General features: G+C 68.2%; 51 protein-coding genes, 1 tRNA gene and 1 riboswitch (1 of these 53 cut by a window edge). Of the genes, 34 read left to right on the forward strand and 18 right to left on the reverse strand.

Annotated features, from left to right (window positions below; all coding sequences use genetic code 11):
- A partial coding sequence (gene acs / locus ACWEVR_RS26315) for an acetate--CoA ligase (RefSeq protein ID WP_452469135.1) occupies positions 1–1,592 on the reverse strand: 1,592 nt, incomplete at its 3' end.
- Between the two features lie 331 nt (positions 1,593–1,923).
- Between acs and ACWEVR_RS26320 the strand changes: the two genes are divergently transcribed.
- The 6 genes from ACWEVR_RS26320 (at position 1,924) to ACWEVR_RS26345 (ending at position 8,122) form a co-directional block, all read left to right on the forward strand.
- Positions 1,924–3,549, forward strand: a complete 1,626-nt coding sequence (locus tag ACWEVR_RS26320; protein ID WP_452469136.1) for a peptide ABC transporter substrate-binding protein — start codon at positions 1,924–1,926, stop codon at positions 3,547–3,549.
- A 60-nt stretch (positions 3,550–3,609) separates the two neighbouring features.
- The gene (locus ACWEVR_RS26325) at positions 3,610–4,536 is read left to right on the forward strand and encodes an ABC transporter permease (RefSeq protein WP_067640809.1); all 927 of its coding nucleotides are present in this window, start codon (positions 3,610–3,612) and stop codon (positions 4,534–4,536) included.
- Positions 4,529–5,458, forward strand: coding sequence for an ABC transporter permease (locus tag ACWEVR_RS26330; RefSeq protein WP_452469137.1), 930 nt, complete (start codon positions 4,529–4,531; stop codon positions 5,456–5,458). Before ACWEVR_RS26325 ends, ACWEVR_RS26330 begins: the two co-directional genes overlap by 8 nt.
- Entirely contained in the window at positions 5,455–7,119 is a 1,665-nt protein-coding gene (locus ACWEVR_RS26335) for an ABC transporter ATP-binding protein (RefSeq protein ID WP_452469138.1), read from the forward strand. Before ACWEVR_RS26330 ends, ACWEVR_RS26335 begins: the two co-directional genes overlap by 4 nt.
- Positions 7,120–7,199: 80 nt before the next feature.
- On the forward strand, positions 7,200–7,364 hold the full coding sequence (locus ACWEVR_RS26340) for a hypothetical protein (RefSeq protein WP_157104681.1): 165 nt from the start codon (positions 7,200–7,202) through the stop codon (positions 7,362–7,364).
- Between the two features lie 11 nt (positions 7,365–7,375).
- The gene (locus tag ACWEVR_RS26345) at positions 7,376–8,122 is read left to right on the forward strand and encodes a Fic family protein (protein WP_225281424.1); all 747 of its coding nucleotides are present in this window, start codon (positions 7,376–7,378) and stop codon (positions 8,120–8,122) included.
- A gap of 433 nt (positions 8,123–8,555) precedes the next feature.
- Here the strand turns inward: ACWEVR_RS26345 and ACWEVR_RS26350 are convergent, their stop codons facing one another.
- Complete coding sequence (locus tag ACWEVR_RS26350; protein ID WP_133733990.1) at positions 8,556–9,335, reverse strand: HAD family hydrolase; 780 nt, start codon at positions 9,333–9,335, stop codon at positions 8,556–8,558.
- Between the two features lie 451 nt (positions 9,336–9,786).
- On the opposite strand from ACWEVR_RS26350, the gene ssd reads away from it, so the two are divergent.
- The 7 genes from ssd to ACWEVR_RS26385 all read left to right on the forward strand — a co-directional run bounded on the left by ssd (position 9,787) and on the right by ACWEVR_RS26385 (position 15,280).
- On the forward strand, positions 9,787–10,872 hold the full coding sequence (gene ssd, locus ACWEVR_RS26355) for a septum site-determining protein Ssd (protein ID WP_452469139.1): 1,086 nt from the start codon (positions 9,787–9,789) through the stop codon (positions 10,870–10,872).
- Positions 10,872–12,053: a TadA family conjugal transfer-associated ATPase gene (locus ACWEVR_RS26360; protein ID WP_452469140.1), complete on the forward strand. Its 1,182-nt coding sequence runs from the start codon at positions 10,872–10,874 to the stop codon at positions 12,051–12,053. Before ssd ends, ACWEVR_RS26360 begins: the two co-directional genes overlap by 1 nt.
- Positions 12,054–12,529: 476 nt before the next feature.
- Complete coding sequence (locus ACWEVR_RS26365; protein ID WP_452469141.1) at positions 12,530–13,186, forward strand: type II secretion system F family protein; 657 nt, start codon at positions 12,530–12,532, stop codon at positions 13,184–13,186.
- Positions 13,187–13,422: 236 nt separating this feature from the next.
- The gene (locus ACWEVR_RS26370; protein ID WP_452469142.1) at positions 13,423–14,088 is read left to right on the forward strand and encodes a type II secretion system F family protein; all 666 of its coding nucleotides are present in this window, start codon (positions 13,423–13,425) and stop codon (positions 14,086–14,088) included.
- 72 nt (positions 14,089–14,160) lie between these two features.
- On the forward strand, positions 14,161–14,370 hold the full coding sequence (locus ACWEVR_RS26375) for a DUF4244 domain-containing protein (protein ID WP_067495857.1): 210 nt from the start codon (positions 14,161–14,163) through the stop codon (positions 14,368–14,370).
- A 41-nt stretch (positions 14,371–14,411) separates the two neighbouring features.
- Positions 14,412–14,726, forward strand: a complete 315-nt coding sequence (locus ACWEVR_RS26380; RefSeq protein ID WP_452469143.1) for a TadE family type IV pilus minor pilin — start codon at positions 14,412–14,414, stop codon at positions 14,724–14,726.
- A gap of 113 nt (positions 14,727–14,839) precedes the next feature.
- Positions 14,840–15,280 (forward strand): Rv3654c family TadE-like protein, encoded by a 441-nt coding sequence (locus ACWEVR_RS26385; protein ID WP_452469211.1) that lies wholly within the window; start codon positions 14,840–14,842, stop codon positions 15,278–15,280.
- A gap of 297 nt (positions 15,281–15,577) precedes the next feature.
- Here ACWEVR_RS26385 and ACWEVR_RS26390 read toward each other — a convergent pair whose 3' ends face one another.
- Positions 15,578–17,968 (reverse strand): DEAD/DEAH box helicase, encoded by a 2,391-nt coding sequence (locus ACWEVR_RS26390; RefSeq protein ID WP_452469144.1) that lies wholly within the window; start codon positions 17,966–17,968, stop codon positions 15,578–15,580.
- A 434-nt stretch (positions 17,969–18,402) separates the two neighbouring features.
- Between ACWEVR_RS26390 and ACWEVR_RS26395 the strand changes: the two genes are divergently transcribed.
- The 5 genes from ACWEVR_RS26395 to ACWEVR_RS26415 all read left to right on the forward strand — a co-directional run bounded on the left by ACWEVR_RS26395 (position 18,403) and on the right by ACWEVR_RS26415 (position 23,883).
- Positions 18,403–18,609, forward strand: a complete 207-nt coding sequence (locus ACWEVR_RS26395; protein ID WP_019044597.1) for a cold-shock protein — start codon at positions 18,403–18,405, stop codon at positions 18,607–18,609.
- A 268-nt stretch (positions 18,610–18,877) separates the two neighbouring features.
- Positions 18,878–21,811 carry a type I DNA topoisomerase gene (gene topA / locus ACWEVR_RS26400; RefSeq protein ID WP_452469145.1) on the forward strand — a complete coding sequence of 978 codons (2,934 nt, stop codon included), beginning with the start codon at positions 18,878–18,880 and terminating at the stop codon, positions 21,809–21,811.
- 308 nt (positions 21,812–22,119) lie between these two features.
- A complete protein-coding gene (locus tag ACWEVR_RS26405) occupies positions 22,120–23,319 on the forward strand; it encodes a DNA polymerase III subunit delta' (protein WP_452469146.1) in 1,200 nt (399 codons plus the stop codon).
- Between the two features lie 151 nt (positions 23,320–23,470).
- Positions 23,471–23,743 carry a hypothetical protein gene (locus tag ACWEVR_RS26410; protein ID WP_452469147.1) on the forward strand — a complete coding sequence of 91 codons (273 nt, stop codon included), beginning with the start codon at positions 23,471–23,473 and terminating at the stop codon, positions 23,741–23,743.
- Between the two features lie 67 nt (positions 23,744–23,810).
- Positions 23,811–23,883: transfer RNA gene (locus ACWEVR_RS26415), tRNA-Thr, on the forward strand.
- 83 nt (positions 23,884–23,966) lie between these two features.
- Here ACWEVR_RS26415 and ACWEVR_RS26420 read toward each other — a convergent pair.
- Positions 23,967–24,512, reverse strand: a complete 546-nt coding sequence (locus tag ACWEVR_RS26420; RefSeq protein ID WP_452469148.1) for a DUF4189 domain-containing protein — start codon at positions 24,510–24,512, stop codon at positions 23,967–23,969.
- Positions 24,513–24,514: 2 nt separating this feature from the next.
- Between ACWEVR_RS26420 and ACWEVR_RS26425 the strand changes: the two genes are divergently transcribed.
- The 3 genes from ACWEVR_RS26425 to ACWEVR_RS26435 are packed head-to-tail and all read left to right on the forward strand — an operon-like array spanning position 24,515 to position 26,885.
- Positions 24,515–25,087, forward strand: a complete 573-nt coding sequence (locus ACWEVR_RS26425; RefSeq protein ID WP_452469149.1) for an ArsR/SmtB family transcription factor — start codon at positions 24,515–24,517, stop codon at positions 25,085–25,087.
- Positions 25,088–25,095: 8 nt separating this feature from the next.
- Positions 25,096–26,457, forward strand: a complete 1,362-nt coding sequence (locus ACWEVR_RS26430; RefSeq protein WP_452469150.1) for an alpha/beta hydrolase family protein — start codon at positions 25,096–25,098, stop codon at positions 26,455–26,457.
- 59 nt (positions 26,458–26,516) lie between these two features.
- Positions 26,517–26,885, forward strand: a complete 369-nt coding sequence (locus ACWEVR_RS26435) for a hypothetical protein (protein WP_452469151.1) — start codon at positions 26,517–26,519, stop codon at positions 26,883–26,885.
- 108 nt (positions 26,886–26,993) lie between these two features.
- On the opposite strand, the gene ACWEVR_RS26440 is transcribed toward ACWEVR_RS26435, so the two are convergent.
- The gene (locus tag ACWEVR_RS26440) at positions 26,994–28,079 is read right to left on the reverse strand and encodes an alpha/beta fold hydrolase (protein ID WP_452469152.1); all 1,086 of its coding nucleotides are present in this window, start codon (positions 28,077–28,079) and stop codon (positions 26,994–26,996) included.
- Positions 28,080–28,268: 189 nt separating this feature from the next.
- On the opposite strand from ACWEVR_RS26440, the gene ACWEVR_RS26445 reads away from it, so the two are divergent.
- Positions 28,269–28,724, forward strand: a complete 456-nt coding sequence (locus tag ACWEVR_RS26445; protein ID WP_452469153.1) for a DUF2752 domain-containing protein — start codon at positions 28,269–28,271, stop codon at positions 28,722–28,724.
- Positions 28,725–28,762: 38 nt separating this feature from the next.
- The gene (locus ACWEVR_RS26450) at positions 28,763–28,948 is read left to right on the forward strand and encodes a hypothetical protein (protein ID WP_067495829.1); all 186 of its coding nucleotides are present in this window, start codon (positions 28,763–28,765) and stop codon (positions 28,946–28,948) included.
- Here ACWEVR_RS26450 and ACWEVR_RS26455 read toward each other — a convergent pair.
- From ACWEVR_RS26455 to ACWEVR_RS26465, 3 genes are all read right to left on the reverse strand, one after another.
- Positions 28,933–30,264 carry a M1 family metallopeptidase gene (locus tag ACWEVR_RS26455; protein WP_452469212.1) on the reverse strand — a complete coding sequence of 444 codons (1,332 nt, stop codon included), beginning with the start codon at positions 30,262–30,264 and terminating at the stop codon, positions 28,933–28,935. The two genes, ACWEVR_RS26450 and ACWEVR_RS26455, sit on opposite strands and share 16 nt — an antisense overlap.
- Positions 30,264–34,145, reverse strand: a complete 3,882-nt coding sequence (locus ACWEVR_RS26460; RefSeq protein ID WP_452469213.1) for a Pls/PosA family non-ribosomal peptide synthetase — start codon at positions 34,143–34,145, stop codon at positions 30,264–30,266. The genes ACWEVR_RS26455 and ACWEVR_RS26460 overlap by 1 nt, the downstream gene beginning before the upstream one ends.
- A gap of 129 nt (positions 34,146–34,274) precedes the next feature.
- The gene (locus ACWEVR_RS26465; RefSeq protein WP_452469154.1) at positions 34,275–34,712 is read right to left on the reverse strand and encodes a MarR family winged helix-turn-helix transcriptional regulator; all 438 of its coding nucleotides are present in this window, start codon (positions 34,710–34,712) and stop codon (positions 34,275–34,277) included.
- A gap of 171 nt (positions 34,713–34,883) precedes the next feature.
- Positions 34,884–34,998: riboswitch (SAM riboswitch) on the forward strand.
- A gap of 41 nt (positions 34,999–35,039) precedes the next feature.
- Here ACWEVR_RS26465 and ACWEVR_RS26470 point away from each other — a divergent pair.
- A complete protein-coding gene (locus tag ACWEVR_RS26470; RefSeq protein ID WP_452469155.1) occupies positions 35,040–36,353 on the forward strand; it encodes an aminotransferase class V-fold PLP-dependent enzyme in 1,314 nt (437 codons plus the stop codon).
- An 11-nt stretch (positions 36,354–36,364) separates the two neighbouring features.
- Here ACWEVR_RS26470 and ACWEVR_RS26475 read toward each other — a convergent pair whose 3' ends face one another.
- The 4 genes from ACWEVR_RS26475 to ACWEVR_RS26490 form a co-directional block, all read right to left on the reverse strand.
- Complete coding sequence (locus tag ACWEVR_RS26475; protein ID WP_452469156.1) at positions 36,365–36,634, reverse strand: Txe/YoeB family addiction module toxin; 270 nt, start codon at positions 36,632–36,634, stop codon at positions 36,365–36,367.
- Positions 36,627–36,884 (reverse strand): type II toxin-antitoxin system Phd/YefM family antitoxin, encoded by a 258-nt coding sequence (locus ACWEVR_RS26480; protein ID WP_357149297.1) that lies wholly within the window; start codon positions 36,882–36,884, stop codon positions 36,627–36,629. Before ACWEVR_RS26480 ends, ACWEVR_RS26475 begins: the two co-directional genes overlap by 8 nt.
- 67 nt (positions 36,885–36,951) lie before the next feature.
- A complete protein-coding gene (locus tag ACWEVR_RS26485) occupies positions 36,952–37,419 on the reverse strand; it encodes a flavin reductase family protein (RefSeq protein WP_452469214.1) in 468 nt (155 codons plus the stop codon).
- 148 nt (positions 37,420–37,567) lie between these two features.
- On the reverse strand, positions 37,568–38,044 hold the full coding sequence (locus ACWEVR_RS26490; RefSeq protein WP_452469157.1) for a YbaK/EbsC family protein: 477 nt from the start codon (positions 38,042–38,044) through the stop codon (positions 37,568–37,570).
- Positions 38,045–38,163: 119 nt separating this feature from the next.
- Here ACWEVR_RS26490 and ACWEVR_RS26495 point away from each other — a divergent pair, with 119 nt between their 5' ends.
- The 4 genes from ACWEVR_RS26495 to ACWEVR_RS26510 all read left to right on the forward strand — a co-directional run bounded on the left by ACWEVR_RS26495 (position 38,164) and on the right by ACWEVR_RS26510 (position 41,602).
- The gene (locus ACWEVR_RS26495) at positions 38,164–38,985 is read left to right on the forward strand and encodes a crotonase/enoyl-CoA hydratase family protein (RefSeq protein WP_452469158.1); all 822 of its coding nucleotides are present in this window, start codon (positions 38,164–38,166) and stop codon (positions 38,983–38,985) included.
- An 89-nt stretch (positions 38,986–39,074) separates the two neighbouring features.
- Complete coding sequence (locus tag ACWEVR_RS26500) at positions 39,075–39,554, forward strand: MarR family winged helix-turn-helix transcriptional regulator (protein WP_452469159.1); 480 nt, start codon at positions 39,075–39,077, stop codon at positions 39,552–39,554.
- Positions 39,551–41,281: an MDR family MFS transporter gene (locus ACWEVR_RS26505; protein ID WP_452469160.1), complete on the forward strand. Its 1,731-nt coding sequence runs from the start codon at positions 39,551–39,553 to the stop codon at positions 41,279–41,281. The genes ACWEVR_RS26500 and ACWEVR_RS26505 overlap by 4 nt, the downstream gene beginning before the upstream one ends.
- Positions 41,282–41,371: 90 nt before the next feature.
- Complete coding sequence (locus ACWEVR_RS26510; protein WP_067495806.1) at positions 41,372–41,602, forward strand: hypothetical protein; 231 nt, start codon at positions 41,372–41,374, stop codon at positions 41,600–41,602.
- Between the two features lie 69 nt (positions 41,603–41,671).
- On the opposite strand, the gene ACWEVR_RS26515 is transcribed toward ACWEVR_RS26510, so the two are convergent.
- Positions 41,672–42,160: an inorganic diphosphatase gene (locus tag ACWEVR_RS26515; protein ID WP_067495803.1), complete on the reverse strand. Its 489-nt coding sequence runs from the start codon at positions 42,158–42,160 to the stop codon at positions 41,672–41,674.
- A 157-nt stretch (positions 42,161–42,317) separates the two neighbouring features.
- Here ACWEVR_RS26515 and dacB point away from each other — a divergent pair, with 157 nt between their 5' ends.
- The 4 genes from dacB to hpt all read left to right on the forward strand — a co-directional run bounded on the left by dacB (position 42,318) and on the right by hpt (position 46,734).
- Positions 42,318–43,775: a D-alanyl-D-alanine carboxypeptidase/D-alanyl-D-alanine endopeptidase gene (gene dacB / locus ACWEVR_RS26520; protein ID WP_452469161.1), complete on the forward strand. Its 1,458-nt coding sequence runs from the start codon at positions 42,318–42,320 to the stop codon at positions 43,773–43,775.
- Between the two features lie 12 nt (positions 43,776–43,787).
- Positions 43,788–44,846, forward strand: coding sequence for a zinc-dependent metalloprotease (locus ACWEVR_RS26525; RefSeq protein WP_452469162.1), 1,059 nt, complete (start codon positions 43,788–43,790; stop codon positions 44,844–44,846).
- A gap of 143 nt (positions 44,847–44,989) precedes the next feature.
- Positions 44,990–46,135 (forward strand): tRNA lysidine(34) synthetase TilS, encoded by a 1,146-nt coding sequence (gene tilS, locus ACWEVR_RS26530; RefSeq protein ID WP_452469215.1) that lies wholly within the window; start codon positions 44,990–44,992, stop codon positions 46,133–46,135.
- Between the two features lie 47 nt (positions 46,136–46,182).
- Complete coding sequence (gene hpt / locus ACWEVR_RS26535) at positions 46,183–46,734, forward strand: hypoxanthine phosphoribosyltransferase (RefSeq protein ID WP_067495798.1); 552 nt, start codon at positions 46,183–46,185, stop codon at positions 46,732–46,734.
- On the opposite strand, the gene ACWEVR_RS26540 is transcribed toward hpt, so the two are convergent.
- Positions 46,725–48,500, reverse strand: coding sequence for a serine/threonine-protein kinase (locus ACWEVR_RS26540; RefSeq protein WP_452469163.1), 1,776 nt, complete (start codon positions 48,498–48,500; stop codon positions 46,725–46,727). The genes hpt and ACWEVR_RS26540 overlap by 10 nt on opposite strands.
- An 89-nt stretch (positions 48,501–48,589) precedes the next feature.
- On the reverse strand, positions 48,590–50,998 hold the full coding sequence (locus ACWEVR_RS26545; RefSeq protein ID WP_452469164.1) for a protein kinase domain-containing protein: 2,409 nt from the start codon (positions 50,996–50,998) through the stop codon (positions 48,590–48,592).
- A gap of 223 nt (positions 50,999–51,221) precedes the next feature.
- Here ACWEVR_RS26545 and ACWEVR_RS26550 point away from each other — a divergent pair, with 223 nt between their 5' ends.
- Complete coding sequence (locus tag ACWEVR_RS26550; protein ID WP_452469216.1) at positions 51,222–52,571, forward strand: amidase; 1,350 nt, start codon at positions 51,222–51,224, stop codon at positions 52,569–52,571.
- Here ACWEVR_RS26550 and ACWEVR_RS26555 read toward each other — a convergent pair.
- The 3 genes from ACWEVR_RS26555 to ACWEVR_RS26565 all read right to left on the reverse strand — a co-directional run bounded on the left by ACWEVR_RS26555 (position 52,568) and on the right by ACWEVR_RS26565 (position 55,713).
- Positions 52,568–53,464 (reverse strand): LysR family transcriptional regulator, encoded by an 897-nt coding sequence (locus ACWEVR_RS26555; RefSeq protein WP_452469165.1) that lies wholly within the window; start codon positions 53,462–53,464, stop codon positions 52,568–52,570. The two genes, ACWEVR_RS26550 and ACWEVR_RS26555, sit on opposite strands and share 4 nt — an antisense overlap.
- Positions 53,465–53,787: 323 nt before the next feature.
- On the reverse strand, positions 53,788–55,329 hold the full coding sequence (locus tag ACWEVR_RS26560) for an aldehyde dehydrogenase family protein (RefSeq protein WP_452469166.1): 1,542 nt from the start codon (positions 55,327–55,329) through the stop codon (positions 53,788–53,790).
- Between the two features lie 111 nt (positions 55,330–55,440).
- Positions 55,441–55,713: a DUF2277 domain-containing protein gene (locus ACWEVR_RS26565; RefSeq protein ID WP_067495790.1), complete on the reverse strand. Its 273-nt coding sequence runs from the start codon at positions 55,711–55,713 to the stop codon at positions 55,441–55,443.
- A gap of 63 nt (positions 55,714–55,776) precedes the next feature.
- Between ACWEVR_RS26565 and ACWEVR_RS26570 the strand changes: the two genes are divergently transcribed.
- Positions 55,777–56,542, forward strand: the 5' portion of a protein-coding gene (locus ACWEVR_RS26570) for a DUF1266 domain-containing protein (RefSeq protein ID WP_067495788.1). The gene runs 92 nt beyond the window's last position; only the first 766 of its 858 coding nucleotides appear in the window; its start codon is at positions 55,777–55,779; the stop codon falls past the right edge of the window.

Here is a 56,542-nt window from a genome sequence, read left to right on the forward strand (position 1 = left end):
TGGCCGGAGACGTTCATGACGTCGTCGACGCGGCCGAGGACCCAGAGGTCGCCGTCGGTGTCGAGTTTGGCGCCGTCACCGGCGAAGTACCAGCCCTGCTCGGCGTAGCGCTCCCAGTAGGTGGACCGGTAGCGGTCCATATCGCCCCAGATGCCGCGCAGCATCGACGGCCACGGCTTGTCGAGCACCAGGTACCCGTTGGCCTCGGTTTCGCCGAGCTGCACCGCCTTGCCTTCTTCGTCCACGACCTTCGCCGAGATACCGGGCAGGGGGCGCATGGCGGCGCCGGGTTTGGCATCGGTGACGCCGGGCAGCGGCGAGATCATGATGGCGCCGGTTTCGGTCTGCCACCAGGTGTCCACGATGGGGGTCTTGTTGTCGCCGAACACTTCCCGGTACCAGCGCCACGCTTCGGGGTTGATCGGCTCGCCGACCGAGCCGAGCAGACGGAGGCTGGTGAGGTTGTGGGCGTCCGGAATTTCGCGGCCCCACTTCATGAATGTGCGGATCAGCGTGGGAGCGGTGTAGTAGATGGTGACGCCGTACTTTTCGATGATCTCGAAGTGGCGGTGCTCATTGGGGGAGTTCGGGGTGCCTTCGTAGACGACCTGGGTAGCGCGGTTGGCCAGCGGTCCGTAGACGATGTAGCTGTGTCCGGTGACCCATCCGATGTCGGCGGTGCACCAGTAGACGTCCTGTCCCGCTTTGTGATCGAAGACGTTGTGGTGGGTGTAGGCGGTTTGGGTGAGGTATCCACCGCTGGTGTGCAGGATGCCCTTCGGCTTCCCGGTGGTCCCGGAGGTGTAGAGGATGAACAACGGATGCTCGGCCGGGAACGGCTGCGCCTCGTGTGCGGGCGAAGCGGCGGAGACGGTTTCGTGCCACCACAGGTCGCGCCCGTCGGTCCACGGCACCTCGGTCCCCACGCGGCGCACCACCAGCACATGCTCCACCGACGACGGCACATCGCCCTTGGCGGCCAGTGCCTCGTCGACAGCCTCCTTCAGCGGCGCGGGCTTACCCCGCCGCCACTGTCCGTCGGTCGTGATGACCAGCCGCGCCTGCGCGTCGTCGACCCGCTGACGCAGCGCGCTCGGCGAGAACCCGGCGAACACCACCGAATGCGTCAGCCCCAGCCGCGCACACGCCAGCATCGCCACGATCGCCTCGGGCACCATCGGCATATAGATCGCGACCCGGTCACCGGCGACCAGCCCGAGCTCGGTCAGATAGTTGGCCGCCCGCGAAACCTCCTCGAGCAGTTCCCGGTAGGTGATCGCGCGCGAATCGCCGGGTTCGCCCTCCCAGTGGATGGCCACCTGGTCGCCGTGGCCGTCGAGAACATGGCGGTCGACGCAGTTGTAACTAATGTTCAGCTCGCCGTCGGCGAACCAGCGCGCCACAGGTGCGTCGTCCCAGTCCAGGACCTGTGTGAAGGGTGTGTGCCAGTGCAGGCGGCACGCCTGTTCGGCCCAGAAGCCCTCACGGTCGGCGTCGGCCCGCTCGTAGAGTTCGGCACCGGCATTGGCGGCAGCCGCGAACTCGGCGTTCGGCGGATACGAATCCTGATGTCCTGCAGCGGTTTCGGTCATGTCGATGTCAGCCTCACATGCCTGGTGCGGTCGGGTCGGTCGCCAGGGCGCAGCCGTGGCACCTCGACAGTAACGAACGTGTCCGCCCCCTTGTGGGCGTTGCGTGAGCTCGGTTTCCGAGACGTTCAGTGGGCTTGATTCATCCGGTGAGTTCGCGGACAGGGCAGGCGATCCCGGGCTATCGTTTTAGATCAACCGTTCAGCTGATGGTTCCGAGAATTGTTCATTTTTTTCTGTCGAACAGGAAGGGCTCGGCAAACTTTTCCGCGTATTCGTCATGTAACCGTAGGGATACATGTGACGCGGAAGATGACTGCGTCCCCTTCATGTCATGGAAGCGAACCGGGAGAGATCGTTGAGATTCATCAGAGCGACCGCGCTGATCGCGGCGGGACTAGTGGCCACAAGCCTGGGTCTCACCGCGTGCTCGTCCGATGACAGTGCCGATGCCGCCATTGTCACCACCAATGCGGGAGAGCCACAGAATCCCCTGGTACCGACCAATACCAACGAGAACATGGGCGGCCGCGTGGTCGACCGTTTGTTCGCGGGCCTGAAGTACTACGACGCCGACGGCGAAGCGCACGACGAGATGGCCGAGAAGATCGAGACCACCGACCGCAAGTCGTATCGCATCACCATCAAGCCGAACTGGAAATTCACCGACGGCACCACGGTCACCGCCAAGTCGTTCGTCGACGCCTGGAATTACGGCGCGCTCGGCACCAACGCGCAGTTGCAGGGCTACGCGTTCAGCCAGATCGCCGGTTTCGACGAGGTGAATGCCGAACAGCCCAAGGCGCAGACCATGTCCGGCCTGAAGGTGGTCGACGATCGCACCTTCACCGTGGAACTCAAGTCGCCGTCGATCGACTTCGAGAGTGCCCTCGGTTACGCGCCGTTCTATCCGCTACCTGAGGTGGCGTTCAAGGACATGAAGGCCTTCGGTGAGAAGCCCGTCGGCAACGGCCCTTACGCTTTCGAATCTTGGGAACACAACGTCAAGATCGATTTGAAGCCCAACCCGGATTACCCGGGCGGTAGGCCCGCCAAGAACAAGGGCCTGCGCTTCGTGATGTACCAGTCCTACGAGACCGCTTACGCCGATCTGCAGGCAGGCAACCTCGACGCGCTCGACACCATTCCCGACAGCGCCCTGAGCACCTACAAGAGCGATCTCGGCGACCGCGCGATCACCAAGCCGACCGCGCAGAACCAGCACATCGGCATCCAGTCCAATGTTCCGCATTTCGCGGGCGCGGAGGGCGTGCTGCGTCGCAAGGCCATTTCCATGGCGATCAACCGGCCGCAGATCATCGAGAAGATCTTCAACGGCTTGCGTAACCCGGCACGTGATTTCACCGCGTCGACACTGCCCGGCTTCGACGCGAACCTCCCGGGCGTCGAGGTGTTCGAGTACAACCCGGAGGAGGCCAAGAAGCTGTGGGCTCAGGCCGACGCCATGTCGCCGTGGGCCGGTTCGCGCTACACCATCACCTACAACTCCGACGGCGGCCACCAGGCCTGGATCGAAGCGGTGGCCAACAGCGTTAAGAACACTCTCAATATCGACGCCGTCGCCAATCCGGTGCCGACGTTCAAGGACGTGCGTGACGCGGTGAACGCCGAAACCATCGGCACCGCTTTCCGTTACGGCTGGCAGGGTGATTACCCGACGATGATGCAGTTCCTCGGGTCGAACTACTACAGCTACTCCGAGACCAACAATGTCAACTACAACAACCCCGAGGTGGACCGTCTCTTCGACGCCGCCATGGCAGCGGCGACGAAGGAGGAGTCCTACAAACTCATCGGGCAGGCACAGGCGATCCTGATCCGGGATATGGCCGATATCCCGGTGTTCGATTACATCGCCGCCGCGGGCCGCTCCGATCGGGTCACCAAGGCCGAACTCGCCTGGAACGGCCTGTTCGACTTCGAGAACATCGAGAAGTAACCACTCGCCGCCGGGCCGGGTCACGAAAAGTGGCTCGGCCCGGCCGTTTTCGGAGGAATGATGACTTGGTACATACTCCGGCGCCTGCTCCAGATGATCCCGGTCTTCCTCGGCGCCACGCTGCTGATCTACGCGATGGTCTTCCTGATTCCCGGCGACCCGATCAAGGCGCTGGCCGGTGAAAAGGCGCTGACCCCGGCGGCCGAGGCGGCATTGCGCGCCCGCTACCACCTCGATCAGCCGTTCATCATGCAATACCTGCATTACCTGCAGGGCATTCTCACCCTCGACTTCGGCACCTCGTTCTCCGGCAGACCGGTGCGCGAGGAACTCGAACGCGCCTTCCCGATCACCATCAAACTGGCGTTCCTCGCCGTGCTGATCGAAGGCTTCTTCGGCATCCTGTTCGGTTTGATCGCCGGTTTGCGCAAGGGCAAACTGTTCGATTCGACGATGCTGATCGCGAGTCTGGTGATCATCGCGCTCCCGGTGTTCGTCGTCGGTTATCTCGCGCAGTTCCTGCTCGGTGTGAAATGGGGCATCGCACCGGTGACCGTCACCGGGAACGCCAGTCTCGGTGAGCTGATCGTCCCGGCTTTCGTGCTCGGCTCGCTCTCGTTCGCCTATGTGCTGCGCCTGACGCGAAACTCCGTGGCGGAGAACAAATCCGCCGACTACGTGCGCACCGCGACGGCGAAAGGCCTCGGCCGCCGGCGCGTGGTCACGGTGCACATTCTGCGCAATTCGATGATTCCGGTCGTCACCTTTCTCGGTGCCGATTTCGGTGCGCTGATGGCGGGCGCCATCGTCACCGAGGGCATCTTCAACATCCCCGGTGTCGGCGGAACCATGTATCAGGCGATCATCCGCGGTGAGCCGCCGACGGTGGTGTCGTTCGTGACGGTGCTGGTTGTGCTGTTCCTGCTGATGAACCTGGTCATCGACCTGCTCTATGCCGCGCTCGACCCGAGGATCCGTTATGCATGACAAGCAATCGCATTTCGTGGCCCCCGCCGACGAGGTGGAGGTGCTCGCCACCGACCGCGTGCTCGACGCGGGCACGCCGACCAGCATCTGGGGTGACGCGTGGCGGCGGCTGCGGCGCAACCCGGTGTTCCTCGTGGCCGTCGTGCTGATCGTGCTCGTACTGCTGGTCGTGGTGTGGCCGTCGCTGTTCACCAGCCAGGACCCGCGCCAGTGCCTCGGCGAGTTCGGGATGGACGGGCCGCGCCCGGGCCACCCGTTCGGCTTCGACAAGCAGGGCTGCGACATCTACGCGCGCACCATCTACGGCGCCCGCGCCTCGGTGACCGTCGGCGTCGGCTCGGCGCTGCTGTTCCTGGTGGTCGGCGGGGTGCTGGGCGCGCTGTCCGGGTTTTACGGCGGCCTGCTCGACACCGTCGTCTCGCGCATCGCCGAGATCTTTTACGCCATCCCGATGGTGCTCGCCGCCATCGTGCTGCTGCAGCTGCTCCGCCCGGCCGGGATCACCACGGTGATCGCGATCCTCGTCGCGTTCACCTGGCCGCAGGCCGCGCGCATCGCCCGTGGCGCGGTGATCGAGGCCAAGAACAGCGAATACGTCACGGCGGCGAAGGCGCTCGGAGTGTCGCGGTTCGGCACGCTGATGCGGCACGTGCTGCCGAACGCGGCGAGCCCACTCATCGTCGTGGCGACCATCTGGCTCGGCGTCTTCATCGTCACCGAGGCCACGCTGTCCTACCTCGGTGTCGGTCTGCCGCCCGACATCGTGGCCTGGGGCGCCGACATCTCCCGTGCCAAGTCCGAGATCCGTACCTCGCCGATCCTGTTCTACCCGGCGACCGCGCTGGCCATCACGGTGCTGAGCTTCATCATGCTCGGCGACGCGGTGCGCGACGCGCTCGATCCGAAGGAGCGCACCCGATGACCACCGAACCGCTGCTCGAAATCCGCGATCTGGAGGTAAGTTTCACTTCCGGCGGCAAACCGGTGCCCGCTGTGCGCGGGGTGAATCTGACCGTCTACCCCGGGCAGACCGTCGCCATCGTCGGCGAGTCCGGGTCGGGCAAGTCGACGACCGCGCACGCGATCATCGATCTGCTGCCCGGCACCGGCAAGGTGACCGGCGGGTCCATCCGGTTCGAGGGCAAGGACCTGACCAAGGCCTCGGCCAAGGAGATCGTCGCCGTCCGGGGCAACGGGATCGGCCTGGTCCCCCAGGACCCGATGTCGAACCTGAACCCGGTGTGGAAGATCGGCTTCCAGATCCGGGAAACCCTGGAGGCCAACGGCATCGCCAAGGGTGCGGCCGCGCGCGAACGGGCCGTGGAACTGCTCACCGAGGCCGGGATGACGGATGCCGAGCGGCGGGTGAACCAGTACCCGCACGAGTTCTCCGGCGGTATGCGCCAGCGCGCGCTCATCGCGATCGGGCTGTCGTGCAGGCCGAAACTGCTCATCGCCGACGAACCGACCTCGGCGCTCGACGTCACCGTGCAACGCCAGATCCTCGGTCACCTCGAAGAGCTCACCACCGAGCTGGGGACGGCCGTGCTGCTCATCACCCACGACCTCGGCCTGGCCGCCGAACGCGCCGAACACCTCGTGGTGATGTATCGCGGGCGGGTGGTGGAATCCGGTCCGGCCCTGCAGATCCTGCGCGACCCGCAGCACGCCTACACCAAGAAGCTGGTGAATTCGGCACCCTCGCTGGCGGCACAGCGGATGTCGTCGTCGCGGCAGCGGGCGAAGGTGCGCGACCGTGCCGTCGAGGTGGCCGCCACCGAGGCGCTGCCCGACACCGTGCTCGACGTGCGAAACCTGACCAAGAAGTTCAAGATTCGCGGCAAGCGACCGTGGCAGTCGACGGCTTTCACCGCCGTCGACGACGTGAGTTTCTGTGTGGAGCGCGGCACGACCACCGCGATCGTCGGTGAGTCCGGCTCGGGCAAGTCGACCATCGCGCAGATGGTGCTCGGGTTGCTCGAACCGACGGCGGGCTCGGTGGTGTTCGACGGTCAGGAGGTGTCGTCGCTGGACAGCAAGGGCGCCTTCGCCTTCCGCCGTCGCGTGCAACCGATCTTCCAGAACCCCTACGGTTCCCTCGACCCGATGTACTCCATCTTCCGCACCGTCGAAGAACCCCTGCGGGTGCACAAGATCGGTACCGCCGCCGAACGCGAGAAGGTGGTGCGCGACCTGCTCGACAAGGTGTCGCTGCCGTCCTCGGTGCTGCGGCGCTACCCCAACGAGCTGTCCGGCGGGCAGCGTCAGCGGGTGGCGATCGCCAGGGCGCTTGCGTTGTCGCCGGAACTGGTCGTCTGCGATGAGGCGGTGTCCGCGCTCGACGTCTTGGTGCAGGCACAGATCCTCACGCTGCTCAACGACCTGCAAGCCGAGCTGGGCCTGACGTACCTGTTCATCACCCACGATCTGGCCGTCGTCCGGCAGATCGCGGACAACGTGCTGGTCATGCGAGCCGGGAAGGTCGTCGAATCGGCCACGACGGATGAGGTGTTCGCCGCGCCGCGGGAGGAGTACACGCGGGATCTGCTCGAGGCGATCCCGGGGCGGGAGCTCGTGAAATAGCGGCGTCAGCGCAGCTCAGCGGCGTATCGTTGATGGGTCCGAGGTGGTGCGACGTGGCTCGCTGAGGTGGGGAGGCGCCGGTGGATCGAATCGATGCGGAGCGGCAGGCCGAGCTGGAGGCGCGTCGCCGGCGGGCCAAGACCCCGGCGGCGAAGCGCCTGGCAGAGGTGCTGTGGCCCGACCGGGTCTGGCCGAGGGCGGGCGGGTTGCATGTGGCCGTCGGAGACGGTGCGCTGGAACGGTAGCCTCGTATGTCGTGACTGATCCGCTGCAGCCCCTGGTCGACCTGCCCGGCGTGCGTGAGGCCGCCGACAAGGCGCGCGACGCGCTCGCCGCGGTGCACCGGCACAAGTCCAACCGGCGCGGCTGGGCGACCACCGCCGCCGAGGCCGCCGTCCGCGCGGCGCGTTCGTCGGCTGCCATCGAGGGCGCGAGCACCGATCTGCCCGCCGACGGCAAGGTCAGCGATCCGGTGCTGGCCGGTGCGCTGCGGGTGGGCCAGGCGCTCGACGGTGACGCGCTCACCAACCTGGTCGGCACCTGGCGCCGCGCCCCGCTGCAGGCGCTGGCCAGGCTGCATCTGCTCGCCGCCGCCGACCTCGTCACCGATCAGCAGGAACTCGGCAGGCCACGCCCGGTACCCGGGGTGGCGGAGCGGCTGGACCTGCTGGCTCAGACCGTGCAGACCAGCAAGGCGCCCGCGCCGGTGATCGCCGCAGTGGTGCACGGCGAGCTGATGACACTTCGCCCGTTCGGTACCGCCGACGGTGTGGTCGCCCGCGCGGCGTCGCGACTGGTCGCGGTGTCGACCGGGCTCGATCCCCGCAGCCTCGGCGTTCCTGAGGTGTTCTGGCTGCGTCGCAGGCAGGCCTACCTCGATGCGGCCGCCGGCTTCGGCATGGGCACACCGGAGGGTGTGGGCGGATGGGTGCTGTTCTGTGCGGGTGCGCTCGAAGACGGTGCGCGAGAGGCCAACTCGATCGCCGACGCGGCCGCGGGCTGACCTTCCCCACACATCGAAACGGGCGGCGTGCCGATTGCTCGACTTCGCCGCCCGCTAGCACGGAACACCTGGTTACCAAGCGTGCTGGGGTGGGTTGTGTTCGGTGGCCTCGGCGATCATCCGAACCCCGCCGGTTCATCCCCGCAACCTGTGCGAGGCTCTCGCCGACGACTGCCCGAATTTCGCAGGCCCACAACTCTGCTGCCCTTGTCGCGGCGCGCTCCGCGTGGGTGCCTGGCGTCCGTGCTGGGAAGGGTGGGATGGGAGGCGAAACCTTCTCTTCCGGTCCCGTCTTGGCCTTCCGTCCTTCCGTGACTCCATTCTTACACTGTGACCGCGCTCACTTCAAGCGTTTCTCAGGCATTGCCGAATCCGCTTGTTTTCGGCGTGTCAGCAGGCGATCCGTGCTTGCGGGTCGAGGCTGCGTCGCAGGTCAGCGGCGTTTACGCAGCAGCCGGTAGCTGATCGCGCCCGCCAGGACGGCGCTGAGCCCGACCGCCGCCGTCGCTGCCACCGTGGTGCTCGACGGCGCCTGGAACCGCGACCACAGCGACACCGGATTGGAGAAGGTGAGCACCGGCCAGCCGCGTGCGACGGCCTCCTTGCGCAGCGCGCGGTCGGGGTTCACCGCGGTCGGGTGGCCGACCGCGCTCAGCATCGGCAGGTCGGTCGCCGAGTCGGAGTAGGCGTAGCACCGGGACAGGTCGTAACCCTCTGCGGCGGCCAGCTTTTCGATCGCGGCCACCTTTCCCTCTCCGTAGCAGTAGAACTCGATCTCGCCGGTGTATTTTCCGTCCTCGACGACCATCCGCGTCGCCTCGGTGTGGGAGGCGCCGAGCGCCTCGGCTATCGGTCCGACCATCTCCTCGCCGGACGCCGAAACGATCACCACATCGTGGCCGCGGATCTTGTGATCGGCGATCAGGTCGGCGGCCTCGGCGTAGATCAGTGGGTCGACCAACTCGTGAAGTGTCTCGGCCACAATGGATTTCACCTGTTGCACATCCCAGCCCGCGCACATGTTGGCCAGGTTTGCCCGCATTCGTTCCATCTGGTCGTGATCGGCACCCGACAGGAGGAACAAAAAGTGTGCGTAGCTGCTCTCCAGTACGGCTCTGCGGTTGATCAACCCCTGCGCGTAGAAGGGTTTGCTGAACACGAACGCGCTCGATTTCGCGATCACCGTTTTGTCGAGATCGAAGAACGCGGCCACCCGCCCGCCGGCCGTCGGTGTACGGCCCGAGGAATCGAGTCTTGTGTCCGTAGGCGGAGTCTGGCGGCGATCGGCGGTCACGACAACAGGATAGGCACGCGCACCGACGGGTGGGGGATCCGCCCGCTCAGGCAACTGTTCGGCGTTTGCCCCGCGGACGCCGGAGGGCGCGAATCGCCGAAGAATGTCGGCCGACGCTACTTGCGCCGTCGGCGGGTTATGGGTGTAGTATTGCTGACACCTGGACATGGTCCAGGTGCGTTCAGCCCGACCCCCCGGGGCTGAACCCGACGGCCCCAGCCTCCTCCCCCCCGGCTGGGGCCGTCCTCTATTTTCAGGACGATTACTTTCATCCGGCAGCGTCTTCGGAAGTTATCCACACCCCGCGAGTTATCCACAATCGCCGTTCGACGGGTGTCGGCCGAGGTCCTCCGCGAGCACGCTGAACCGCATGAACCTCGCTCCCACCTCCGCTCCGATCTCGCCCGCCCTCGTGCTCGTGCGCGACGAACGGCTGCGTGCCGAGGTGCGCCGCGTGGCCGCGGCCGCCGAGCGGGTCACCGACGAACGGCACATGCCCGTCGGCAGGCACGCCTGGGCTGGCGCGGGCCTGGTGATCCTCGACACCGATGCCGCGATCGCCGCCGCCGCGGCGGGCTGCCCGCGACGGGCGGGGATCGTGCTCGTCACCGAAGGTGAACCGGCCGTTGCCGACTGGCAGGCCGCCACCGCCGTCGGTGCCGAACGCGTCGTCGGGCTGCCGGGCGCGGCAGTCGCGCTGGTCGAACAGTTCGCCGAGCATGCCGAGTCGCGCACCGGGGAGGGTGTGGTCGTCGCCGTGGCCGGCGCGGGTGGGGGAGCCGGCGCGTCCACGCTCGCCGCCGCGACGGCCTTACGCGGTGCGGCGCTGCGAGTGCGGCGCGACGCGGTACTCATCGACGGCGCGCCCCTGGACGGTGGCATCGACCTCGTGCTCGGGATGGAGAACGTCGCCGGGCTGCGCTGGCCCGACCTGGTGATCGAGGACGGGCGGGTTTCCGCTGCCGCGCTGCACAACGCGCTGCCTGCCGCCTGTCCCGGGTTGGCTGTGCTCTCCTGCGGGCGCGCGGGTCCGCCCGCCGAGTTGGCGCCCGCGGCGGTGCGTGCGGTGATCGAATCCGGTAGGTCCGCAGGGGATCTGGTCGTCTGCGATGTGTCGGGGGAGCGCGGTGCGGCGGCCGACGTGATGGTCGATGCCGCCGATCTCGTCGTCCTCGTCGTGCCCGCGCGGTTGCGTTCGATAGCCGCCGCCGAGGTGGTGTCGGCGTATCTCGGCGAGCGAAACCCGAACCGGGGCCTGGTGGTTCGTGGCCCCGCACCGGGCGGCTTGCGCGGTGCAGAGGTGGCCGAGGTGCTCGGTTTGCCGCTGCTCGCGGCTGTGCGTGGACAAGCCGGGCTGGCCGCGCGGCTCGAACGCGGCGGGCTCAGCGTGCGCAGACGCGGTCCGCTGCGCGACGCGGCCGACGCGGTTCTCGCCATGGTCGGGGCGCAGGTGTGATGACGACATTCGTCACCGTCGACCTGCTCGAGCGGGTCCGCGAACGCCTCGCCGAACACGCGGGCGCACCCGATGCCGCCCAACTCGCCGCCGCGATCCGCGCCGAAGCGGGCGGTGTCCTCGCCGACACCGACCTACTGCGCGCCCTGCGTCTGCTGCAGACCGAGATGACCGGCGCAGGCCTGCTCGAACCGCTGCTGCACGATCCGCGCGTGGCCGATGTTCTGGTCACCGGTCCCGATGCGGTGTGGATAGATCGTGGCCACGGCCTCGAACGCACCGACGTGCGTTTCGCCGATGAAGCCGCCGTGCGCAGGCTCGCCCAGCGTCTCGCCCTGGCGGCGGGTCGCAGGCTCGACGACGCCCAGCCGTGGGTCGACGGGAAACTCACCGGCACCGAGGCAACACTCGGCGACGCGTTCGGCGTGCGGCTGCATGCCGTCCTCGCGCCTGTCGCCCACGACGGCACCTGCCTGTCGCTGCGCGTCCTGCGCCCAGCCACCCAGGGCCTCGATGCCCTCGCGGCCGCCGGATCGCTACCTCCCGCGGCCCGTGCGCTGCTCGGCGATATCGTGCGCGCCCGCCTCGCGTTCCTCGTGGTCGGCGGAACCGGCGCGGGAAAGACGACATTGTTGTCCGCGCTGCTGGCGGCCGTGCATCCCGCCGAGCGGATCGTCTGCGTGGAAGACGCCGCGGAACTGGCACCGGTACATCCGCATGTGGTGCGCCTGGTGGCGCGCACGGCCAATGTGGAAGGGGTGGGCGAGGTCACTGTTCGCGATCTGGTCCGCCAAGCGCTGCGGATGCGCCCCGACCGGATCGTCGTCGGTGAGGTCCGCGGCGCGGAGGTCGTCGATCTGCTCACCGCCCTCAACACCGGCCACGACGGCGGGGCGGGAACAGTTCACGCCAACTCACCCCAGGAAGTTCCCGCCCGGCTGGAAGCCCTCGCGGCCCTCGGCGGCATGGACCGCGCCGCCCTGCACAGCCAGCTGGCCGCCGCGGTCCAGGTCGTCCTTCACGTCCACCGCCGCGCCGACGGCACCCGAGGCCTCCGGGAAATAGGAATCCTCCAGCGCGACACCGACTCCATCCACATCACCCCCGCCTGGCGCTCCGATTCGGCCCCGACCCCGGGCGCTCCGGAACTGGCCCGGCTCCTGGAATCGAGGCTCGGATGAGTGTGCGATCTGCGCTTCTCACCCGCCATCGGCACCGGACGCACCCGACCTCGGTCCGCCCGTTCCCGCGTTGCGAGACGAGGCGTGGGGTCCGCAAGTTCCTCGGCTCGCGGCGCCGCTGTCTCGAGAAGCTCGTCGCGAGTTGTGCACAGAGCTCCCAAGAGTGCCGTGCGCAGAGCTCTCGAAGGCGGTCGCGTACCGGCGCGAAGGTGCCGGCGGTTTCTCCTCTGTTGTCGGGCAGGTATGCGGCTCCGTCGACGGGCGAGAGATCTTCCACCGATGTGGACACCTGTGGACAAAAGCTGCTTGTCGAACTTGTCGAAACGTGAGTGAAGGTGCGAGAGATGGGGATTGGATTGCTCTGTTGTGCGGTCGCGGTGCTTGTGCTTCCGGTTTCGGGAGGGCAGCGGAGGTTCGGGCGGCTGTTCGGGGTGGCGCAGCGGGGCCGGTTGCCGCGTGTGCCTGTGGAGTGGTGTGTGGGAACCCTGGTGGGGTGTGCGGCTTTCGGCTTCGGAGTCGGAACGGGGTTGGCCGCACTCGTGCTCGGTGTGACTGTGGCTGTGCGCAATCGGCGCGGGCGGGCTGAGCGGGAGCGTCGGCAGGAATGCGCGCATCTGCTGGCCGGGTTGGAAGCTGTCGTCGGTGAGCTGCGGGTCGGAGCTCACCCGAGCGCGGCGGCGGAATCGGCTGCGGGCGAGTCGCGGGGTGAGGCGGCGCGCGTGCTCGCGATCAGCGCGGGTCGAAGCCGTCTCGGTGGTTCGGGCGCCGACGGGTTGATGCATCCGGATTCCGTTGTCGCCGAGGAGCTGTCGCGGATCGCGACCGCCTGGCGCGTCGCCGAGCAACACGGTCTGGCGCTGGCCGAACTTCTCTCCGCCGCCCGCACCGATCTCCTCGCCCGGACCCGCTTTCGCGACCGCACCGAATCCGCGCTGGCAGGCGCTCGAGCCTCCGCCACGGTCCTCGCCGGACTCCCGCTGGTAGGGGTAGGACTCGGCCAGCTGATGGGCGCCGCACCCCTGTCCGTCCTCTTCGCTTCTCCCGCAGGTGAATTCCTTCTACCCCTCGGCACCGCCTTGGCCTGCTGTGGATTGCTGTGGACGGATGTCATCACCCGAAGGGGGACGGCATGAGCGTTCCGATGAGTCTCGAGTCACTGCCGACTTGTGAACTGCTGTGGAGGGTGTCCCCACCCAGGACGAGTGTCCACGCGCGTTCATGTACGCCGGGCGGGAGATGGCCGCATGTGTTCGTCCGCCTGCGCGGGGGCGACTCGAGCCCGGGTGTGCCTGCCCGGCGAGGCGTGCGCCGTCCACGCGCCGACCAGAGTCGGCCCACCAGCGGTTGTGGACTGTGCACAGAGCTGTGGATGGGTGTGGACGGTTGCCGATGTCGAGTGAAAGGGGTTGATGTGCAGCAAGATTTCGGTGCGCCGCTACCGCTCGCGGTTCTGATTCTGGCTGTTGCGCTGCTGGTATTGCCCGGGAGGGTGGCAGTCAGCCGGCGATTGCGAGGACTCGGGCCTGCGGCGGCACCGGCTCCGGTGCGGGTGACGGCGAAGGCGGACCCGTTGGGGTCGGCTTCGGCATTCGATCTGCTCGCCGCGTGCCTGCGAGCCGGGCTGCCGATGGCAGCAGCCGCACGAGCCAGCGCTCCCACCGCACCACCGGTCTTATGCGCGGCTCTGCTGCGGGCCGCCGACCTACTGGCACTCGGCGCCGACGCCACCACGGCATGGGAACGTGCCGCCGCCGACGCGGTCGGTTCCGCGGGTGCCGATGAAGTCGAGTCGCTGGCGCGGATGGCGCGACGCTCGGCCCGGTCGGGCGCTTCGCTGGCCACCGCGGTCGCCGAATTGGCAACGCAGCGACGCGAAGTGGTGGAAGACGCCGCCGTGGCACGCGCCGAACGTGCGGGTGTGCTGATCGGCGGCCCACTCGGGCTCTGCTTCCTGCCCGCCTTCGTCTGCCTCGGGATCGTCCCGGTCGTAGTGGGTTTGGCGGGCCGGGTCCTCGGCAACGGCGGCCTGCCGTGAACGCCCGCCAAGTGGGCCACGAAACGTCACCGGGTGGATCGTCCGCGCGGTGGGAAATGAGAGGGGATCACGATGACGCATGTACGCACCGTCTGCCTGGAGGTCCGAGCCCGCTTCACCCGGCTGCTCTTCGACGACGCCGGGATGTCGACGGCGGAATACGCGATCGGGACCATTGCCGCGGCCGCCTTCGGCGCGGTGCTCTACGCGGTGGTCACGGGGGACAACATCGTCAACGCGCTGACATCGATCATCGACAAGGCGCTCAACACCAGCGTGTAAACCGCTGTCGCGCAAGCTGTCTCACAGACGATACGGGAGCGGTGACGGTCGAGGCCGCCATCGCCCTCGCCGCCCTCGTATGCGCGGTCGCCCTCTGCGTCGGCGCCCTGCTCGCGGCGTCGACCCAGGTGCGCTGTGTCGACGCCGCCCGCGAAACCGCGCGCCTGGCCGCACGCGGTGACACCACCCACGCCGTCGCCGCAGGCCGCACCGTCGCCCCACCCGGGGCCACCGTCGAACTCCGCAACGACGGCGACCGCGTCGTCGCCACGGTCGCCGCAACCACCCCACTACTTCCCGGCCTGCACCTCCGAGCCGAAGCGGTAGCCGTCCTCGAACCCGGAACTCAGCCATGACTACACCGATCTCTCCTCGGGACACGCCGCCATCTATGGACCACGCGGCCTGTCATCCCTGCCCTCGTGACTCAGGACTGATGCGCACCGCTCGCGCCGAGGTTCTGCACCCGATCGGCCAGGGCTCACGCGGCCGCCGTGGGACCGGGCGCCGACGAGGCTCGGCCTACCTCGAGCCGCGGCGGTATCGGTCCGCAGCTTCCGGGGGCGACCAGGGTGGTGCGACAGCCTTCGCATGCGTGGCGTTGGCTGGGCTGATCTGTTCGACCTTGATGGTGGGGCAGGTCGGTGCCGTGGTGGTGGCACGGCACCGAGTGCAGGCGGCGGCCGATCTGGGGGCGCTGGCCGCTGCGGGCGCTTTGGTGGAGGGGGCGGAGGTGGGGTGCGCGGAGGCGGGTGATGTCGCGCGGCGCATGGGGGCGCGTGTGTCACGGTGTGAGGTGGAGCAGTGGGATGCCGTGGTGACGGTCGAACGGCAGGTGGGGCTCGGGGTGTTCGGTGTGCGCTCCGTGGTCGGCGCGGCGCGGGCGGGCCCGGTCGAGGAGAGCGGGTGATGCCACGCGTTCGCACAGGTCGGCTTGCTTCCGTGCTGAACTAAGCGGAATTTACCGGAACGCCACCCCAGCCATTTCCAGCGCTTTTATTCGAGGCGCCGAGAAAAAAATGAAACAAATGACGATGAACACCATCGATGCCTGATTGGCAATGTGTCAGTTAATGGAAGGAGATTCCTTTTTATTCTACCGCCGAGTAACACCCAAGCCGTTTGGACTGGTCAGGGCAAATTCGGACAACTGACCAGGAAACTTTCGGTGGGGTGTAGCGGCGGTCACGATGCCGTGACGGCGGCATCACGCCGTGCCGGAGCTGTCGGAATGGCTTGCGAGTTCACCGAGCACCGCCACCAGCAGACGTTCGGCGGCCGCCTTGTCGAGCGGATTGTTGCCGTTGCCGCACTTGGGTGATTGCACACAGGACGGACAACCCTCGTGGCACCCACAGCTGCGGATCGCGTCGAGGGTTGCCGACAACCATGCGCTGAGCTGGGCGAACCCGCGCTCGGCGAAGCCCGCTCCACCCGGCTGTCCGTCGTAGACGAACACCGTCGGCGCACCGGTATCGGGATGCTCGGCGATGGAGACACCGCCGATATCCCAGCGGTCACATCCCGCCACCAGCGGCAACATCCCGATGGCCGCGTGCTCGGCGGCATGCAGGGCGCCGGGAAGCTGGTCGTCGGAGATACCCGCGGCGGCGAGCAGCCGCGGTGCAACGGTGTAGAGGACGGCCTTTGTGTGCAGGGTCTGCGCGGGCAGGTCGAGTTCCACCTGGTCGAGCACCTCTCCGGTCACCAGCGTGCGCAGGTAGCCGATGACCTGGTTGGTCACCGCGACCTGCGCCGATGCCGTCGTGACCGCGCCGAATACCCGCTGTTCGAGCACCGTTTCGATGCTGATCGAGGTGACCTGTCTGGCGCTGGTCGTGAAACCGGGATCCACCTCGTTGACGAACGCGACGCCACCGTCGAGGTCGAGTTCGTCGACCAGATAGGTCTCGCCCTGATGCAGGTGCACGGCACCGTCGTGCAGCGTGGCCGGTGCCCGGCCGGCGTCGGCGGTGCCGAGCAACCGTCCGCTCTCGGCGTCGACGATCGCGATGGGCGTGCCGAGTCCGCCGCGCACATCGACGGCGTCGTGCGGGTGGCTCTGCGCCGTCACATGCCAGCGCGCCGGTAGACGCCCGGATCCGGGCCTGCGCCTGATCAGGCCCTCTTCGGCCAGGTCAGCGAGTACGTCGGCGGCCCGCAGCTCGGTCACCTCGGCGTCGGTGAGCGGCAGTTCCAGTGCGGCGCACAGCAGTTGCGGACCGAGGATGTACGGGTTGTACGGGTCGGTGATCGTCGCCTCGATCGGTCGGTCGAGGAGGGCTTCCGGGTGATGCACGAGATAGGTGTCGAGGGGATCGTCGGTCGCGACGAGCACCACCAGCGAACCCTGCCTACGCCTGCCCGCCCGGCCCGCCTGTTGCCAGAACGACGCGACCGTGCCGGGAAAACCGGCGATGACGACGGCATCAAGACCGGCGATGTCGACACCGAGCTCGAGCGCATTGGTGCTCGCCACACCGAGCAGATCGCCGCGCGACAGCGCCTGCTCGAGCTCCCGCCTGTCCTCGGCGAGATAACCGGCGCGATAGGCAGCGATGTGTTCTCGCAGCTCAGGGGCGGTATCGGCGAGCACTCGACGCGCCTCGAGTGCGATCAACTCGGCACCGCGCCGGGAACGTACAAAGGTCAGCGTCCGCGCCCCTTCGGTCACCAGGCTCGCCATGATCTTGGCGGCCTCGCCCGTCGCGGTACGCCGAACGGGCGCCCCATTCTCCCCGGTCACCACGGTGCTCAACGGCGGTTCCCACAGCGCGACGGTGCGCGCACCGCGCGGCGAACCGTCCTCGGTGACGGCGGTGACCGGCGCCCCGACCAGCCGGCTCGCCGACCCGGCCGGATCAGCGCTGGTGGCGGAGCACAGGATGAACACCGGGTCGGCACCGTAGAACCGCGCGAGTCTTCGCAACCTGCGCAGCACCAGTGCGACATGCGACCCGAACACCCCTCGGTAGGCGTGACATTCGTCGACCACCACGTAACGGAGGTTGCGCAACACCCGTGACCAGCGCTGATGCGACCGCAGCACCCCCATGTGCAGCATGTCCGGATTGGTGAAGATCCAGCGTGCGTTGGCCCGAACCCACTGCCTGACCTCGGCGGGAGTGTCACCGTCGTAGCTCGCCGGATGGGCCTCGCGCAGCGGGTTGTCGTGGATCAGCGAGCCGACGGCCCGCAACTGATCAGCACCCAAAGCCTTCGTCGGGGACAGGTACAGAGCGGTCGCGCGCGGGTCGTCACGCAGGGCGGTGAGGACGGGTAACTGGTAGCCGAGGGATTTCCCGGAGGCGGTTCCGGTGCTCACGACGACGTGTTCGCCAGCCGCGGCGAGCTCGGCGGTGCGCGCCTGATGCGCCCAGGGCCGCTCGATTCCCTGGGCACTCAGCGCGCTGACCAGCTCCGACGGCACCCAATCCGGCCAGACCGTCGTGCGGGCGGGCCGCGCGGGCAGCTCCGCGACATGGGTCAGCGGACCAGTGCTCGATGCCGCATCGAGCAGGACACGATTCAGCAACGATCGACCGTAACTTTCGGCCGCGGACGACGCGCGGACCTCGGTCCGCTCTGTCGGATTCATCCGGTTGCCCTCTCATGCGACATCGGAAGTGTGAAACGTGTGTGTGCGCCGAGAGCGACCTGGGTTTTCGTAACCCAATAGCGACCTGGGTCACAGGAGGTTTGCTGGAAGCTCACCCGGTTATCCCTAAGCAAACAGACTGAAAGTACGGATACACCCAATCGTCCCCTTACCTGCGCATTCGCAAGATCAAGAATTTTGCAAATTGTCGGTAACTCGACTGTTGAATTGCTCGGAGACATGGTTCACTGGGTCTCGGTCGCAAGCTTCTGTGTTCGAGGTACGGATCCAAAGTCCAACCATCAGCAGGATCGATGTTGCGAACGCCGTGCTCAGGTTTTCCTTGCAGGGGGATCCAACAGTACAGCGGTCTCAACGGACCCGGTGGACGAACCCAGTTGTCCGCCGTTCCGGTAAGAAAGAGAAGGAACAGAATGGCACAGGGAACTGTGAAGTGGTTCAACGCGGAGAAGGGGTTCGGCTTCATCGCGCCCGAGGACGGCTCCGCTGACGTCTTCGTCCACTACTCGGAGATCCAGGGCACGGGCTTCCGTACCCTCGAGGAAAACCAGAAGGTCGAGTTCGAGGTCGGCCAGGGCACCAAGGGCCCGCAGGCCACCGGCGTTCGCGCGCTCTCCTGAGCTGCGAAACACAACTACGCCCGTCCCCCACCCCCGTGCGCGGAGGTGGGGGACGAGCCATTTCCGGGTACGATCGGCCAGAACGGCCGACCCGGGACCCGCGAGCACGCGCACCTGAAAACCCCGGCGCCAGCCGCCGACGGCGCTTCTTCCCATGGGCGCAGGGTATAAACGTCACTGGTGGCGATGTCGAACGTCGCGCCGTCTGCCCCAGCCGCGCTCCGAGCGGACCTCCCGAGGCGCGGATCTAGAAGGAAGGTGTTCGCCGGTGGCAACACGAGACCGCAGTTCAGCCGACCAGGGGCGACCCCTGCGTCGTCTCGTGATCGTCGAGTCCCCGACGAAGGCCCGCAAGATCGCGCCCTATCTCGGCCGCAACTACACCGTCGAAGCCTCCGTAGGCCACATCCGCGACCTCCCACGCGGCGCCGCCGACGTGCCCGCCAAATACAAGGGCCAGCCCTGGGCCCGCCTCGGTGTCGACGTCGACCACGACTTCGAGCCGATCTACGTCGTCAGCCCCGACAAGAAGGCCAAGGTCGCCGAACTGAAGGGCCTGCTGGCCGACGCCGACGAGCTCTACCTCGCCACCGACCCCGACCGCGAGGGCGAGGCCATCGCCTGGCACCTGCTCGAAACGCTCAAGCCGAAGGTCCCGGTGCGCCGGATGGTCTTCCACGAGATCACCGAGCCCGCCATCCTTGCGGCCGCCGCCGACACCCGCGACCTCGACAACGACCTGGTCGACGCGCAGGAGACCCGCCGTATCCTCGACCGCCTCTACGGCTACGAGGTCAGTCCGGTGCTGTGGAAGAAGGTCATGCCGCGCTTGTCGGCCGGTCGCGTGCAGTCGGTGGCCACCCGGGTGATCGTGCAGCGTGAGCGTGAGCGCATCGCGTTCCGCTCCGCCGAGTACTGGGATATCGCCGCCAAGCTCGACGCCGGCCCCGACGAGAAGTCCGACTCCACCAACCCGCGTACGTTCGGCGCCCGATTGGTGCAGGTCGAGGGCGCGCGCGTGGCGTCGGGCCGCGATTTCGGTTCCGACGGTCAGCTCAAGTCCGCTTCCGGCGTCGTGGTGCTGGACGAGGCATACGCGCGTCGGCTCGCCGAGTCGCTCGACGGTGTCGACCTCGTTGTCAGCTCGGCCGAGGCCAAGCCTTACTCGCGTAAGCCGTACCCGCCGTTCATGACCTCCACGCTGCAGCAGGAAGCGGGCCGCAAGCTGCGGTTCACCTCCGAGCGCACCATGCGCGTCGCGCAGCGGCTGTACGAAAACGGCTACATCACCTATATGCGAACCGACTCGACCACGCTGTCGGAGTCGGCCATCGCGGCCGCGCGCTCGCAGGCCACCCAGCTCTACGGCGCGGAGTACGTGTCGCCGACGCCGCGTCAGTACAACCGCAAGGTCAAGAACGCGCAGGAGGCACACGAGGCGATCCGCCCGTCGGGTGACACCTTCATGACGCCGGGGCAGCTCGCGTCGAAGGTCGACCAGGACGAATTCCGCCTCTACGAGCTGATCTGGCAGCGCACCGTCGCCTCGCAGATGGCCGACGCGCGCGGCACCACGCTCACCCTCCGCATCACCGGCACCGCGCGTTCCGGTGAGGAGTGCGTGTTCTCCTCCTCGGGCCGCACCATCACCTTCCCCGGCTTCCTCAAGGCTTATGTCGAGAGTGTCGACGAGGAGGCGGGTGGCCAGTCCGACGACGCCGAGTCGCGCCTGCCCGCACTCGAAGAGGGCCAGGCGGTCACGGCTGTCGAGCTCAACCCCGATGGACACAGCACCAACCCGCCCGCCCGATACACCGAGGCCTCGCTGATCAAGACGCTCGAGGAACTGGGCATCGGCCGCCCCTCGACCTACTCCTCGATCATCAAGACGATTCTCGATCGCGGGTATGTGTACAAGCGTGGCAGCGCGCTCGTGCCGTCGTGGGTGGCCTTCGCGGTGATCGGTCTGCTCGAGGCGTACTTCGGCAGGCTCGTCGACTTCGACTTCACCGCCGCCATGGAGGACGACCTCGACGCCATCGCCGGTGGGCGTGAGCAGCGCGGAAACTGGTTGTCCAGCTTCTATTTCGGTGGTGAGAACGGCGCCGAGGGTTCGGTCGCGCGTTCGGGTGGCCTCAAGAAGATGGTCTCCGTGCAGCTCGACGACATCGACGCGCGCGAAGTGAACTCGATCAAGATGTTCGTCGACGACGAGGGCCGCGATGTGGTGGTCCGCGTCGGCCGGTTCGGGCCGTATCTGGAGCGCATGGTCGTCAATCCCGATGACCCGGACGGTGATCCGATCTCGCAGCGCGCCAACCTGCCCGACGATCTGCCGCCCGACGAGCTGACTCCCGAGGTCGCCGAGAAGCTGTTCTCGACGCCGCAGGAGGGTCGTTCGCTCGGCATCGACCCGGCCACCGGGCACGAAATCGTCGCCAAGGAAGGACGTTTCGGGCCCTACGTCACCGAGATCCTGCCGGAACCGCCCGCGTCGGACCCCGCCGCCGCACCCGCGAAGAAGACATCGAAGAAGGCCGCGGAAGTCAAGCCGCGCACCGGGTCGCTGTTCAAGTCGATGGATCTGTCGACGATCACGCTCGACGACGCGTTGAAGCTGCTGTCGCTGCCGCGCGTGGTCGGTAACGACCCCACCTCGGGCGAGGAGATCACGGCGCAGAACGGCCGCTACGGCCCGTACCTGAAGAAGGGCACCGACTCCCGTTCGCTGGCGTCGGAAGAGCAGTTGTTCACCGTCACCTTGGACGAGGCGCTCAAGCTCTACGCCGAACCAAAGCGGCGCGGGCGGCAGGCGGCGAGCGCGGCACCGCTGCGCGAGCTCGGCAAGGACTCGGCCACCGACCGCCCGATGGTCATCAAGGACGGCCGTTTCGGTCCGTACGTCACCGATGGTGAGACCAACGCGAGCCTGCGCAAGGGTGACGAAGTGGAGTCGATCACCGACGAGCGTGCCTCGGAGCTGCTGGCGGAGCGGCGTGCGCGTGGCCCGGTGAAGAAGAAGGCGACGGCGAAGAAGGCGGCCAAGAAGGCGCCTGCTAAGAAGACCGCGGCCAAGTCGACGGCGACCAAGACGGCGGCCAAGAAGACCACAGCCAAGAAGACGACCGCGAAGAAGACTGCCGCGAAGAAGGCCCCTGCCAAGAAGGCGACAGCGAAAAGCGCTGGGGCGAGCGAAGACTGACACATCGGTCCGTTCAGGCGCGTTCGGCGATAGTTCGGGTCGAGGTGGCCGATGGGTCAGCGGCATGTTAGCAATGCGTGCCGACGCTGAGCGAGTGCTGCTGACGTTGTCGACGGCGTCATCCGGCAACTGCCGTAGTTTTGTGCGGCCGACGAGCTGCGGCCGAGAGTCGGTTGCGCGCCGAGGTGCGACTGATGCACCGGCGGCATGGAGCGGCGTGCTTGGCGTGACGGTCCGGCACCGGGTAGCCAGGTCGGAGCCGCCACCGCCCTCGGGGTTGTCGGTGCGCGCGGCTAGGGTGTGATGCTGTGGCAGGAGTCTTCGATCGACTGGTCGGCCAAGACGTGGTCGAGACCGAGCTGACCGCTGCCGCCACTGCGGCGCGGGCCGGTGTGGTCACCGGGGCGATGACGCATTCCTGGCTGTTCACCGGACCACCGGGATCGGGCCGTTCGATCGCCGCGTTGTGCTTCGCCGCGGCCTTGCAGTGCACCGACCCGGACACCGTCGGCTGCGGTAAGTGCCACGCCTGCACGACCACAATGGCCGGAACGCACGGTGACGTGCGTCGGGTCGTACCCGAAGGCCTCAGCATCAGCACCAAGGAGATGCGCGAGATCGTGCAGGTCGCCTCGCGGCGCCCGAGTACCGGCCGCTGGCAGGTGGTCGTGGTCGAGGATGCCGACCGGCTCACCGAGGCGGCGGGCAACGTGCTGCTCAAGGTGGTGGAGGAACCGCCGGACCGCACGGTCTTCCTGCTGTGCGCGCCCTCTGTCGATCCCGAGGACATCTCGGTCACGCTGCGCTCGCGGTGCAGGCACGTACATCTGGTGACGCCGTCGGTGCCCGCCATCGCACAGGTGCTGAAAGAGCGCGACGGGCTCGATGCGAAGACCGCCGAATGGGCCGCGTCGGTGAGCGGCGGGCACGTCGGCCGCGCGCGCCGCCTGGCCACCGACGACGACGCCCGCAAACGCCGTCAGCGCGCCCTCGCCCTGGTCAAGGCCACCGAGCGCCCGGGCGCCGCCTACGCAGCCGCCGACGAACTGGTGAAGTCCGCCGACGACGAAGCCAAACAGATGAGCTCCGAACGCGACGACCGCGAACGCGACGAACTCGCCACCGCCCTCGGCGCGGGCGGCACCGGCAAGGGCGCGGCCTCGGCCACCCGCGGCTCGGCAGGCGTACTGAAAGAACTGGAACGTCGCCAGAAATCCCGCGCCACCCGCACCGGCCGCGACGCCCTCGACCGCGCCCTCATCGACGTGGCAGGCATGTACCGCGACGCCCTCGCCCTCCGCTTCGCCGGCCGAGGCGCCACCATCACCCTCACCCACTCCGACATGGCCGACGAGATCACCGACCTCGCCACCTCGGTCCGCCCCGAAGGCCTCCTCCGCAGCATCGACGCCGTCCTCGCCTGCCGCGAAGCCCTCGACCTCAATGTCAAACCCCGCTTCGCGGTAGCCGCCATGGTCGCCACCCTCATCGCCGCCCGCTCCACCTGACCTGATTTCGTTGCCGCCCTGGCCTTTTCGCCCACAGCTAGGCTGCCGGATCCGGTGAATCCCGCCGGATGCACCGGCATACTTTCCCCATGGAATGGGGCACCGGCGGGGGAGCGTTCGCGGTGGCTTCTCGCGGATCAGGGCCGAATCGATGAGCAGGCGACATTCCCGCCCCGGTCGCTACCGCTCGCTGCATGTCCACGGTTATCGCAGCGCGGCGCCGACGCCGATCCTGTGGGTCTTCGCCGCAGTCGTCGTCGGCGCCTTCCTCTTCCTGGCGGTTCTGACCGCCCTCAACATGCAGTCGCCGGAGAAGGCGAGCACGCCAGCCACCGTGATCGCGCCGGAGCCGTCGGCTACCCCGATTCCGCCGCCCCTGCCTCTTACACCCCCCTCCTGCTACCCCTTCCAACCTTCCTGCTGACCCCACGATGACCAGCGGTTTTCGCGTTCCGACCCCGAGGCGATAGACTCGCACCGCCGAAAGGTACGCCGCCTTAGCTCAGTCGGTAGAGCGCTTCACTCGTAATGAAAAGGTCGGGGGTTCGATTCCCCCAGGCGGCTCCGAGGTCAAAGGCCCTTTCCGGGATCCGGAGAGGGCCTTTGCTGTTTCTGGCCCCGCGCGGGCGCCCCGTCTGTATCCGCGGCTAGTCCTGGCACACGGAGGACTGGACGATCGGGTTGGGGCCGGATGAAGCACCGATAGCGTTCGCGGTTGCCTCCGCGCGATTGCCGGCCCGTGCCCACGACCACGTGCCATCGCTTGCCAGCGCGACGGCGGCGCACCATCCGCTCGCGACAGTCACGAAGGCGTAGCAGTCGGATTCATCGCAGGCGTCGACTGCAGCCGATTCGGCGTGGGATGCCGAATCGTAGTTCCACGAACGTCCCGTGGTGCCGGTCGATTCCGAGATGGCGATGGATCCGTAGTAGATGGTGTCCGCCTGCGCTGGTACTGCGAGCACGACCGTCGGCGCGGCGACGGCAAGCGTGATGGCGATCGGCCGAACCAACTGTCCTGCTAGAGAATTCATGTGATCAGATTGCCGCTGCGGGCTTAACGATCCGTTTGGATCTTCTTGGCTTTCGACTTCCTCTGATTTCCGGGCGTCTGTGCCAGAGGTCGCAGTACTCCTGCGCGTATTGTGCATATTTTTCTTTGCATAAATAAGTGTGCAAAGAATACTGTGCATGTATGGACGGTGTGGAACCCAGGGAAATTACGGATCCGGTGGCGCTCAGGGCGTTGGCGCATCCTTTGCGGCAGCGGATTCTGCGGGCGTTGGCGGAGAAGGGGCCTGCTACGGCTACGGGGTTGGCGGAGGTGTTGGGGGAGAACACGGGGGCTACCAGTTATCACCTGCGGCAGCTGGCCGAGCACGGGTTCATCGAGGAGGCGCCGGAGCTGGCCAAGGGGAAGGAGCGGTGGTGGCGGTCGCCGCCGAAGGATTTGAGGTATCGGCTGGACAGAGCGCAGTCGCCGGAGATGCGTGAGCTGCTCGAGGGGTTGGTGGCGCAGCACATCGCCGAGGATGTCGAGTTGTTCGGGCGGTTCCAGGCCGAGCGGGACGGGCTCGGGGAGTGGGGTGACGTGATGCCGTTTTCGCGCGGGGCGATCTATGCGACGCGTGAGGAGCTCGACGCCTTCTGCGAGGAGTACCTCGCGTTGCTCAAACGCTTTCAGGCCACGCACGCCGAGAAGCGGCCCGGTGCGCGCCGGGTTCTGACCCGTTTCATCGCTTTCCCCGCCCCGGGCATGGACGAGTAGGAACCCGCATGATCACCCGAATCGTCCTGCTCGCCAGCATGATCGCGGCTCTCATAGTCTTCGCGCCGACAGCAGGCGCCGACGAGATCACCACCGCCGACATCACCTTCACGCGATCCGACGGCACCACCACCACGGGTACCGTGCACGCCCCGGTGGGTGCCACGGGGCTGCCGGGAGTCGTTCTCGTGCACGGTTCCGGCGATGGACGCAGTCCTCAATACGCGCAGATCGCGACTGCTTTCGCACGCCAGGGCATCGTCACCCTCCGATACGAGAAGCGAACGGAGGACTACACACCGGCGCACCGCGACTACTCCCTGCTCGCCGATGACTCCCTCGCGGGTGCGGCGGCCCTGCGCGAACGTCCCGAAGTGGATCCCGCGCGCGTCGGTCTATGGGGTTTGTCCGAAGGCGGTTGGGTTGCGCCGCTTGCTGCTTCGCGTTCGGAGGACGTCGCGTTCCTGATCGTCGTCGGTGCGAATGCCGGTGCCCCGGCGGCGCAGCAGGCCTGGGCGAACGAGACCCGGTTCGGGGCCGCAGGCGTGCGTGGTTCGATGGTGGATAGATTGGGACGCAACGGGATTCGTGTCAGTGCGGCCGCGGGTCTGTTCGCCCAGGCGTACTACGATCCGGTGCCGGTGCTGGAAGCCATCGGACAGCCGGTGCTCGCCATCTGGGGCGACAAGGACCGGCTCACTCCGCCTGGCGACAGTCTGCGCGGATTCCGCGAAGCCTTCGACCGAGTAGGGAAAACTGACTACACCCTGCGCACGCTGGATGCGCAGCACGGCGCCTTCACGACCACCGACGGTTTCGACAAGGGCGCGGACCTGGCGCCCGGATACCCCGAGCTCGTAGGCGATTGGGTGAAAGGCCTGCCCGGCTCTGCCGGCAAGCACTCGGATGAACCCGCCGCGCAAGCACATTCGGTGAAACCGCTGGCACCACAGGCATGGTGGGAATCGCCGACGGCGCTGTTGGTCCTCTTCCTCGGCACCGTGCTCACCCTGCTCGGCTACGTGCTCACCGGATTTGCCAGTACCTGGCGTCTGCCACGAGCCGGAGTAGCACGCGTGCTGGTGGCAACCGCTGGGATCGGAATCATCGGCACGATCGCCCAGGTGCTGTACGTGGCGTCGACCAGGGCGACCTCGTTCGGCCCGTTGCTGTTCGGCCGCACCCTGCCCTGGCTGGCCTTGCAGGTGATCGCGGTGTGTGCGGTGTGCTCGCTCATCTACCTCATCGCCCGACGCGGGACCATGCTCGAGGGCGCGGGGAAGGGTGCGCGCGTCCGGTGGATGCTGGTCGTCGTCGGCGGCATCGGATTCACCCTGTGGGCCCTGTACTGGGGACTGCTGTTGCCCTGATGTGTAACAACGCTAACGATATGCCCGACTGCTATATAACGAGCCAAGGGAGATTCCGTATGAGGAAATCAGTGGTCGCGGCAGTTCGCCTCACGGCCGCCGCAGCGTCAATGGTGGGGTTCTCGGCTGTTGTCGGTTCCGGCGCCGCGCACGCGGGCCCACAGGACTGTGTGGTCACCCGCGATCTGGCCGGCGCTTCGGTCAGCTGTCATGACACCGGGGCGCCCGCGAGTCGCGAATACAGCCTGATCGTCGAGTGCTGGGGACTGGCAGGCATCCCGAATGCCTTCCCGCTCATGGGAATCGGGCCCTATCAGGGCTCATGGAGCGGCGCGATCAGCCCGACCGGGCAGGGTGCGGCGTCCTGCATCGGGCCCTACAGCATCGGCACCGCGACCAACGCGTATGTGGTGGTCTACCGCGAGTGAACTCGCGACCGACACGGAAAAGGCCCTCGACCACTTGGTCGAGGGCCTTTTCCGGTTGGCCCCCTGAGCCGGTCGCCGTTGACCGTGCTCAGGAAGTTCGGTGGTCGGTCAGCGGGCGGCCTTGCGGGTGCGCGTCGACCGGGAGTGGGCGCTGAGCAGGACACGGCGCAGGGCGGTGTCGAAGGCTTCGGTGTCTTCGATATTGCTGAGGTGACCGTGCGGCAGGACGTGGAAGTCGGTCAGGTGGCCGGAGCGGCGCAGGACCTCGACCATGGGCCGCGACATGCGCGGCGGGAGGAGCCGGTCCTGGGCGCTGGCGATCACCGTGGTGGGGACCGTCAGGTTGGCGGTGCCCGCGGTGAGGTCCATGTCGGCCATGGCCGCGGCGTGCCGGGCGCGGGCGAGCGGACGACACGAGCGGATGATGCCGATCGCGAAGTCGATCTCGTCGGCGGTCGCCTCCGGGGTGAGGATCCGGTAGCGGAACACCTGCTCGGTGAGCCAACCGCCCGGAATAGGGACGGGCGTGAACAGCACGGTCTCGCTGATCTGCTGTGGCATGCGGATCGGCGCGCCGAGGATGGTCACGGGGGTGGTGGCCACGGTGAGCTGCTTGTTGAGCAGCGGCAGCAGGTCGGTTTCGGCGCGGATGTCGGAGTTGGCGGTGTTTGCCAGCAGCACGGCGGCGGCTCGCTCGGTGACCTGCTCGGGGTGATGCTTGGCCCAGGCCTGGATGGTCAGGCCACCCATGCTGTGACCGGCGAGCACGGCCTGTTCGCCGGGGCGAAGCGTCGCTTCGAGGACGGTGGCGAGGTCGTCGGCGAGGGTGTGCTCGCTGGGGGCCGCGGTGCCGAGCGTCGATTCGCCGTGGCCGCGCTGGTCGTAGGCGACCACGCGGTAGTTGTCGGCGAAGGCGCTGATCTGCGGGTTCCAGTACTCGATGCTGCACGCCCAGCCGTGGATGAGCACCAGCGTCGGAGCGGTGTCGTCGCCGTAGACGTGCACCCGGAGCTCGGCTCCGTCGGCGGTGGTGACCGGGACGACCCGGTGCGGGGCGGCGGGGGCGTTGAGTTTCGCGGTGGCGAAACTGCGGGTACGCAGCCCGGCACGGAACTGGGCGGTCAGTGCGCCGGACTCGAAACTCGAGACCGTGGAACGCGCTGCCGCGAGCGTCATCATCGACTTCGCAAGCATATCGGCACTCCTTTGTGTCGTAGGCCACCGTACAGTGCGAGCTTGCGTGCTAGCTAGTGTTAGCGGGTCAGAGTGTCCCATTTGTTGCCGAGTGGGTATCAACACCGACTTACCTTGTGAAATCGTCCGAAGCCGCCGAGGAATTACAGGCGTGTGGCGGCCTCCTGCGGGCGCCGTTACCGTAAGAGGGTGGACAACGCGCACGTCGCGACCGGCATTTCCGGCGCAGCCAGCACCCCGGCGCCGGCCTGGCGACGGTTCGCGCCGCCGCTGATCGCTGCCGGTATCGGGATCGGCACCCTGACTCTGTTGCATGTTCGCGACCCGCACGTGGAGGGTTCCTACGGCCTGTGCCCGGTGTACGCGATGTTCGGGGTGTACTGCCCCGGCTGCGGCGGGATGCGCGCGATGCACAACCTCACCGACGGCCGCATCATCGATTCCCTGCACAGCAACCTGCTCGCGCTGCCGCTGACCCTCGCGTTCGCGGCCTTCGTCATCGACTGGTTCCTGCGCGCCAGACGCGGGCAAGGTTGGCGGTTACCCGGCTTGAGCCCGGTGACGGTGTGGACCTTCTTCGGCCTGCTCATCGGGTATTCGGTGCTTCGCAACACCCCGTGGGGGACCTGGCTCACGCCCGTCTGAGGCTGGCGTGCGCCCGGGTCGACGGGCAATCTGGAATTATGCGCGATTCACTGAAGGACCGGGTCCGGCAGAAGTTGCAGCGTCATCTCGCCGAGGACGGGCCCGACCCCGAGCAGGACGACAACCGTCACATTTCGGTGGCCGACGATCTGGAAGCACTCGAGATGGTGCCCGCCGACGACCCGCTCGTCGAGGAATTGGCCCAGCGCTACTTGGTGTTCTGAGGCAGCTGCGGCAACGGCTTGGTGCCCAGCCACACCGCGAACAGTCCACGCAGCGGGGCGACGCTGTAATGACCCGCGAGGTCTACGAAGTCCTCGGTGGTCACCGACGAATGCCGATAGCGCGCGGTCCATTCGCGGATGAGCTGGAAGAACAGGTGGTCGCGCAGTTCCAGGCGCAACGCGTGCAGGGTGAGGGCGCCGCGCTTGTAGACGCGGTCGTCGAACATGTCCGCCGGGCCCGGATCGCCGACGATGATGTCCTGCGGTTGGCGGGCGAGGTTCGCGTGCGCGGCGCGCGCCAGCTGATCGGCGCCCGGCCCGCCCGAGGCCTCCGACCAGAGCCATTCGGCGTAACAGGCGAAGCCTTCGTGCAGCCAGATGTCGCGCCACTGTCGCAGGGTCAGGCTGTTGCCGAACCACTGGTGTGCCAGTTCGTGGGCGACGAGTCGTTCGGCGCCGCGCCTGCCGTCGCAGTGATTGGCGCCGAAGATGGAGATGCCCTGTGCCTCGATCGGGATGTCGAGGTCGTCGTCGGTGACCACCACGCTGTAGTTCTCGAACGGGTACGGCCCGAATTTCTCGGTGAACAACGCCATCATCTGCGGCTGGCGCGCGAAGTCGTGCTCGAAGTTCGCGCGCAACCGCGGCGGGACGATCGCCTGCATCGGCACCGGCTCGCCGGGACTGCCCACGCGGTACTTGCGGTAGTTGCCGATCTGGATGGTCGCCAGGTAGGTGGCCATCGGTTCTGGTGCCTCGTACACCCAGGTGGTCTGGCTCGCCTTGGCCTGCTTACGCATCAGGGTGCCGTTGGCCAGCGCGTAGTACGGGCTGTCGGTGGTGATCGAAATTCGGTAGGACGCTTTGGAACTCGGGTGGTCGTCGCAGGGGAACCACGACGCCGCGCCGTTGGGCTGGCTGGCCACCAGCGAGCCCTCGGTGAGTTCCTCCCAGCCCACCTCGCCCCACGGTCCGCGCACCGGTTTCGGCGTGCCCGAATAGTGCACGGCGATCTCGAGCACCCCGCCCGCCGGGATCTTCTGCTGCGGGGTGACGGCCAGCTTGCCGCGCTGATGACTGAACTTCACCGACTTGGATCCGTTGACGAACACCTTCGACACCCCGAGCGCGGGGGACAGGTCGAGGGTGAACGACGAACGAACCTCGGTGGTGACCGCGATGATCACCGCGCGCCCGGCCAGCCGATTGCTGGCCGGTTTGTAGCTCAGCTCCAGCTCGTAGCGCGACACCCGGTAGCCGCGATTGCCGTTCTGCGGGAGGTAGACGTCGATCGGGTCCTCGTAGAACGAGCGCATCAACTGGCCCAGGGCGTGATGGGGTTGCCCCACCAGCGGGTCGACGGGGGGACCACGTCGCCGCGCATGACGAGCGAGGCCGGTCCGATGGTGGCGCCCGCGCCGATGTGGGCGGCGGGCAGGGCGACGCAGTGCGGGCCGAGGGTCGCGCCGGCGTCGAGGGTCACCGTGTCCATGGACATGATGCGGTCGTGGAACAGGTGGGTCTGCACCACGCAGCCGCGTTCCACGGTCGCGCCGTCACCGAGTGTCACCAGGTCTGCCTCCGGAAGCCAATAGGATTCGCACCATACCCCTCGGCCGATCTTGGCACCGAGTCCGCGCAACCACAGATTCATCACCGGGGTACCCGTGGCGGCCCGGGCGAACCAGGGCGCGGCGACGGTCTCGACGAAGGCGTCCGACACCTCGTTACGCCACACGAACGAGCTCCACAGCGGATGCTCCACCGCCCGGATCCGGCCTATCAGAAGCCATTTCGCGGCGACCGCGATGACGCCCGCCACCGCACCGGCAACCATCAGCACCAGCCCGGACAGCAGCGCGGCCACCAGGTAGTCGCTGTGCTGGGCGATCAGGGCCAGGGTGAACAGCACGCCGAGGCCGATGGCGAAGGTCACCATCACCGGGATCAGCCGGCAGGTCTCCACGAACGCGCGCGCCAGTTTCAACCGCAGCGGCGGGTCGAAAGTGCGCGAGGTGTCGGAGGATTCGGCCGCGCGACGCAACCGCACGGGCGGGCTGCCCAGCCACGACGACCCGGCCTTCGCCTTGCTCGGCGCCGCCGACAGCACCGCGACGAGCCCGTTCTTCGGCACCCGGCGACCGGGTGCGGTCATCCCGGAATTGCCGAGAAAGGCGCGTTTTCCGACCTTGGCCTCGCCGATGCGCAGCCAGCCGCCGCCGAGTTCGTAGCTGCCGATCATGGTGTCGTCGGCCAGGAACGCGCCGTCGGCGACCACGGTGAACTTGGGCAGCAACAGCACCGTCGAGGCCTCGACGTTCTTGCCGATCCGCGCGCCGAGCAGCCGCAACCAGATCGGGGTGAGCAGGCTGGCATACAGCGGGAACAGGAAGGTGCGGGCCGAGTCCAGCAGGCGTTCGGTGGCCCACACCTGCCAGCCCGTGCGGCTGCGCACCGGGTGGTAGCCCTCGCGCAGGCCGATGCCGAGCAGGCGGACCGCGATCACCGTCGCCACCGCGTACACACCGAGGCTGAGCAGGGTGGCGACCGGCAGGATCGCGAAACCGCGCAGGGCGGCGGCGCCGATGGTCGTCTCCTCGCGCACCCACCAGGCGATGAACGTGCCGCCGACGGCCAGGCCGAGCACCGGCATCGCGGCCAGCGCCATCGACGACAGACCGAACACGATCAGCCAGTGCCTGGCGCGCTCGGGGGAGTGGTCGGGCCAGCGGCGCGGCGCCTTACCGGTCTTCGCCGCCGGTGAGCCCGCCCATTCCTGTTCACCCTTGACCTTGCCGGACACCGCCGAACCGGGTGCGATCTCGGCCCGCTTACCGATCTTGGTTCCGGGCAGCAGGATCGACCTGGCGCCGATCACCGCGCCGTCGCCGATGGTGATGCCGCCGATGTGCACGCGGTCGCCGTCGACCCAGTAACCGGACAGGTCGACCTCGGGTTCCACGCTCGCGCCGTCACCGAGTTCGAGCATGCCGGTGACCGGCGGCAGGGAGTGCAGGTCGACGCCCTTGCCGATCTTGGCGCCGAGCGCCCGCGCGAACGGCACCATCAGCGGTGCACCCGAGAGACTTTCGGCGCCACTGGCCTCCGAGAGGCGCACGGCCGCCCACAGGCGAAGATGCACCCACGAACCGCGCGGGTAGGTGCCGGGGCGCACCCCGGCGAGCAGCACGCGGGCACCCGCGACGCACAGTGTCATCCGGCCGATCGGCGAAATGAACAGCACGAAGGCCAGCACGATCCACCACCACGACAACCGGGGCAACCACGGCAGCGAACCGGACCAGCCGGCGATCGCCGACACCACCGCCAGCCAGGTGACCCACTGCAAGCCGGTGAGCGTGGTGAGCGGGACGGTGGCCAGTACCTGGGTGAGCTGAGCGCGCAGGGGAGTCGGTTCCACCACCCGCGCGTCGACGGCGGCGACAGGGGCGCTGCCGTCGAGGAACTGCACCAGCGAACCCAGGCGTGGATGATCGTAGAGATCGGCCACGGTGACATGCGGATACCGCTCACGCAGCGCGCCGACCAGCTGGGCGGCCGAGAGCGAACCGCCGCCCACATCGAAGAAATCGGTGTCCAGATCGGTCACCTCGGCGCCGAGAATGGCGTCCCACAGTCCCGCGACCCAGGCGGCGGTGCCGCTCAGCCCGTGGTCGGCGGTGTCGTCGGTACTCGGCAGCGGCCACGGCAGAGCGTCGCGGTCGACCTTGCCTGAGGTGCGTGTCGGCAGGTCGGCAACCACCGCCAGGCGCGGAACCAACGGTGCCGGAAGTTGTTCGGCCAGAATCTTTCTGGCCTGTTTGGCGTCGAAGTCCGGTCCGGCGCCGGTGAGGTAGCCGACGAGGATCTTGTTGCCCGCCTTGGTTGTCCGGATCGCGGCGGCCGCACCGCTCACGCCGGGCAGATGCTGCAGGGCGTTGTCGATCTCGCCGAGTTCGATGCGGCGGCCACCGATCTTGATCTGATCGTCGGCGCGGCCGAGGAAGATCAGGCCCTCGGGATCGTTGCGCACGAGATCACCACTGCGATAAGCACGTTCCCAGCCGAGCGACGGCAGCGGGGCGTACTTCTCGGCGTCCTTGGCCGGGTCGAGGTAACGGGCCAGGCCGACACCGCCGATCACGAGTTCACCGGTTTCGCCCGTCGGTACCGGGTTGCCCTGCGGGTCGACCACGGTGAGGTCCCAGCCGTCGAGCGGCAGGCCGATGCGCACGGGCATCTCGCCGGTGAGCAGCGCCGCGCACGCGACGACCGTCGCCTCGGTGGGGCCGTAGGTGTTCCACACCTCGCGCTCGGCCCCCGCCAGACGTTCGGCCAGCTCCGGCGGCACGGCCTCGCCGCCGAAGATCAGCAACCGCACCGATTCCAGGGCATCCGAGGGCCAGGTCGCGGCCAGCGTCGGCACCGTGGAGACGACGCTGATCTCGCGGCGCATCAACCACGGCCCGAGGTCGGCGCCGGTGCGGACCAGGTCGCGCGGGGCGGGAACCAGGCAGGCGCCGTTGCGCCAGGCCAGCCACATCTCCTCGCAGGAGGCGTCGAACGCGACCGACAGGCCGGCCAGCACGCGGTCGCCGGGGCCGATCGGGGCGTCGCGCAGGAACAACCGGGCCTCGGCGTCGACGAACGCGGCGGCGTTGCGGTGGGTCACCGCAACACCTTTCGGGGTGCCGGTGGAACCGGAGGTGAAGATGATCCAGGCGTCGTCGGCGGGAGTCGGCAGGGTGTGCGGATCATTGTGACCGTTGCCCGCGACGGCGGTGTCGGACTCGATGCCCGCGGCGGTCGCGATCGCACTCACCCGCGCCTCACCGAAGACGAGCCGGGCGCGTTCCTCCGGGTCGTCGGCGTCGACGGGCACGTAGGCGGCGCCGCAGTAGAGCACCGCGAGAATGGTGACGTACAGCGCGGCGCTGCCCGAGGGCATCCGCACGCCCACCCGGTCGCCCGGGCGGACCCCGGCCTCGGCGAGCTCGATCATCCTGGCCTCGATGGCGGCCACCAGCTCCAGGTAGCTGAGCACGGTCGTGCCGTCGTCGATCGCGGGCGCGTCGGGGTGGGCGAGCGCGGTGCTGGTGAGAATGTCGACCAGGGTGCGTGGCGGCGCGGCCAGATCGGCGCGCAGCAGCGGATCGCGCCGCCGGTTCGTCGGGTCCTCGGTGCGTGGCTCGAGCATCGTGCTCAGTCCACCTCTCATCGGTTGACCCCCATCGGTGTCTGTTGTTTCACGGTCGGGTTACCGGAGGGCAAACGGGATGGTCACCAGTTGCCAACGGTACCGGGAGTTGTCGGGCGCGCCCGGCAGCTACGTGGCGGGCGCCGCGGATGTCTCGCCGAGTGCGGTGAGCGCGAGCCGGTGCAGGGTGGCCTGCTCGTCGGCGTCGAGCCGGGCGAGGACGCGCGCGGTGGCCTCGGCGATCAGCTTGTCGGTGCGCTTGCACTGCTTGCGGCCCGCCTCGGTGATACGCAGCCGGTATTTGCGGCGATCCTTGCCGTCGCGGGCGCGTTCCACCAGGCCCGCGCCCTCCAGCGCGTCGATCAGGCGGACCACCTCGCTGCGGTCGATGCCGAGCGACTCGCCGACCTTCTTCTGGGTGAGGTCGGCGTTCTCCCCGATGAAGGTGAGCACCCAGTGGTCACGCAGCGGGACGTCGATCTCGGCGTGCATGGCCTTGGTGAGCCTGCCGAGCGCGTACACCGGGTAGCGCGCCAGGCCGCGTTCGGGGTTCGTGGTCGAGGGCATGGCGGCCACTCTAACAAATAGTGGGGGAACTCAATCATTTGGGGTGTCCATGATGGGGCTTGCCGCCTGTCGGCGCATGGGCAATCCAGGGGCAATCGGGACCTGGTGGCGAGCAACATCTTTCGATCGGTGGTTGACAGCAGCCCGGATCGTCTGCCAATCTCGATGCCAGGTCACGAGTACCAGCGACAAGCCCCGGCTAGCTGGTCGGCAACCCTCCTCCGCGGTGGGGTGCTCCGGGTGACGACCAGGCCGACGTCCGAGGTGGACGCGGCAAGCGCGGACTCTCGCTACGTGGTGAGTCCCTGAGCCGACGGGATATTCGTCATGACCGCTGTAATCGACCCCACCTGTGCCCTCGCCACCGTGTCCGGTGCCGACCTGCGCGTCCCGCTCGTCCAAGGCGGAACGAGCACCTACGCCAACTTCGACTACGCGGCGAGCGCACCCGCGTTGCGCCAGGTCACCGACCGGATTTCGCAACTGCTGCCGTACTACGCCAGCGTGCACCGCGGCGCCGGGTACGCCTCGCGGATCTCCACCGAGTGCTACGAGGCCTCGCGCGGCTCGGTCGCCCGGTTCCTCGACGCCGACGACGACCAGGTCGTCGTGTTCACCCGCAACACCACCGACTCGCTGAACCTGCTGGCCGGATGCGTGCCGGGGGAGACGGTGGTGCTCGACATCGAACACCACGCCAACTTCCTGCCGTGGACGCGCAACGGGCGAAGGGTTGTCCGGGCCGCCGCGACGCTCGAGGAGACCATTCAGCGGATCGTCGCCGAATTGTGCAGCAGGCCTGCGGCTTTGCTCGCCGTCACCGGCGCGTCGAATGTCACCGGTGAGGTGCTGCCGCTCGAGCGGCTGGCCCACATCGCGCACCTGTGTGGTGCGCGGATTCTCGTCGACGCCGCCCAGCTCGCACCGCATCGGCGAATCTCCCTGCGCGAGAGCGGAATCGACTACCTGGCGTTCTCCGGGCACAAGCTGTACGCGCCGTTCGGATCCGGGGTGCTCGTCGGCAGGCGCGACTGGCTCGACGCGGCCGATCCGTACCTGGCCGGTGGTGGCGCGGTGCGCAATGTCGGTGTGGTGGAAGCGGAGTGGGCGCCCGCGCCGCAACGCCACGAAGCCGGCTCACCCAATGTCCTCGGCGCGGCCGCCATCGCCGCCGCCTGCGACGCGCTCGCCGCCCTCGACCCCGAGGAACTGGTCGCCCACGAGCGCGCCCTCGCCGACCGCCTGCGCGACGGGCTCGCCGCCATCCCCGGCGTGAACCCCGTCCGGATCTGGTCCGACAGCCCCGACTCCGTCGGCATCGTCGCCTTCACCGTCGACGGCTACACCCCCGGCCACGTCGCCGCCTACCTCTCCGCCGAACACGCCATCGGCCTGCGCGACGGCCGCTTCTGCGCCCACCCCCTCCTGGCCAGCCTCGGCCTCGACGCCGCCCTCCGTGCCAGCATCGGCCTCGGCACCACCCCCGCCGACATCGACCGCCTGATCACCGCCCTCACCACCCTGGTAACCACCGGCCCCACCTGGACCTACGCCCCCACCAACGGTCACTGGAACCCCACCCCCGAAACCCGCCCCCTCACCCCCGACCCCACCGGCGCCACCCCCTGCCTCATCGGCTGAACGCTCGGCGGTTACTCGGCGTAGTGGCCGCCGACTGCGATGACGACGATCTCGGAATCGGTGACGTAGTAGATCATCCGGTGTTCCCGGGTGATGCGGCGCGACCAGTTGCCGGCGAGGTGATGCTTCAACGGCTCAGGTTTGCCGATCCCCGCGAACGGATCGGCCAAAACGGCGGTGATGACCTTGTTCGCTGCTTTGAGGACGGTACGGTCACGCGCAAGCCATGAGGTATAGGTCTCCCACCCGTAGGCGCTGAATGCCAGCTTGCGGTCAGGCATCCGGATCGATCAGCTCATGGGCTTCGAACTTGCCTTCACGTGCGTCACGAGCGGATTCGAGCAGCCGCACACCACCGTGCGTGGCAAGTACGTACAGGGTCTCCTGAATCGAGTTCCAGTCGGACTCGGCGACTATGACCGCGTTCTCTCCGGACTTTGTAACGACGGTGACGGTGTCGTGGTCGTCGTTGACCTGCTGTACCAGCTTGAACAGGTTCTGGCGGGCGGTGGAGATAGGTAGTGCAGTCATCGGGAACCTCGCTCGGTAGTTGTACAAAATATTGTACGACCACCGAGCTTGTGTTGTCGATCGACTGTCAGGTGTCGAGAGGGGTGGGGCGGTGGTATCTGCCGTTGTAATACAGCAGGGGGGCGGCGGAGGGGGAGTCGGCTGATTCGTCGTGGACTCGGGTTACCAGGCCTACCGCGAGGGTGTGGTCGCCCAGGTCGATGAGTTGGTGGATGGTGGTGCGGAGCCAGATGGGGGTGCCGTGCAGGATCGGTTCGCCGGTGTCGAGGGTGGTCCAGAGGGCTCGGTCGGTGAAGCGGTCGGCGGCCGAGCGGGAGAAGCGGTGGGCCAGGTGGTGCTGGTGTTCGCCGAGGAAATGGATGACCACGGAATCGGCGGCGCGCAGGGCGTCGATGCTCGACGAGGTGTGCGCGATATTGAACGACACCAGCGGCGGCTCCAGCGACAGCGACGCGAACGAGGTGGCGGTGAAACCGACCGGACCGGCGTCGGCGCCGATCGTCACCACCGTGACGCCTGCCGGATAGTGCCGCATCGACGCCCGATACTGCTCGGCGGTGATCCCACTCAGGTCGTCGGGAACCACGAGGTCGGCCGGAGTTCGTTGCGTATCACCCACAGGCCCCAAACTACGCCCGCCGCCCGGACCCGCCTATGGACAGGCTCACGCCGAGGAAAACCCTTCAGTCGATGTCCACGGGCAATCCCGCGGTGATGCGGATGAGTTCGCGGTAGCTGGTGCGGAAGACGGTGGTGGGGTGGCCGCCCGCGGCCCAGATCTCACGGTGGGCGGCCAGGGCGGTGTCGACCCAGGTGGGCAGGTTGGTCGGGTGGCCGACGGGGGCGGTGCCGGTGATCGGCTGACCGGTGACCCGCTCGGCGAGGGCGGTGGGGCAGGGGGCGAGCTTTCCTTCGAGGCGGGGGCCGGTGCGGTGCAGGTCCACCTGGTGGTGGGCGGCTACCAGCAGCAGGACCGGGTCGTTGTCGAGCAGGAACAGCTGGGCGGTGGTGATGGCGCTGGGGTGGGCGCCGAAGGCACGCGCGGCGTCGATGGCGCTGGTGGTGGGCGTGTCGGGGGAGACGATGACGCCGTGGTGGCCGCGCGCGATGAGCGTGTCGGCCACCCGGCACGCGACCATCGGCAAGGACGACCTGCGCATGTCATCCAGAGTAGGACGGCCGATCGAATTGTGCCGGGAGAGTGAGATTTTCGGGTTGCCGTGAATTCGCTCCGGACACCGGACGGGGTGGGCGCACCCGATGAGGCCATAATCAGCGCATGAGTGAATGGAAGGCCTTCGCCGTCGAGATCGCCGACAATATCGCCCAGGTCACCCTGACCGGGCCCGGCAAGGGCAATGCGATGGGACCGGATTTCTGGCGCGAACTGCCGGAGATCTTCGCCGAGCTGGACGCCGATCCGCAGGTGCGCGCCGTCGTGCTCACCGGGTCGGGCAAGCATTTCTCCTACGGCCTCGACCTGGCGGCGATGGGCGGCACGCTCGGCCCGGTGCTGGCCGACGGCGCCAAGGCGGCCCAGCGGACCGAGTTCCTCAAGGAGGTCCGGCGCATGCAGGACTCCGTCACCTCGGTGGCCACCTGCGTGAAGCCGGTGATCGCGGCGGTGTCGGGGTGGTGCATCGGTGGCGGGCTCGACCTGATCGCGGCCGCCGACATCCGCCTGGCCAGCGCCGACGCCAAGTTCAGCCTGCGGGAGGCGAAGGTGGCGATCGTGGCCGACATCGGTTCGCTGCAGCGTCTGCCGGGCATCATCGGCGAGGGGCACCTGCGCGAATTGGCTTACACCGCAAAGGATATCGACGCGGCCCGGGCCGAGCGGATCGGTCTGGTGAACGAGGTGTTCGCCGATCAGGAAGCGGTACTCGCGGCAGCGCACGCGATGGCGCGCGAGATCGCCGACAACCCGCCGCTGGTGGTGCAGGGCATCAAGGATGTGCTCGAGCACCGGACCGCCCCGGGTGTGGCCGACGGCCTGCGCTACGTCTCGGCATGGAACGCGGCGTTCCTGCCCTCGCACGACCTCACCGAAGCGATGACGGCCGTCTTCCAGAAGCGCCCCCCGCAGTTCAAGGGGGAGTAAACCCCGCTGAAACGGTTGCCCCGGCAACCGGTCTACCCACATACTTGCATCACACAACTAATTGGCTGATGCAAGTAAAGGGTGATGTGGTGACGGAGTTCGACCCGGCCATCGACACGATCGCGGTCCAGCTCGTGCGCCTGCACCGACTGCGCGACCGCGCCCTCGCCCAGATGAAGGACCGCTCGGGCATCGAACCGGCCGGCTTCGTTGTGCTGTTCCGGCTGGTCTGTGACGGTCCGATGCGCTCGGGCGCGCTGGCCGAGGCGGTGAATTCGGATGCCTCGACGGTGAGCAGGCAGGTCGCGCAGCTGGTGGAACGCGGGCTCGTGGTCCGCACCGCCGACCCGGACGACGGGCGCGCCACCGTGCTACAGGCCACCGACTACGGCCGCGAGACCGCCGACCGCATCCGCGAGCGGCGTCGCGAATCCATCGCGATCGTCACCAAGGACTGGCCCGAACCCGACCGCGAGCACTTCGCCGCCCTGCTCACCCGCTTCGTGGAGGACTACGACCGGGCCCGGCCCCTGCTCCTCACGCTCAACCCATCGGAGAACGAATCGTGACGACGCCCGTGGCAGTGGAGGAATCGCCCGCCGGTTTCACCCACCGTCAGATTCTGACCATCCTGTCCGGGTTGATGCTCGGCATGCTGCTGGCTTCGCTCGATCAGACGATCGTGTCGACCTCCATCCGCACCATCGCCGACGACCTGCACGGCTATTCGCTGCAGGCCTGGGCGACAACGGCCTACCTCATCACCGCGACGATCAGTACCCCGCTCTACGGCAAGCTCTCGGACATGTTCGGCCGAAAGCCGTTCTTCCTCACCGCGATCGGGCTGTTCATCATCGGTTCGCTGCTGTGCACGCTGGCGCAGTCGATGTATCAGCTCGCCGCGTTCCGCGCCTTCCAAGGGCTCGGCGCGGGCGGCCTGATGTCGCTGGCGCTGGCCATCATGGGCGACATCATCGGACCGCGTGAACGCGCCCGCTACCAGGGCTATTTCCTTGCCGTGTTCGGTATTTCGAGCGTGCTCGGGCCGGTGCTCGGCGGTCTGCTGGCCGGGCAGGACAGCATTCTCGGCATCACCGGCTGGCGCTGGGTGTTCCTGGTGAACGTGCCGCTCGGCCTGCTCGCGCTGGTCGTCGTGACGCGGGTGCTGCACCTGCCGCGCAAGCCGCACGCCACCCACCGCATCGACTTCGCGGGCGCGCTCGTGCTCGCGGTGGGTCTCGTTCCGCTGCTGATCGTGGCCGAACAGGGGCGCGAGTGGGGCTGGGGCAGTACCGGTTCGGTGATCTGTTACGTGATCGGCGCGCTCGGATTGCTCGGTTTCGTCGCGATCGAGAAGTACATGGGTGACGCGGCGCTGATCCCGCTGCGCATCTTCGACAACGTCACCTTCACCCTCGGTGTGGTCATCTCGTTCGTCGTCGGTGCGGCGATGTTCGGCGGGATGCTGCTGCTGCCGCAATACCTGCAGGTGGTGCGTGGTGCCGGCCCGACCGAGGCGGGTCTGCAGATGCTGCCGATGGTGCTCGGGCTGATGCTCGGTTCCATCCTCTCGGGCCGGTTGATCTCCAAGACCGGGAGCTACCGCGCATTCCCGCTGATCGGTGCGGCCACGCTGACCCTCGGCCTGTTCCTGCTGCACCTGCTCGACGCGCACAGCCCGCTGTGGCTGGCGATGATCTTCATGGCGGTCGCCGGATTCGGCCTCGGCAATCTGATGCAGCCGCTCACCCTCGCCCTGCAGAACGCGTTGCCGCCCAAGGACATGGGTGTGTCCACCGCCGCGGCCACGTTCTTCCGGCAGATCGGTGGCACCCTCGGTGCCGCGGTGTTCCTGTCGGTCCTGTTCACGCTGCTCACCCCGAACATCACCGACGAACTGCGGCAGGCGGCGACCGACCCGGCCTACCAGCAGGCCGTGGTGGAGGGCGCGCGCAGCAGCAACCCGGCCGATGCCGCGCTGTCGCAGGGTCTGCTGGCCCAGGACACCTCGGCGGCCGGAAAGGTGTTGCAGGACAGCTCGATCATCCAGCAACTCGACCCGCAACTGGCCGAACCGTTCCAGGTGGGCTTCGCCGACTCCATGTCGACGGTGTTCCTGTTCGCCACCGGTGTCGCGCTGCTGGCGCTGCTGCTCGTGCTGTTCTGGAAGGAAGTGCCGCTGCGGATGTCGGGTGGCCTGCAGTCGGCGGGCGACGCGAAGGCCGCCGACGGCATCGGCGCCATGGCCGACACCGCCGCGCAGTCGACGAAGGGTGGGAAAGGTGAAGCGACCTAGGTGGGCCCGAAAGGCCACCTAGGGGTGGCTGTTTCGGCGGTCGGACGGCCATAACGTTCCTGATGTCGCAACGAACATCAGGAGAACGACATGCGCATCAAGACCACCATCGCCGCCGCACTGCTGGCCCTGGCTACCGTCGCCGGGGTGTCGACGGTCACCGCGGGCACCGCCGCCGCGGCCGCGCCGGAGGGCACCTACTACGGCACCTACTACGAGCTCTACCAGTGCCGCGCCGACGGCGAGTCGTCCTACACCGGCGGCTACTACTGGCAGTGCGTCGAGACCTGGGAGGGCTGGGACCTCTACATCTGGTACTGATCCACCAGGAACAGAAAAACGGGAAGTCCAATCCCCTTCGGACTTCCCGTTTTTCGTTTCTCTATCAGCTCAGTGGCCGGATTCCTTCAGCCGGGCGAAGGCCTCGTCGATGATCTTGACGGCCTCGGCGCGGTCCAGCCACTCCGAACCCTCCACGAACTTGTTGGGCTCGAGGTCCTTGTAGCGCTCGAAGAAGTGCTTGATCGCGGCCAGCTCGAACTCCGGGACGTCGGTGATGTCCTGGATGTAGTCCCAGCGCGGGTCGCCCGCGGGCACACACAGGATCTTGTCGTCGCCACCGGCCTCGTCGGTCATCCGGTACACCGCGACGGGGCGAGCCTCGACGATGACACCGGGGAACACCGACTCCGGCAGCAGCACCAGCGCGTCCAGCGGATCGCCGTCCTCGCCGAGGGTGTTCTCGATGAAGCCGTAGTCGGCCGGGTAGGCCATGGAGGTGTACAGGTACCGGTCGAGCTTCACCCGGCCGCTCTCGTGATCGACCTCGTACTTGTTCCGAGAACCCTTGGGAATCTCGATGGTGACGTCGAACTCCACGCCATCTCCTTGCTCGTTCGAGTGCTTGTGTGCCGAATCGCCAGATCGTTCTGGGGAACCGTTGCGCAACGAGGATAGTGTGGTGTGCCGGAACACCGGTGCGGCAGGCGGCTCAGCGCGGCCGGGCGTCGGGCGGGCTAGAGGAGAAACGACGGTCGTGATCGGTCCAAGCGAACAGAATCCCGGATGGCAGGAGCCGCGACGTCGCCGGTCGGGGTGGATCTGGCTGTCGGCGGTGCTCGTCGCCCTGCTGTTGATCGGCGGCGGATTCGCGGCGATCGCCCGGCCGTGGACGCCGGAATTCCGGCACGGCGGGCTCACCGTCGCCGACGCGCCGTCGGCCGCCACCCCGACCACCGCCATCGCCCCGGCCAGGTCGGACGCACCCGCGCCGACGGTCGCCGGGATCGCCGCCGCGCTCGCGCAGGTGACCAGCAGTCCCGATCTCGGCGCGTTCGCGGGCCAGGTCACCGATCCCACCAGCGGAACCGTGCTCTGGAGCCAGGAGCCGACCAAGGCGATGATCCCGTCGTCGACGGCCAAGATCATGCTGGTCGCGGCCGCGCTGCTCACCCTGCCCGACGATCAGCGAGTGGCCACCCGGGTCGTCGCCGGAGCGCCGGGGGAGCTGGTACTCGTCGGCGGCGGTGATCCGACGCTCACCACCCGCGCCGACGGCGGCTACTACACCGACGGTCCGCGCATCGCCGACCTCGCCGCGCAGATCAAGGCGGCGGGCAGGCAGGCGAGCGCGATCGTGGTCGACACCTCCGCCTACACCGGTCCGACCATGGCGGCCGGCTGGGACCCGATCGACATCCCCGAGGGCTCGATCACGCCCATCGAACCGGTGATGCTCGACGGTGGGCGATTCGACCCGTCGGCCGACTACTCCCCGCGCACCTCGACCCCCGCACTCGACGCGGGCCGCGCCCTGGCCGCCGAACTCGGCATCGACCCGGCCGCCGTGCACGTCGGCCAGGCCGCGAGCACCGGTGCCGAGATCGCGAAGGTCGAGTCGGCGCCGCTGCGAATCCGCTTGCACGACATGATGATCCATTCCGACAACGTGCTCGCCGAGACCATCGGACGCGAACTCGCCGTCGCCACCGGACGCGAGGCGTCCTTCGCCGGTGCCACCGCCGCCACCGCCGCCGCGCTCACCACCGCGGGCTTCGACGTGAACGGCCTGCACCTGGCCGACAACAGCGGCCTGTCCGTCGACGACCGGGTGCCGCCGCGACTGCTCGACACCATCGTCGCCACCGCCGCCAAGCCGACCGGCGACGCCGCCGTCGTGCCCGCCGGTACCCAGGCCAGGCCCGAGAACGATCCGCGTGCGGCGGCGCTGGCACCGCTGCTCGACGACCTGCCCGTCGCCGGCGGAACCGGAACGCTCGCCCCTCGCTTCGTCACCCAGAACCGGGAAGGCGCGGGCTGGGTGCGGGCCAAGACCGGAACTCTGAGCGTGGCAAGCGCGTTGGTCGGGTATGTGCTCGACCGGGACGGGCGGGTACTGACCTTCGCACTCATGTCCAACGACCGGCTGCCGGAGGTCAGCAGACCCGCGCTCGACGCGGTGGCGGGTGCCCTGCGCAACTGTGGATGTTCCTGAGAGCGGGTGGCGATGAGCGAGGACAAGACCGGGCGCAAGAATCCCGGATTCAATGCGGTCGTCGACTGGCGGCTGGCCGCCAGGACCGGCGCGCTACTCGCGCCACCGGGCCCACGTACCTCGCGCGACAACGCCGAACAGGTCGTCGCCGAACTGGCCTCGGCCTCGATCCTCGCCGAGATGCCGGTGCGCGAGGTGAGCGGGCTGCTCGACGACCGCCCGGTACCCGAGGCGCGGATCGTCGACCGGCCCGGCTGGATCGCGGCGGCCGCCGACTCGATGTCGGTGCTCACCGGCACCGGCGCGGGCAAAGGCCCGTTCGCGGGGAAACCGGCGGGCGTGCAGGCCGGGACCATGCTGGCGTTCCTGTCCACCGCGATCCTCGGCCAATACGACCCGTTCACCGGTGCGGACGGCACACTGCTGCTGGTCGCGCCCAATATTCTCGGCGTCGAACGTGCCCTCGGGGTGGACTCCAGCGATTTCCGGCTGTGGGTGTGCCTGCACGAGGTGACCCACCGGGTGCAGTTCTCTTCGGCGCCCTGGCTCGCGGACTACATGCGGACCAATGTCGACATCCTCAGCGAGGTCGGCGAGGAGCCCATGAGCGAGATGCTCACCCGGCTCGTCGGCGAACTGCGCGCCCGCCGCAACGGTGACCTCGCCGACGACCCGAACGCCAAGGGCATCGTCGGCCTGCTGCGCGCGGCCCAGGCGCCACCTCAGCGTGAGGCACTCGACCGGCTGCTCATGCTGGGCACCCTGCTCGAAGGGCACGCCGACCACGTGATGGACGCCGTCGGCCCCTCGGTGGTGCCCAGCGTGGCCCACATCCGCGCCGCGTTCGATCGGCGCAGGCAGAAGCCGTCCAACCCGATCCAGCGGATCCTGCGGGCGCTGCTCGGCGTGGACGCCAAGGTGGCTCAGTACGTGCGGGGCAAGAAGTTCGTCGACGCGGTGGTCGAGCGGGTGGGCGTCACGGAGTTCAACACGATCTGGACGAACGCGGACACGCTGCCTCGGCTGGACGAGGTCGATTCGCCGCAACGGTGGATCGACCGGGTGCTGTAGCGGTACGTGTGTCGGCGGCCGAGGTGCAGGCATCAGCCTGCGGCTGAGTAGCCTGCCGGTATGACTTGCGCGACCGGTAGCGGCACTGGGTCGTGTCGTCGAGACGGTCTTGCGTGGTGGGCACAGCGACGGGCTGGTCGGTGATGGCGCCGAAGCTGCCCGAGACCCCGGCTGTGCTCGTTGTGCGGCGTGCGGTGCGGGAGTGGGTCCTCGCCCGCGGTGGGCGGGGGCCGGTCGTTGTCGCGTTGTCCGGGGGCGCCGATTCGCTGGCGTTGGTCGCGGCCGCCGTGGTCGAGACCGGGCCGGTGACCGCGGTGATCGTGGATCACCGGCTGCAGGACGGATCGGCCGAGGTTGCCCGGCGGGCCGCCGACCAGGCGGTGGCGCTCGGGTGCGCGCAGGCCAGGGTCGTCGCGGTCGAGGTGGGGCGTGCGGGGGGGATGGAGGCGGCCGCGCGCACCGCTCGGTACGCGGCACTGGAATCTGTGCGGGACGGGCGCCCGGTGTTGCTCGGGCACACCCTCGACGATCAGGCCGAGACCGTGTTGCTCGGGTTGGCGCGCGGGTCGGGCGGCCGGTCCATTCAGGGGATGGCGGCGTGGAACGAGCCGTGGGGGCGGCCGTTGCTCGGGGTGCGGCGGGCCCAGACGGAGCAGGTGTGTGCCGACCTGGGGATCGAGGCTTGGCGCGATCCACACAACGACGACCCGGCCTACACGCGGGTGCGGGTGCGCAACGAGGTGCTGCCGCTGCTCGAGGACGTGCTCGGCGGGGGTGCGGCGCAGGCGTTGGCCCGCACCGCCGACCAGCTGCGCGCCGACGGTGCTGTCCTCGACGACCTCGCGCGCGAACTCCTGAACGCCGCCCGAATGCCTGTCGGTCGACCCCGAGCTGTGCTCGGCGAGACCCGGCCGCCGACCGCCGAAGGGTCGTCGTCGGCTCGGCCCGCTGGTGGCGTCGGCGAGATCGGTGGGCCGACGATCCACGAGGGGGCAGAGGCCGGACCCGGCAGTGGCGCCGACGACACCGATCGGCCCGCCCTCGCGATCGAGATTCTGGCCACTGCACCGGCGGCCCTGCGTCGCCGGGCGGTTCGCGCCTGGCTGACCGAACAGGGCGTCGGCGGCCTGATGAACGCCCACTTACAAGCGATCGACGAGCTGGTGAGCGGCTGGCGTGGCCAGGGTGGGGTGGCGATCGGGGGCGGGAGCAGGGCCCACCGGTTGGTCGTGGTGCGCGAACATGGCACGCTGACCGTGCGCGCCCAGCCGCGTTTCGATGCCACATAATGGATCGGTCGAGCCGGGACCGACACCACGAAGGGATACCCACTTCCGTGTACGGAGACGACATCGCGTCGGTGCTGATCACCGAAGACGAGATCAAGGCAAAGATCGAAGAGCTCGCCGAACTCGTCGCCAAGCGATACCCGCCGGATTCTCCCGAAGGCGACCTGCTGCTGATCTGCGTCCTCAAGGGCGCGATCTTCTTCGTGACCGACTTCGCCAGGGCCCTGCCCATCCCCACCCAGCTCGAATTCATGGCCGTGTCGTCCTACGGGTCGTCCACCTCGTCCTCGGGCGTCGTGCGCATCATGAAGGACCTGGACAAGGACATCGCGGGCCGCAACGTCCTCATCGTCGAGGACATCATCGACTCGGGCCTGACCCTGTCGTGGCTCAAGCGCAATCTGGCCACCCGCAACCCGGCCTCGCTGGAGGTGGTGACCCTGCTGCGCAAGCCCGACGCCTTACGCACCCCCGTCGACGTGGCCCACGTGGGCTTCGACATCCCCAACGAGTTCGTCGTCGGCTACGGCCTCGACTACGCCGAGCGCTACCGCGACCTGCCCTACATCGGCACCCTGAACCCCGCCGTCTACTCCTGAGCCGAGCCCACGCGCAGGAGCGCGCGGATATCGGTCTCGATCACCCGGAACACCAGCAGCGCCCCGACGAAACCGAGCACCCCGCCCGCGCACACCGTGCGCAGCGGGGTGAGCGTCGCGAGCAGGTCGTCGACCGGCAGGAACGTCGCGCCCGCGATGGTGAGCAGCGGAATCGACGCGGCCACCACCAGGTACCGGTGGCAGCGGGCGCGCAGGCCCGACAGCGCCGCGTGGTCGGCGCGCAGGTCTTGGCCGTGGTGCAGGAGCAGGGGATACACGCAGCGCACCAGGTACAGGGTGATGAGGAAGAACGGGTAGGTCATCGCGACCGCGGCGCACAGGCAGGCGACCAGCAGCAGGTGGATCGCGGTGCGCATCGGCGGGTCGTCGACCAGGTTCAACGTGATCGCCAGCCCGGCCGAGCCCGCGATCCACAGGACGAAGGCCACGGCCACGGCCCAGTCGGCCAGGCGCAGGCAATCGCGGCCGGTGCGCGCGAGCACGGCCGGCTCGCATGGTCTGCCCGCGCGCAGTCGGCGGGGCACGGTGAGCAGCCGTCTGCCCAGATAGATCATGGTGGCGGCGCCCGCGGTGAAGAAGACCGCGTTCATGGTGATCGCGTAGGTCCGCCGGATGGGTTGGACCGCGGGGTCGAGTCCGTGGAGCAGGGACATGTTGAGTCCCCGGTTGTAGTAGGACGCCAGCAGATTCGGGACGAGGATCGCCAGCGCGAGAACGAGAAAAAGATACGGCTGCAAGCGGTTTCGCCAGCTGCGCGGTGGGGGGTCGACGAGTTCGCGGGCGTGTGGGTCGAGGCAGAGGTCGAATTGCGCGACCAGGAGGTCGGCGTCCGACCAGCGGTTCTCGCGTTCGGGCGACAGGCAGGTGAGCAGAATCCGGCGTAACGCGGCCGGGCAATCGGCGGGCAGTTCGCCGACCACCGCACCGTGACGGCGGTCGAGCATCGCGGCCGGATCGTCGTTGTCGCCGTCGAAAGGCTTTGTCCCCGAGAGCAGTTCCCAGAGCAACACCCCGAGGGAGAAGATGTCGGCGCGGGTGTCGAGGTCGGCGGGATCGCGCCCGAAGTAGCAGGCTTCGAGCTGCTCGGGCGACATGTAGGCCGGCGAGCCACCGAAGTAGGACGCGGCGGACACCTCGGTGGCCGAGCGGCTGAAACTGATGTTGAAATCGGCCAGCTTGGGCACGCCTTCGGCGCTGAGCAGCACGTTGGCAGGCTTCACGTCGCGATGCAGCACGCCACGTGCGGCGGCGTAGCTCAGCGCGGCCGCGAGTCTGCTGCCCAGCCACGCGACGGTCTCGGGCCAGGTCAGTGCGGTGATCTCGCCGCGCACCGCCGAGTCGGCCGGGCGGATCTCACCCTTTTCCTCCATGGCCGCGTCGACGGCGTCGAGCAGCAGGGCGCTGGTGCGTTCGGCCGGTGGGGTGGCGCGCACCCAGCGCAGCACACCGAGCAGGGTGCCGCCGGGCAGGAACTGCATGTACAGCAGGCGAAGCGGGGTCGAGCCGTCGATGACCTGCTGGTCGAAGACGCGCACGATGTAGTCGTGGTCGAGTTGGGCAAGCGTCTGCGGTTCGGTGCCGCTGTCGGCGGACACCTTCACCGCGACCAACCGCTGCATCGACCGCTGCCTGGCCAGGAACACCCGCGCGAACGCGCCCGCGCCCAGTTCGGTGAGCAATTCGAAATCACCGAGCCGTGTGCCCACCTCGATCCGGTCGAGCGCACGGCAATCGGCCGGATGCATGGTCGCGCTGTGGACAGGCGAGGGCCGGGTCGCCTCCGCGGTGCGGGTGGAGCTCACTGCCGGGCATACGCACGCGGGGGCGTGATGGTTCAGCCGACCACCCGTTCCAGGGCCCGCAGGTCGGACTCGAGTGCGCGGAACAGCAGGTAAGAGCCGATGAAGGCGATGATGCCGCCCACGCACAGCACCCGGACCGCGACGATCACCGAGGGGATGTCGGCGGGCGGCAGGAAGGTCAGCCCGGCCACCGCGAGCAGCGGCACCGAGGCGGCCACGGCCAGGTACCAGGTGCACCGGCGGCTCAACCCGCGCAGCCATGCACTGTCGTCGGCGCTGATCTCACCGTGGCGCAGGAACACCGGGTAGAGGCAGCGGATCAGGTAGAACGTGACGAGGAAGAACGGGTAGGCCACCGCGACAGCCCCGCAGACCAGCAGCGATGCGAGGAAGTGCACCACCGCCCGCCCGGGCACATTGCCGGTGGCCAGTTGCAGCGCGATGGGGAAGGTGACCCCGGCCAGCGCCCACAGGGAGAAGGCGACGACCACGGCTCGGTCGCCGAAGCGCACGGTGTCGTGTCTGGCCCGGCGCAGGGTGGCCGGGTCGTAGCGTCTGCCCTTGCGTAACCCGCCGGGCACACCCAACAGGAAACGGGCCAGATAGATCAGCAGCGCCGCGCCCGCGGGGAAGAACACCAGGTTCACCCCGGCCGTGATGATGATGAACGTCTGCTGCGCCGTCTCGCCGAGCCGGCTCACCACCAGCGTCTGATTGTGCTGGATGTTGTACCAGGAGGCGAGGGCGTTGGGGATGCCGATGGCCAGCACCAGAACCAGCAGCGGCCAGCGCCGCAACCGGATCCGCCAGCTGTTCGGCGGTGGGTCGACCAGGTCGCGAGCGCGTTCGTCCAGGCAGAGGTCGAACTGTTTGGCCAGCGTCGCGCCGTCGGCCCAGCGGCCCGCCCGATCGGGCGACAGACAGGTGAGCAGGACGCGGCGCAGCGCCGACGGACAGTTCGGCGGCACCCGCTCCATCGCGGCCGGGTCGACGCCGGAACTGCGCCGCTCGAGCATGGCCTCGAGGGTGGTCTCGTCGCCTCGGCCCTCGGCTTCGGCGGTGGAGTCGTCGAACGGTTTCGCCCCGGTGAGCAACTCCCACAGCACCACGCCGAGCGAGTAGATGTCGGCGCGAGTGTCGAGGTCGGCGGCGCTGCGGCCGCGCCCGGGATGACAGGCCTCCAGCTGCTCCGGCGACATGTACGACAGCGACCCACCGAAGTAGGCGACCGGACTGGTGCCCTCGACCGACCGGCTGAAACTGATGTTGAAATCGGCCAGCTTTGGCACGCCCTCGGCGGTGAGCAGCACATTCGCCGGTTTCACGTCGCGGTGCAGCACACCGTGCGCGGCGGCGTAGTCGAGCGCCTCGGCCAGCCTGCGCCCCAACCAGGCGACGGTTTCGGGCCAGCTCAGGGCGGCGATCTCGGCGCGCACACTGGAATCGGTCGGGCGGATCTCGCCCTTCTCCTCCATCGCCGCGTCGACCGCCTCGAGCAGCAGTTTGCCGCTCCGCTCGGCGGGCGCGGTCGCGCGAACCCAGCGCAACAGGCCCAGCAGCGTGCCGCCCGGCAGGAACTGCATGTACAGCAGCCGCAACCGGCGCGCGCCGGTGGGCTCGGGATCCGCGTCGAGCAACTGCTGATCGAACACGCGGACGATGTAGTCGTGGTCGAGCTGGGCGAGCGTCTGCGGTTCCGTGCCGCGATCGGCGGAGATCTTCACCGCGACCAGCCGCTGCATGGACCGCTGACGCGCCAGGAACACCCGCGCGAACGCACCCGTCCCCAGTCCGGTGAGCAACTCGAAGTCGCCGATTCGCTGACCGATCTCGATCCGGTCGAGCGCGACGAACGCACCGGGCACCGAATCGGGTGCCGTGGCGGCCGAGGTCGCTGTCGCGGCCGCGGTCGCTGTCGCGGTGAGATCGAAGTTCGGCACCTGAGTACTACGGGTCTGCTCGGGTGGCTGGTTCACCGTCGCGTCGGGGTCGACGGCGCGGTGGGTGCTCTGGTCGAGGTCGTCGGCGTTGAGCAGGGCGCGCAGGCTGGGGGCCTGGTGCGGGTACTCGCGCAGGCAGTCGCGCGGGTCGACCCGTTCACCGCTGTGCCTGCGGATCACGAACTCCTCGAAGACCAACCCGGCGGGCAGTGCCTCGGGCTCGAGTTCCGGAAACTCCGCGCAGTACTCGGCGAGCCGCTTGCGGGCGACGGTTTCGGCGGCGTGATGCAACCACCGCTGACGCAGGTCCACCCGGATCAACTCGTGCAACGCCTGCCTGCGCAACGTGCGCGCATCGGGGAGGAATTCGGCGATATCGGGCGGTTCGCCGTCGACCGTGCCCCAGGCGGCGGCGAATGCCTCGACCATGTCGGCGCGCACGTTGAGATACCGACCGGTACTCGCGTCGGGTTGTTCACCGCTTGCGGTGCTATCACTCATCAGCCGACCTAAGGTTCGCGCGGATCGGTACGAATTTCCTTCCGCCACACCCGACGTCATGGTGCCCCGAGCCGTACCCGAAATGATAACTTGCGCCTGGAGAGCTGATCACCCGATTTTCGACGACCATGCGACGGGGGCGAATCCGCACATGCACGATGACCTCACAGCGGTAGCATGGGAGTCCGTCGACGACGACGGCGTGACGGACGCTGAGGTGGCGATGAACTCCTCCCACCAACCCGCCGACGACTTCCCGATCGGCGGCCCGGCCGCAGCCCTGGCCGCGCGGGTGCGAGCGGGCACGATCACGCCCGCCGACGCCGTCGCCGACGCGCTCACCCGCATCTCGTCGGAGAACCACAAGATCAACGCCTTCACCGTCGTGCGCTCCGAGCAGGCGCGCGCGGAGGCACTCGAACTCACCGCGCGACCCGACCTGGACGAGCTGCCGCTGGCCGGGGTTCCGGTCGCGGTGAAGCAGAACATCGCCGTCGCGGGGGAGCCGACCACGGCCGGTTCGGCCGCCACGTCCGCCGCGGCGGAACCGGCCGATCACCCGGTGGTCGCCAGATTGCGGGCGGCGGGCGCGATCGTCGTCGGACTGACCGCGATGCCCGAGCTCGGCCTGTGGGCCAACACCGACGCCGACGGGCGCGTCACCCGCAACCCGCGCGATGTGGGCCGCACGCCGGGTGGTTCCTCCGGCGGCGCGGCAGCGGCCGTCGCGGCAGGCCTGGTCCCCATCGCGCACGGCAACGACGGGCTCGGCTCGATCCGGGTGCCCGCCGCCGCTTGCGGTGTCTTCGGCATCAAACCAGGTCGTGACGTGGTCCCCGCCGGGATCGGCGCCGACTCCTGGTCGGGCATGGCCGAGAACGGCATCCTCGCGACCACCGTCTCCGACGCCGCCCTCGCCCTCTCGGTCCTGGCCGACCGCAGCGATCTGGCCGACCTACGGCCGCCGCAGCGACTACGTATCGGACTGGCCGTGGCTCCGCCGTCGCGACTGGTCCGGGTTGATCGGCACTGGACGGCGGCGGCGCGCACCGCGGGTGCGCGCGCGGCAGCGGCCGGGCACCTCGTGGAGCCCGTCGAACTGCCCTACGGCGACGCGGCACTGGCGATGCTGCTTCGCTGGCCCACAGCGGGATTGGCCGACGCGGAGCGACTGGCCGACCCCGAGCGGCTCCAACCACGCACCCGCAGGCACCTGGCCCTCGGCCGACTCATCCGCCGCCTGCGCCTGGTCCGGCCGAGCCAGGCCGACCGGGCCGAAGCCAGGCTGCTCGACTTCTTCGAGAACTTCGACGTGGTGATCACCCCGACGCTGGCCGCCCCGCCGCCCAAGGCGCGGCAGTGGAGCAGGCGCGGTTGGGCCGCCAATGTCGCGTCCTCGGTGCGCTACGCACCCTTCACCGGCGTGTGGAATCTGGTCGGCTGGCCTGCCGCGTCACTGCCGATGGGCATCCATCCCGAGACGCACACCCCGCTCGCCGCGCAATTGGCAGGCCCACCCGGCACCGAGTCGACCCTGCTCGGCCTGGCCGCCCAACTCGAACTGACGAACTAGACCGCGATCGGCTGCGGTGCCTGCGCGGGCTCGGAGAAACCACCGTCGACAGCGCGACCGGCGAATTCCAGAATCGTCGGACGGGTGTCGTCGGCGCGCCAGGCGACGGCCAGCTCGCACGGCGAAAGACCGGCGACCGGCCGCGCGGTGAGACCGGGCCAGCGGTACATCGGCACATTGTTCTCGGCCAGCAGGCACACACCGAGGCCTAGGCTTACGGCCTCGAGCTTGTCCTCGGGGGTGGCGGCTTCGGCGCCGATCTTGGCCGTGCGGCCACCGCGCGCATCGTTGCCGAGCCAGAAATCGCGTACCGCACCTGCTTCGGTGGGCAGCGCGATGAACGGCTCGTCGAGCAGATCGGCGAAGTCGATGGTCTCCTGCTCGGCCAGTGCGTGGTTGTCGGGCAGCAGTACCCAGCGCGGCTCGGTGCGCAGCACCTGCCAGCGGTAGCGGTTGGGGTCGGGCAGCGGCAGCCACACCAGGGCCAGGTCGGCCTGGCGGCCCGCGAGGCCGCTCGACGGGTCGTTCCAGGACGCCGCGTGCAGTGCCAGGCGGTGTCCGCTCGCGCTTTCCAGATCGTTGAGCAGGCCGCGACCGAGCGCGGACTGGATGCCGACGCGCAGCACCTCGCCTGCTTCCTGGAGGGACACGTTGGTCACCTCCCACAGCTCGAGGATCTTGCGGGCGCCCTCGAGCAGTTCCTTACCGGCGACGGTGAGGGCGACGCTGCGCTGATTGCGGTCGAACAGGACCACGTCGAGTTGGCGTTCGAGCTGGCGGATCTGGCGGGAAAGCGTCGGCTGGGCGATATGCAGCCGCTGAGCGGCGTTGGTGAAATGCAGTTCCTCAGCGACGGCGACGAAATACCGCAGATCGCGCAAATGCGGGTCCATAGCACCTTGCTATCAGAATCGGTCGGGAAAATCTAGCCAAAACGGGCAGAGAAGTTCGCGAAAGCGGGTCAAAACAGTCACCAGGTCGGTATCTCACAGCATATGGCCTGGCATGGTGCATCGCACCACCGAGTCCGATCGAATTTCGCCGACGATCGATGTGAGCGGCCTCATCGCGACACCTGGGCGTTTGACCAGGGCAAATGCGTTGCTTTTCACAGCGGGATCGGTGCTTCGAGCGCTGTCGCGGGGCCTTGCAGCGGCGCGCTGACCACGCAGAACCGACAAATTGGTGACATTGATCACAATCAGGTTTGCGGAACCTACTTGCCGCCCTTGAGTCGCCACACCTTGGCCAGGTCCACTCGCCGCAGCCCACGCGCACCGGCCAAGCGCATCGCCGCCACCGCCACGACGAGTTTGTTCATGTCGTAGGGGAACCAGAACAATTCCTTGGTCATGGTCGGCAGCTTCGGCGCCGTGATCGCCTGGGCACGGCAGTACTTGCGAATCCCGGCCGCGCCGCCCCAGCGCGCGCCGACGCCCGACTTGCCCCAGCCGCCCATCGGCATGGCGAAATTGAACAGGTTGGCGAACACGTCGTTGATGTTCACCGCGCCCGCGTTCAGCCGCCGCGCCACGCGTTCGCCACGCGCCTTGTCGCCGGTCCACACCGATGCCGACAGGCCGTAGATCGAATCGTTGGCGAGCCGCACCGCCTCGTCCTCGTCGGCCACCTTCATCACCGGAAGGGTCGGACCGAAGGTCTCCTCGGCGACACACGACATCGAATGATCAACGTCCACAAGCACTGTCGGCTCGAAGAAGGTGCCGACGCCGGTCGGTTTACCGCCGGTGGTCACCCGTGCGCCGGCCGCGACGGCCTCGTTCACGTGACGTTCCACGATGCGCAACTGGTTCTCGTTGGCCAGTGCGCCGACGTCGTTGCGGGACTCACGGTCGTCGGCGCCTTGGCGCAGCGCGGCGACGGCCGCCGTCAGTTTCTCGACGAACTCGTCGTAGACCGGTGCCTCGACATACACCCGCTCCACCGAAATACACACCTGACCGGCGTTGAACATGCCGCCGAAGGCGATGCCGTGCGCCGCGCGGTCCAGGTCGGCGTCGGCCAGGACGATCGCCGGGTCCTTGCCGCCGAGCTCGAGGCTGTAAGGCACCATGCGGTCGGCGCAGGCCTGCGCGATCTTGCGACCGGTCGCGGTGGAACCGGTGAACTGGACGTAGTCGGCGTTGTCGACCACGGCCGCTCCGGTCGCGCCCGCGCCGGTCACCACCTTGAATACCGGCGGCGCGCCGATCTCGGCCCAGCCGCGCGCCAGCTCGACCGCGGACAACGGTGTCACCTCGGACGGCTTGAGAATCACGGCGGCACCGGCGGCCAGCGCGGGGAACACGTCGATCGCGGGCATCGCGAGCGGGAAGTTCCACGGCGTGATGACACCGACCACCTGATACGGCCGGTAGGTGACGGTGAGGGCCTTGACCCTGGCCAGCGGGCTGTGCGGCGACGGGTGATCGTCGCCGAGGAACTTGGCGGCACGGCGCGCGTAATAGCCGGCCAGATCGACGGCGAAGGCCGGGTCGATCAGCGCGTCGACGCGCGGTTTGGCGGTCTCGGACTGCAGCACGTCGGCCAGGTGTTCGGTGTTGTCGATCAACCAGTCCTGCAGCTTCAGCAGCCACTCCTTGCGCCCGTTCGGCCCGATGGCCTCCCATTCGGGCTGGTAGAGGCGCAGTTCGCGGACAGCGGCCGCGACGTCGTCCGGGTCGGTGACGGGCACCGTTCCCACGGATTCGCCCGTTGCCGGATTGCGGACGTCGATCACCTGGTCGATGTGTGTCACGGTTGTGCTCCCCACTGCGTTGTGTGAATCACAACCAGCCTGGCACGGTCGTGCCCGTACGTCACGGGTTATCGGCGCACCGGTTCCCCGGTGCGCGCGAATCGTCCTCGTCTATCCGGTCTCGGACACCTCGGCATCGCGTGCCGCGATCCGGCGCAACGGTGGTTCCGTCGGCGGCGGCACGCGGCGATCGGGGAGTTCGGCGAGCAGGGTGGTCGTGGCCGCGGCGATAGCGGCCACGGCCTTGTCGACCGCGGGTTTGGTGGTGCTGCTCAGCCCGGAGATGCCGCCGACTTTGCGCACATATTGCAAGGCGGCAGCGTAGATCTCCTGCTCGGTGGCGGCAGGCTCCAGACCACGCAAGACGGTGATATTTCTACACATGACAGAACAATAGACCTGTGGGGCACATCACTGCAGGACAAGAAGACCACTAGACTCGGCCGCATGCCTGCTCGGGGAGTACCAGCGCTGACCACTTTTCCCTACCCGGAACTCGACGAGCGCGAGGAAGACCACTGGTCGGGGGCGGGCGTCAGTGACGACGAGCTGCGCGCTCTGGCACTGGGTGCCTTCTATTCGACCCGCTGGGACGCCTTCCACGACGCCATGCTGCTCGGTCCCGAACGCGAACACCCCCTCGGTGACCGGCGTGAACTCGCCATCGACACGCTCACCGGCGCATGGGGGATCACCGATGGCAACGAGGCGCGCGCCTCGATGGAACAGCTCCTCGAAGGCATGCACGCACCCCTGTACGCGTTGGTGCATCCGCTGGTGATGGCGTCCGTCAATGCCAGTGAACGCGACCGCTTCGGCGAACGCGCCGACCGCCACCGCGCCTTCCTACGCCAGGTCGGTTCGTTCCGCGGGATGGACAACCCGGAGGCGCTGGTCCGTGACTACGACATCTGGGCCCAGGCCATCAAGATCGGTTTCACCGAACACCTGGCCCGCCCACTGCCCAACGACATCCACGCCTGGGACCTGGCGCGCGTGGTCGCGGTGGCGCGGATGGCGTTCACGGCCGGGTATCTCGAGGCCGACGTGGCGTGGGAGTACGTCATGCGCGCATTGCCGCCCGCCCAGCGCCGCTACCGCAACTGGCGTCAGTTCGGCGACGCCTATCTAGCGGGCTGGACGTATTGGCAGGCCACCGAGGATCTCGCCGAACTCAAGAACGGCGGCGTCGACCGGCGGATGGAACTGCTGC

It is taken from the genome of Nocardia sp. NPDC003979 (genome assembly GCF_053605015.1).

What these genes read in the sequence shown, in the direction of transcription:
- ACWEVR_RS26440 (WP_452469152.1), bottom strand. Translation starts at nt 28,079, where the DNA reads ATGCTTGCGAAGTCGATGATGACGCTCGCGGCAGCGCGTTCCACGGTC.
- ACWEVR_RS26490 (WP_452469157.1), bottom strand. Translation starts at nt 38,044, where the DNA reads ATGCGCAGGTCGTCCTTGCCGATGGTCGCGTGCCGGGTGGCCGACACG.
- ACWEVR_RS26485 (WP_452469214.1), bottom strand. Translation starts at nt 37,419, where the DNA reads ATGCGGCACTATCCGGCAGGCGTCACGGTGGTGACGATCGGCGCCGAC.
- ACWEVR_RS26330 (WP_452469137.1), top strand. Translation starts at nt 4,529, where the DNA reads ATGCATGACAAGCAATCGCATTTCGTGGCCCCCGCCGACGAGGTGGAG.
- ACWEVR_RS26460 (WP_452469213.1), bottom strand. Translation starts at nt 34,145, where the DNA reads ATGCTCGAGCCACGCACCGAGGACCCGACGAACCGGCGGCGCGATCCG.
- ACWEVR_RS26425 (WP_452469149.1), top strand. Translation starts at nt 24,515, where the DNA reads ATGGACGGTGTGGAACCCAGGGAAATTACGGATCCGGTGGCGCTCAGG.
- ACWEVR_RS26565 (WP_067495790.1), bottom strand. Translation starts at nt 55,713, where the DNA reads ATGTGTAGAAATATCACCGTCTTGCGTGGTCTGGAGCCTGCCGCCACC.
- tilS (WP_452469215.1), top strand. Translation starts at nt 44,990, where the DNA reads ATGGCGCCGAAGCTGCCCGAGACCCCGGCTGTGCTCGTTGTGCGGCGT.
- ACWEVR_RS26390 (WP_452469144.1), bottom strand. Translation starts at nt 17,968, where the DNA reads ATGAATCCGACAGAGCGGACCGAGGTCCGCGCGTCGTCCGCGGCCGAA.
- ACWEVR_RS26545 (WP_452469164.1), bottom strand. Translation starts at nt 50,998, where the DNA reads ATGAGTGATAGCACCGCAAGCGGTGAACAACCCGACGCGAGTACCGGT.
- ssd (WP_452469139.1), top strand. Translation starts at nt 9,787, where the DNA reads ATGAACCTCGCTCCCACCTCCGCTCCGATCTCGCCCGCCCTCGTGCTC.
- ACWEVR_RS26410 (WP_452469147.1), top strand. Translation starts at nt 23,471, where the DNA reads ATGAGCAGGCGACATTCCCGCCCCGGTCGCTACCGCTCGCTGCATGTC.
- ACWEVR_RS26430 (WP_452469150.1), top strand. Translation starts at nt 25,096, where the DNA reads ATGATCACCCGAATCGTCCTGCTCGCCAGCATGATCGCGGCTCTCATA.
- ACWEVR_RS26465 (WP_452469154.1), bottom strand. Translation starts at nt 34,712, where the DNA reads ATGCCCTCGACCACGAACCCCGAACGCGGCCTGGCGCGCTACCCGGTG.
- ACWEVR_RS26550 (WP_452469216.1), top strand. Translation starts at nt 51,222, where the DNA reads ATGAACTCCTCCCACCAACCCGCCGACGACTTCCCGATCGGCGGCCCG.
- ACWEVR_RS26480 (WP_357149297.1), bottom strand. Translation starts at nt 36,884, where the DNA reads ATGACTGCACTACCTATCTCCACCGCCCGCCAGAACCTGTTCAAGCTG.
- ACWEVR_RS26325 (WP_067640809.1), top strand. Translation starts at nt 3,610, where the DNA reads ATGACTTGGTACATACTCCGGCGCCTGCTCCAGATGATCCCGGTCTTC.
- ACWEVR_RS26525 (WP_452469162.1), top strand. Translation starts at nt 43,788, where the DNA reads ATGAGCGAGGACAAGACCGGGCGCAAGAATCCCGGATTCAATGCGGTC.
- ACWEVR_RS26495 (WP_452469158.1), top strand. Translation starts at nt 38,164, where the DNA reads ATGAGTGAATGGAAGGCCTTCGCCGTCGAGATCGCCGACAATATCGCC.
- ACWEVR_RS26475 (WP_452469156.1), bottom strand. Translation starts at nt 36,634, where the DNA reads ATGCCTGACCGCAAGCTGGCATTCAGCGCCTACGGGTGGGAGACCTAT.
- ACWEVR_RS26375 (WP_067495857.1), top strand. Translation starts at nt 14,161, where the DNA reads ATGACGCATGTACGCACCGTCTGCCTGGAGGTCCGAGCCCGCTTCACC.
- ACWEVR_RS26455 (WP_452469212.1), bottom strand. Translation starts at nt 30,264, where the DNA reads ATGCGCTCGTTCTACGAGGACCCGATCGACGTCTACCTCCCGCAGAAC.
- ACWEVR_RS26335 (WP_452469138.1), top strand. Translation starts at nt 5,455, where the DNA reads ATGACCACCGAACCGCTGCTCGAAATCCGCGATCTGGAGGTAAGTTTC.
- ACWEVR_RS26450 (WP_067495829.1), top strand. Translation starts at nt 28,763, where the DNA reads ATGCGCGATTCACTGAAGGACCGGGTCCGGCAGAAGTTGCAGCGTCAT.
- ACWEVR_RS26360 (WP_452469140.1), top strand. Translation starts at nt 10,872, where the DNA reads ATGACGACATTCGTCACCGTCGACCTGCTCGAGCGGGTCCGCGAACGC.
- ACWEVR_RS26540 (WP_452469163.1), bottom strand. Translation starts at nt 48,500, where the DNA reads ATGCATCCGGCCGATTGCCGTGCGCTCGACCGGATCGAGGTGGGCACA.
- ACWEVR_RS26555 (WP_452469165.1), bottom strand. Translation starts at nt 53,464, where the DNA reads ATGGACCCGCATTTGCGCGATCTGCGGTATTTCGTCGCCGTCGCTGAG.
- ACWEVR_RS26420 (WP_452469148.1), bottom strand. Translation starts at nt 24,512, where the DNA reads ATGCACAGTATTCTTTGCACACTTATTTATGCAAAGAAAAATATGCAC.
- ACWEVR_RS26435 (WP_452469151.1), top strand. Translation starts at nt 26,517, where the DNA reads ATGAGGAAATCAGTGGTCGCGGCAGTTCGCCTCACGGCCGCCGCAGCG.
- ACWEVR_RS26470 (WP_452469155.1), top strand. Translation starts at nt 35,040, where the DNA reads ATGACCGCTGTAATCGACCCCACCTGTGCCCTCGCCACCGTGTCCGGT.
- ACWEVR_RS26370 (WP_452469142.1), top strand. Translation starts at nt 13,423, where the DNA reads ATGGGTGTGGACGGTTGCCGATGTCGAGTGAAAGGGGTTGATGTGCAG.
- ACWEVR_RS26395 (WP_019044597.1), top strand. Translation starts at nt 18,403, where the DNA reads ATGGCACAGGGAACTGTGAAGTGGTTCAACGCGGAGAAGGGGTTCGGC.
- ACWEVR_RS26510 (WP_067495806.1), top strand. Translation starts at nt 41,372, where the DNA reads ATGCGCATCAAGACCACCATCGCCGCCGCACTGCTGGCCCTGGCTACC.
- ACWEVR_RS26320 (WP_452469136.1), top strand. Translation starts at nt 1,924, where the DNA reads ATGGAAGCGAACCGGGAGAGATCGTTGAGATTCATCAGAGCGACCGCG.